The 56100-nt window shown below is 70.7% G+C and carries 54 protein-coding genes and 1 riboswitch (1 of these 55 only partly in view); of the genes, 31 read left to right on the top strand and 23 right to left on the bottom strand.

Annotated elements, in window-relative coordinates:
- Nucleotides 1–108: 108 nt before the first annotated feature.
- A complete protein-coding gene (locus tag ACFWPA_RS10625; RefSeq protein WP_378570110.1) occupies nucleotides 109–1227 on the bottom strand; it encodes an alpha/beta hydrolase family protein in 1119 nt (372 codons plus the stop codon).
- Between the two features lie 353 nt (nucleotides 1228–1580).
- On the opposite strand from ACFWPA_RS10625, the gene ACFWPA_RS10630 reads away from it, so the two are divergent.
- The 4 genes from ACFWPA_RS10630 to purB all read left to right on the top strand — a co-directional run bounded on the left by ACFWPA_RS10630 (nucleotide 1581) and on the right by purB (nucleotide 6624).
- Nucleotides 1581–3146, top strand: a complete 1566-nt coding sequence (locus ACFWPA_RS10630) for a GMC oxidoreductase (protein WP_378570111.1) — start codon at nucleotides 1581–1583, stop codon at nucleotides 3144–3146.
- 144 nt (nucleotides 3147–3290) lie between these two features.
- Nucleotides 3291–4433, top strand: coding sequence for a pyridoxal phosphate-dependent aminotransferase (locus ACFWPA_RS10635; protein ID WP_378570195.1), 1143 nt, complete (start codon nucleotides 3291–3293; stop codon nucleotides 4431–4433).
- Nucleotides 4434–4535: 102 nt separating this feature from the next.
- Nucleotides 4536–5144 (top strand): TetR/AcrR family transcriptional regulator, encoded by a 609-nt coding sequence (locus ACFWPA_RS10640; protein WP_378507316.1) that lies wholly within the window; start codon nucleotides 4536–4538, stop codon nucleotides 5142–5144.
- 58 nt (nucleotides 5145–5202) lie between these two features.
- Nucleotides 5203–6624, top strand: a complete 1422-nt coding sequence (gene purB, locus ACFWPA_RS10645; RefSeq protein ID WP_378507315.1) for an adenylosuccinate lyase — start codon at nucleotides 5203–5205, stop codon at nucleotides 6622–6624.
- A gap of 51 nt (nucleotides 6625–6675) precedes the next feature.
- Here purB and ACFWPA_RS10650 read toward each other — a convergent pair whose 3' ends face one another.
- Nucleotides 6676–7092 carry a MarR family winged helix-turn-helix transcriptional regulator gene (locus ACFWPA_RS10650; protein ID WP_378507314.1) on the bottom strand — a complete coding sequence of 139 codons (417 nt, stop codon included), beginning with the start codon at nucleotides 7090–7092 and terminating at the stop codon, nucleotides 6676–6678.
- Between the two features lie 90 nt (nucleotides 7093–7182).
- Here ACFWPA_RS10650 and ACFWPA_RS10655 point away from each other — a divergent pair, with 90 nt between their 5' ends.
- The 3 genes from ACFWPA_RS10655 to ACFWPA_RS10665 are packed head-to-tail and all read left to right on the top strand — an operon-like array spanning nucleotide 7183 to nucleotide 10256.
- Complete coding sequence (locus ACFWPA_RS10655) at nucleotides 7183–9027, top strand: ABC transporter ATP-binding protein (RefSeq protein ID WP_378570112.1); 1845 nt, start codon at nucleotides 7183–7185, stop codon at nucleotides 9025–9027.
- A 55-nt stretch (nucleotides 9028–9082) separates the two neighbouring features.
- Nucleotides 9083–9532, top strand: a complete 450-nt coding sequence (locus ACFWPA_RS10660; RefSeq protein ID WP_378570113.1) for an HIT family protein — start codon at nucleotides 9083–9085, stop codon at nucleotides 9530–9532.
- Between the two features lie 49 nt (nucleotides 9533–9581).
- Nucleotides 9582–10256, top strand: coding sequence for a PaaI family thioesterase (locus tag ACFWPA_RS10665; RefSeq protein ID WP_378507311.1), 675 nt, complete (start codon nucleotides 9582–9584; stop codon nucleotides 10254–10256).
- Here ACFWPA_RS10665 and ACFWPA_RS10670 read toward each other — a convergent pair.
- From ACFWPA_RS10670 to ACFWPA_RS10690, 5 genes are read right to left on the bottom strand one after another with little or no spacing between them, the layout of a single operon-like run.
- Complete coding sequence (locus tag ACFWPA_RS10670; RefSeq protein WP_378507310.1) at nucleotides 10253–10570, bottom strand: SelT/SelW/SelH family protein; 318 nt, start codon at nucleotides 10568–10570, stop codon at nucleotides 10253–10255. The genes ACFWPA_RS10665 and ACFWPA_RS10670 overlap by 4 nt on opposite strands.
- Nucleotides 10571–10574: 4 nt before the next feature.
- Nucleotides 10575–11339, bottom strand: coding sequence for a ferredoxin (locus ACFWPA_RS10675; RefSeq protein ID WP_378570114.1), 765 nt, complete (start codon nucleotides 11337–11339; stop codon nucleotides 10575–10577).
- On the bottom strand, nucleotides 11336–12148 hold the full coding sequence (locus ACFWPA_RS10680) for an ABC transporter ATP-binding protein (protein WP_378570115.1): 813 nt from the start codon (nucleotides 12146–12148) through the stop codon (nucleotides 11336–11338). The genes ACFWPA_RS10675 and ACFWPA_RS10680 overlap by 4 nt, the downstream gene beginning before the upstream one ends.
- Entirely contained in the window at nucleotides 12145–13203 is a 1059-nt protein-coding gene (locus ACFWPA_RS10685; RefSeq protein WP_378570116.1) for a FecCD family ABC transporter permease, read from the bottom strand. Before ACFWPA_RS10685 ends, ACFWPA_RS10680 begins: the two co-directional genes overlap by 4 nt.
- Nucleotides 13200–14183, bottom strand: coding sequence for an ABC transporter substrate-binding protein (locus tag ACFWPA_RS10690; protein WP_378570117.1), 984 nt, complete (start codon nucleotides 14181–14183; stop codon nucleotides 13200–13202). Before ACFWPA_RS10690 ends, ACFWPA_RS10685 begins: the two co-directional genes overlap by 4 nt.
- A gap of 30 nt (nucleotides 14184–14213) precedes the next feature.
- Nucleotides 14214–14404: riboswitch (cobalamin riboswitch) on the bottom strand.
- 126 nt (nucleotides 14405–14530) lie between these two features.
- Here ACFWPA_RS10690 and ACFWPA_RS10695 point away from each other — a divergent pair.
- The 3 genes from ACFWPA_RS10695 to ACFWPA_RS10705 all read left to right on the top strand — a co-directional run bounded on the left by ACFWPA_RS10695 (nucleotide 14531) and on the right by ACFWPA_RS10705 (nucleotide 18332).
- Complete coding sequence (locus ACFWPA_RS10695; protein WP_378570118.1) at nucleotides 14531–15415, top strand: phosphoribosylaminoimidazolesuccinocarboxamide synthase; 885 nt, start codon at nucleotides 14531–14533, stop codon at nucleotides 15413–15415.
- 18 nt (nucleotides 15416–15433) lie between these two features.
- On the top strand, nucleotides 15434–17557 hold the full coding sequence (locus ACFWPA_RS10700; protein WP_378570119.1) for a S9 family peptidase: 2124 nt from the start codon (nucleotides 15434–15436) through the stop codon (nucleotides 17555–17557).
- A 70-nt stretch (nucleotides 17558–17627) separates the two neighbouring features.
- Nucleotides 17628–18332: a DUF2334 domain-containing protein gene (locus tag ACFWPA_RS10705; protein WP_378570120.1), complete on the top strand. Its 705-nt coding sequence runs from the start codon at nucleotides 17628–17630 to the stop codon at nucleotides 18330–18332.
- 16 nt (nucleotides 18333–18348) lie between these two features.
- Here the strand turns inward: ACFWPA_RS10705 and ACFWPA_RS10710 are convergent, their stop codons facing one another.
- Nucleotides 18349–19071, bottom strand: a complete 723-nt coding sequence (locus tag ACFWPA_RS10710; RefSeq protein WP_378570121.1) for a TetR/AcrR family transcriptional regulator — start codon at nucleotides 19069–19071, stop codon at nucleotides 18349–18351.
- A gap of 83 nt (nucleotides 19072–19154) precedes the next feature.
- Here ACFWPA_RS10710 and ACFWPA_RS10715 point away from each other — a divergent pair, with 83 nt between their 5' ends.
- Nucleotides 19155–19532: a VOC family protein gene (locus tag ACFWPA_RS10715; RefSeq protein WP_378570122.1), complete on the top strand. Its 378-nt coding sequence runs from the start codon at nucleotides 19155–19157 to the stop codon at nucleotides 19530–19532.
- 7 nt (nucleotides 19533–19539) lie between these two features.
- Here ACFWPA_RS10715 and ACFWPA_RS10720 read toward each other — a convergent pair whose 3' ends face one another.
- On the bottom strand, nucleotides 19540–20187 hold the full coding sequence (locus tag ACFWPA_RS10720; RefSeq protein ID WP_378507300.1) for an MBL fold metallo-hydrolase: 648 nt from the start codon (nucleotides 20185–20187) through the stop codon (nucleotides 19540–19542).
- A 140-nt stretch (nucleotides 20188–20327) separates the two neighbouring features.
- Between ACFWPA_RS10720 and purS the strand changes: the two genes are divergently transcribed.
- From purS to ACFWPA_RS10745, 5 genes are all read left to right on the top strand, one after another.
- On the top strand, nucleotides 20328–20573 hold the full coding sequence (gene purS / locus ACFWPA_RS10725) for a phosphoribosylformylglycinamidine synthase subunit PurS (protein WP_378507299.1): 246 nt from the start codon (nucleotides 20328–20330) through the stop codon (nucleotides 20571–20573).
- Nucleotides 20570–21247: a phosphoribosylformylglycinamidine synthase subunit PurQ gene (gene purQ, locus ACFWPA_RS10730; protein ID WP_378570123.1), complete on the top strand. Its 678-nt coding sequence runs from the start codon at nucleotides 20570–20572 to the stop codon at nucleotides 21245–21247. The genes purS and purQ overlap by 4 nt, the downstream gene beginning before the upstream one ends.
- Nucleotides 21248–21338: 91 nt before the next feature.
- Nucleotides 21339–22538: a macrolide family glycosyltransferase gene (locus ACFWPA_RS10735; protein WP_378570124.1), complete on the top strand. Its 1200-nt coding sequence runs from the start codon at nucleotides 21339–21341 to the stop codon at nucleotides 22536–22538.
- A gap of 117 nt (nucleotides 22539–22655) precedes the next feature.
- Complete coding sequence (locus ACFWPA_RS10740) at nucleotides 22656–23795, top strand: dihydrodipicolinate reductase (protein ID WP_378570125.1); 1140 nt, start codon at nucleotides 22656–22658, stop codon at nucleotides 23793–23795.
- The gene (locus tag ACFWPA_RS10745) at nucleotides 23792–24271 is read left to right on the top strand and encodes a carboxymuconolactone decarboxylase family protein (protein WP_378570126.1); all 480 of its coding nucleotides are present in this window, start codon (nucleotides 23792–23794) and stop codon (nucleotides 24269–24271) included. Before ACFWPA_RS10740 ends, ACFWPA_RS10745 begins: the two co-directional genes overlap by 4 nt.
- Here ACFWPA_RS10745 and ACFWPA_RS10750 read toward each other — a convergent pair.
- From ACFWPA_RS10750 to ACFWPA_RS10760, 3 genes are all read right to left on the bottom strand, one after another.
- Complete coding sequence (locus ACFWPA_RS10750) at nucleotides 24268–24990, bottom strand: DUF1361 domain-containing protein (RefSeq protein ID WP_378570127.1); 723 nt, start codon at nucleotides 24988–24990, stop codon at nucleotides 24268–24270. The two genes, ACFWPA_RS10745 and ACFWPA_RS10750, sit on opposite strands and share 4 nt — an antisense overlap.
- A 96-nt stretch (nucleotides 24991–25086) precedes the next feature.
- Complete coding sequence (gene surE / locus ACFWPA_RS10755; protein WP_378570128.1) at nucleotides 25087–25989, bottom strand: 5'/3'-nucleotidase SurE; 903 nt, start codon at nucleotides 25987–25989, stop codon at nucleotides 25087–25089.
- Nucleotides 25990–26103: 114 nt separating this feature from the next.
- On the bottom strand, nucleotides 26104–27060 hold the full coding sequence (locus ACFWPA_RS10760; protein ID WP_378570129.1) for a Dyp-type peroxidase: 957 nt from the start codon (nucleotides 27058–27060) through the stop codon (nucleotides 26104–26106).
- A gap of 132 nt (nucleotides 27061–27192) precedes the next feature.
- Between ACFWPA_RS10760 and ACFWPA_RS10765 the strand changes: the two genes are divergently transcribed.
- From ACFWPA_RS10765 to purM, 8 genes are all read left to right on the top strand, one after another.
- Nucleotides 27193–28479 carry a M18 family aminopeptidase gene (locus ACFWPA_RS10765; RefSeq protein ID WP_378570130.1) on the top strand — a complete coding sequence of 429 codons (1287 nt, stop codon included), beginning with the start codon at nucleotides 27193–27195 and terminating at the stop codon, nucleotides 28477–28479.
- Between the two features lie 204 nt (nucleotides 28480–28683).
- A complete protein-coding gene (locus ACFWPA_RS10770) occupies nucleotides 28684–30054 on the top strand; it encodes a DUF4185 domain-containing protein (protein WP_378570131.1) in 1371 nt (456 codons plus the stop codon).
- A gap of 201 nt (nucleotides 30055–30255) precedes the next feature.
- Complete coding sequence (purL, locus tag ACFWPA_RS10775) at nucleotides 30256–32535, top strand: phosphoribosylformylglycinamidine synthase subunit PurL (RefSeq protein ID WP_378570132.1); 2280 nt, start codon at nucleotides 30256–30258, stop codon at nucleotides 32533–32535.
- A gap of 73 nt (nucleotides 32536–32608) precedes the next feature.
- Nucleotides 32609–34390 carry an alpha/beta hydrolase gene (locus ACFWPA_RS10780; protein WP_378570196.1) on the top strand — a complete coding sequence of 594 codons (1782 nt, stop codon included), beginning with the start codon at nucleotides 32609–32611 and terminating at the stop codon, nucleotides 34388–34390.
- Nucleotides 34391–34425: 35 nt separating this feature from the next.
- Complete coding sequence (locus tag ACFWPA_RS10785; RefSeq protein ID WP_378570197.1) at nucleotides 34426–35130, top strand: CPBP family intramembrane glutamic endopeptidase; 705 nt, start codon at nucleotides 34426–34428, stop codon at nucleotides 35128–35130.
- Nucleotides 35127–35513 carry a sterol carrier family protein gene (locus tag ACFWPA_RS10790; RefSeq protein ID WP_378509091.1) on the top strand — a complete coding sequence of 129 codons (387 nt, stop codon included), beginning with the start codon at nucleotides 35127–35129 and terminating at the stop codon, nucleotides 35511–35513. Before ACFWPA_RS10785 ends, ACFWPA_RS10790 begins: the two co-directional genes overlap by 4 nt.
- 119 nt (nucleotides 35514–35632) lie before the next feature.
- The gene (gene purF / locus ACFWPA_RS10795; protein ID WP_378509090.1) at nucleotides 35633–37222 is read left to right on the top strand and encodes an amidophosphoribosyltransferase; all 1590 of its coding nucleotides are present in this window, start codon (nucleotides 35633–35635) and stop codon (nucleotides 37220–37222) included.
- A gap of 103 nt (nucleotides 37223–37325) precedes the next feature.
- Nucleotides 37326–38411, top strand: a complete 1086-nt coding sequence (purM, locus tag ACFWPA_RS10800; protein ID WP_378570133.1) for a phosphoribosylformylglycinamidine cyclo-ligase — start codon at nucleotides 37326–37328, stop codon at nucleotides 38409–38411.
- Between the two features lie 159 nt (nucleotides 38412–38570).
- Here purM and ACFWPA_RS10805 read toward each other — a convergent pair whose 3' ends face one another.
- From ACFWPA_RS10805 to ACFWPA_RS10820, 4 genes are all read right to left on the bottom strand, one after another.
- Complete coding sequence (locus ACFWPA_RS10805) at nucleotides 38571–38777, bottom strand: DUF3073 domain-containing protein (protein WP_378509088.1); 207 nt, start codon at nucleotides 38775–38777, stop codon at nucleotides 38571–38573.
- 139 nt (nucleotides 38778–38916) lie between these two features.
- Nucleotides 38917–39876, bottom strand: a complete 960-nt coding sequence (locus ACFWPA_RS10810; RefSeq protein ID WP_378570134.1) for an asparaginase — start codon at nucleotides 39874–39876, stop codon at nucleotides 38917–38919.
- Complete coding sequence (locus tag ACFWPA_RS10815; RefSeq protein WP_378570135.1) at nucleotides 39873–40532, bottom strand: MOSC domain-containing protein; 660 nt, start codon at nucleotides 40530–40532, stop codon at nucleotides 39873–39875. Before ACFWPA_RS10815 ends, ACFWPA_RS10810 begins: the two co-directional genes overlap by 4 nt.
- Nucleotides 40529–41656 (bottom strand): YgfZ/GcvT domain-containing protein, encoded by a 1128-nt coding sequence (locus ACFWPA_RS10820; RefSeq protein ID WP_378570136.1) that lies wholly within the window; start codon nucleotides 41654–41656, stop codon nucleotides 40529–40531. Before ACFWPA_RS10820 ends, ACFWPA_RS10815 begins: the two co-directional genes overlap by 4 nt.
- Before the next feature lie 52 nt (nucleotides 41657–41708).
- Here ACFWPA_RS10820 and ACFWPA_RS10825 point away from each other — a divergent pair, with 52 nt between their 5' ends.
- From ACFWPA_RS10825 to ACFWPA_RS10850, 6 genes are all read left to right on the top strand, one after another.
- Nucleotides 41709–42581 (top strand): aminodeoxychorismate lyase, encoded by an 873-nt coding sequence (locus ACFWPA_RS10825; protein WP_378570137.1) that lies wholly within the window; start codon nucleotides 41709–41711, stop codon nucleotides 42579–42581.
- 191 nt (nucleotides 42582–42772) lie between these two features.
- Nucleotides 42773–44269, top strand: coding sequence for a cytochrome ubiquinol oxidase subunit I (locus ACFWPA_RS10830; RefSeq protein WP_378570138.1), 1497 nt, complete (start codon nucleotides 42773–42775; stop codon nucleotides 44267–44269).
- A 9-nt stretch (nucleotides 44270–44278) separates the two neighbouring features.
- Nucleotides 44279–45322 (top strand): cytochrome d ubiquinol oxidase subunit II, encoded by a 1044-nt coding sequence (cydB, locus tag ACFWPA_RS10835; RefSeq protein ID WP_378570139.1) that lies wholly within the window; start codon nucleotides 44279–44281, stop codon nucleotides 45320–45322.
- Nucleotides 45319–47037, top strand: a complete 1719-nt coding sequence (cydD, locus tag ACFWPA_RS10840) for a thiol reductant ABC exporter subunit CydD (protein ID WP_378570140.1) — start codon at nucleotides 45319–45321, stop codon at nucleotides 47035–47037. Before cydB ends, cydD begins: the two co-directional genes overlap by 4 nt.
- Nucleotides 47034–48746: a thiol reductant ABC exporter subunit CydC gene (cydC, locus tag ACFWPA_RS10845; RefSeq protein ID WP_378570141.1), complete on the top strand. Its 1713-nt coding sequence runs from the start codon at nucleotides 47034–47036 to the stop codon at nucleotides 48744–48746. The genes cydD and cydC overlap by 4 nt, the downstream gene beginning before the upstream one ends.
- A 90-nt stretch (nucleotides 48747–48836) precedes the next feature.
- On the top strand, nucleotides 48837–50054 hold the full coding sequence (locus ACFWPA_RS10850) for a lipase family protein (RefSeq protein ID WP_378570142.1): 1218 nt from the start codon (nucleotides 48837–48839) through the stop codon (nucleotides 50052–50054).
- A 325-nt stretch (nucleotides 50055–50379) separates the two neighbouring features.
- Here ACFWPA_RS10850 and ACFWPA_RS10855 read toward each other — a convergent pair whose 3' ends face one another.
- The 7 genes from ACFWPA_RS10855 to ACFWPA_RS10885 all read right to left on the bottom strand — a co-directional run bounded on the left by ACFWPA_RS10855 (nucleotide 50380) and on the right by ACFWPA_RS10885 (nucleotide 55694).
- Nucleotides 50380–51420 (bottom strand): hypothetical protein, encoded by a 1041-nt coding sequence (locus ACFWPA_RS10855; RefSeq protein WP_378570143.1) that lies wholly within the window; start codon nucleotides 51418–51420, stop codon nucleotides 50380–50382.
- 188 nt (nucleotides 51421–51608) lie between these two features.
- Nucleotides 51609–52319, bottom strand: coding sequence for an FABP family protein (locus ACFWPA_RS10860; protein ID WP_378509077.1), 711 nt, complete (start codon nucleotides 52317–52319; stop codon nucleotides 51609–51611).
- 203 nt (nucleotides 52320–52522) lie between these two features.
- Entirely contained in the window at nucleotides 52523–52828 is a 306-nt protein-coding gene (locus tag ACFWPA_RS10865; protein WP_378509076.1) for a DUF1416 domain-containing protein, read from the bottom strand.
- 5 nt (nucleotides 52829–52833) lie between these two features.
- Entirely contained in the window at nucleotides 52834–53667 is an 834-nt protein-coding gene (locus ACFWPA_RS10870; protein ID WP_378509075.1) for a sulfurtransferase, read from the bottom strand.
- A 70-nt stretch (nucleotides 53668–53737) separates the two neighbouring features.
- The gene (locus ACFWPA_RS10875) at nucleotides 53738–54229 is read right to left on the bottom strand and encodes a DUF4395 domain-containing protein (protein ID WP_378570144.1); all 492 of its coding nucleotides are present in this window, start codon (nucleotides 54227–54229) and stop codon (nucleotides 53738–53740) included.
- Nucleotides 54230–54438: 209 nt separating this feature from the next.
- The gene (locus ACFWPA_RS10880) at nucleotides 54439–54918 is read right to left on the bottom strand and encodes a thioredoxin family protein (protein WP_378570145.1); all 480 of its coding nucleotides are present in this window, start codon (nucleotides 54916–54918) and stop codon (nucleotides 54439–54441) included.
- Nucleotides 54915–55694 carry an LmeA family phospholipid-binding protein gene (locus tag ACFWPA_RS10885; RefSeq protein ID WP_378509072.1) on the bottom strand — a complete coding sequence of 260 codons (780 nt, stop codon included), beginning with the start codon at nucleotides 55692–55694 and terminating at the stop codon, nucleotides 54915–54917. The genes ACFWPA_RS10880 and ACFWPA_RS10885 overlap by 4 nt, the downstream gene beginning before the upstream one ends.
- Before the next feature lie 184 nt (nucleotides 55695–55878).
- Here ACFWPA_RS10885 and ACFWPA_RS10890 point away from each other — a divergent pair, with 184 nt between their 5' ends.
- A protein-coding gene (locus tag ACFWPA_RS10890; protein WP_378570146.1) for a winged-helix domain-containing protein crosses the window boundary here: on the top strand, nucleotides 55879–56100 show its 5' end (the start). The gene runs 546 nt beyond the window's last position; only the first 222 of its 768 coding nucleotides appear in the window; its start codon is at nucleotides 55879–55881; the stop codon falls past the right edge of the window.

Raw genomic sequence — 56100 nt, forward strand, 5'->3', positions numbered from 1 at the left:
ATCCCAGCGCAGAGGGCACCTGCCCTTCTATGACACGTTGTACCGCCGATCTCCATCGGTGGATTCAGGTCTGATCGACTGAACGCTTCCGTTCACTCGGTGGGTCGGTCAGCTGAGGATCCGTTCAAGGAAGGCGCCCGCCGCCGGAATCGATTGGGCCAGACCGCCGACGTGCCCGCCGCTCGGCAGTGCCAGCTCGAGTCGTTCGCCGGTGAGCGCGAGCTCGGCGGCGAACCACAGGGTCAGCGGCGGCGGCACCACCTGGTCGTCGAGTCCCTGCACCAGCATCACCGGCCGGTCGACGCCCGCCGCCGACACCCCGAGGTAGTCGGTCAGGGCCTGCGGGACGGGGGTGCCCGCGAGCGGGAGCGCGAACATGTCGCCGACCGGCAGCGCGTTCGCGCGGGGCTTGAAGTCGGCGAGCGGGGTGCTGTCGGCGGCGTCGACCAGCGTGCGCCCCGCGGGGGTGAGGTACCGGTCCAGGTCGAGATCGGGCCGGGACTCCCGCAGGCCCGCGGCGGTGTACGCCAGGTACAGGGTGAGCCCGTCGAGGCGCACATCCGGGAAGTCGGGGCCCGCGAGCCCCGCCAGCCGGTCCAGGTTGGTCGGTGCACCGCTGGCGAAGGTGCCACGGAAGTCCAGGTCCGGCGCGAGGGCATCGGCGCGGGTCGCGGTCGCGAGCGCGGCATGCCCACCCTGGGATTGGCCGGCCACCGCCCAGCGGGACGACGCCGCGGGATACAGCTGCCGCGCCGCCCGCACCGAGTCGACGACGTTGCTGGCGGCGACGTCGGCATTCAGGTACGGGTGGACGCCGGGGGTGCCGAGGCCCGCGTAGTCGGTTGCGACGACGAGGAACCCGCGGCGGAGCCAGTCGCCGAACAGGTCGCGGTAGAGCTGATGGTTCACGCCGGTGCGGGAGGGGGCGTCACCATCGGCCATGCCGACGGTGCCGTGCGCCCACGCGACGATCGGCCAACCGCCCCGCGGCGGGACGCCGTCCGGTTCGAATATCAGGCCGCCGGACAGTCCGTCCGCCCCGGAGGTCCGATAGGTGAACCTGCGGACCTCCGCCGCGCCGGGGACCGCCGCCGCCGGGCCTGCCGGGGCGCTCGCGACGACCGGACCGGGGGTGGGGTCGGCTCCGGCGGATCCGGCACCGGAGCCCGCGGTGATCACGAGGGCGGCGGCGAGCGCGGTTGCGGCGCGTCGGGCGGCGGTGGGCATGGCGGCCTTCCGGTCGGGTGCGACGAATCGTTGCCGACCCTAGTGAGGGATCGGCCCGCCGTGGGGTGCGTCGTCGCCTGCCCGCTGCCTGCCGGGGCGGCGGGGCAAGCACCCTACCGTGGAAGGGGCTGCCGTGGGGCGGCTTTCAGCTCATGCGCATCATTCGCACGAAGCACAAGAACTACTCGCCGGTAACTGTCGTTCCGGAGGGGTCACGGCTGTATAACGAATCCGACCAGATCTGCTTGTGACCGAAAGAGGTTTCGTTGAGCGAGTTTCGGACCACCCGTGGCAATGCCATCACGTCTTCCCGGTTGAACCGCCGAAGGTTCCTGGCGGCATCGGGTGTCGCGGTGGGAGCCGCTGCCCTGTCCTCCTCCTGGGTCTCCGCGGCCGCCGCGCCGCGGAGGGCACTCAACAGCGGTGACCGGGTGCCCGCCCTGATCATCGGCAGTGGCTACGGCGGTGCGGTCACCGCGCTGCGCCTGGCCAAGGCGGGCATCCACGCACACGTCGTCGAGATGGGCCGCGCCTGGGACACCCCCGGCTCCGACGGCAAGATCTTCAGCGGAATGCTGAACCCCGACAAGCGGTCCACCTGGCTGGCCACCTCGACCGACCAGCCGGTCAGCAACTTCATGGGCTTCGGCATCAACAAGAACGTCGAGAAGTACGTCGGCATCCTCGATTCGGAGAAGTTCTCCGGCATCAAGGTCTACCAGGGCCGCGGCGTCGGCGGCGGATCGCTCGCCAACGGCGGCATGGCCGTCACCCCGAAGCGCGCCTGGTTCGAGGAGATCCTGCCCTCGGTCGACTCGACCGAGATGTACAACACCTACTTCCCGCGCGCGAACGCGGGCCTGGGGGTCAACAACATCGACGAGGCGTGGTTCGAGACCACGCCGTGGTACCAGTTCGCCCGCGTCGGCAGGAAGACCGCCAAGCGGTCCGGATTCTCGACCACCTTCGTCCCGAACGTGTACGACATGGAGTACATGAAGAAGGAGGCCGCCGGTCAGGTCACGACGTCGGCGCTGAACGGTGAGGTCATCTACGGCAACAACGCGGGCAAGAAGTCCCTCGACAAGACCTACCTCGCCGAAGCGGCGGCCACCGGCAAGCTGACCATCACCACCCTGCACCGGGTCACCAAGGTCGCGCCCGCCGGAGGCGGCGGCTACGACGTCACGATGGAGCAGATCGACGAGCAGGGCAACGTCGTCGCCACCAAGACGGTGACCGCGGACAAGGTGTTCTTCGCCGCGGGCAGCGTCGGCACCAGCAAGCTGCTCGTCGCGATGAAGGCGCAGGGGCACCTGCCGAACCTCTCCTCGGAGGTCGGCGAGGGCTGGGGCAACAACGGCAACATCATGGTCGGCCGCGCCAACCACGCGTGGGACGCCACCGGCAGCAAGCAGGCCACGATCCCGACGATGGGCATCGACAACTGGAACGACTCCGCGGCACCGATCTTCGCCGAGATCGCCCCGCTCCCGGCCGGTCTGGAGACGTTCGTCAGCCTCTACCTGGCGATCACGAAGAACCCGGAGCGGGCCCGGTTCGTGTACAACTCGGGCACCGGCAAGGTCGACCTCACCTGGCAGCAGTCGCAGAACCAGAAGGGGATCGACATGACCAAGGCGGTCTTCGACAAGATCAACAAGAAGGAGGGCACGATCTACCGGACCGACCTGTTCGGTGTGGTCAAGACCTGGGGCGACCACTTCACGTACCACCCGCTCGGCGGCTGCGTGCTGAACAAGGCCACCGACAACCACGGCCGCCTGCACGGCTACCAGGGCCTGTACGTGATGGACGGCGCGCTGGTTCCGGGCAACACCGGTGTCAACCCGTTCGTGACGATCACCGCGCTCGCCGAGCGCAACATCGAGAACATCATCGCCACCGACATGCGCTGATCCGCCGTCGACGGGGTGTTCGGGCACGCGGCAATGGGCCGTGAACGGTGTCCGGACACCCCGTCGGGGCATTGCGGGGCGGGCAGGTAGCGTCGGGACGTGTACGCAGAATCCCAGCGGTCCCGGGTCCCCACCTTCCACGTGATGGACGTGTGGAAGGCGGCCACCGAGCGGGCCCGCACCCACGGCGACGTGCTGACCCTCGCGGCGGGTCAACCGTCAACGCCCGCACCGGCGCCCGTCCTGCGGGCCGCGCGGGAGGCCATCGACACCCACGTGCTCGGATACACCGAGACCCTCGGCATCGCCGCGCTGCGGGAGGCCATCGCCGGGTACCACTCCGCACGGTCGGGGATCGCGGTCGACCCCGACAACGTCGTCGTCACCACCGGCTCCTCCGGGGCGTTCACGCTGCTGTTCCTCGCCGCGTTCGACGCGGGCGACACCGTCGTCGTCGCGCGCCCCGGCTATCCCGCCTACCGCAACACCCTCACCGCGCTCGGCTGCCGGGTCGTTGAACTCGACTGCGGACCGGAGACCCGCTACCAGCCGACCGTCGCGATGCTCGACGCGCTGGACACCGCACCCGCCGGACTGATCGTCGCCAGCCCGGCCAACCCGACCGGCACCGTCATCGACCCGGCCGAGCTGGCCGCGCTGGCCCGCTGGTGCGAGGACCACGGGACGCTGCTGATCTCCGACGAGATCTACCACGGCATCGAATTCGGCACCTCGACCGAGCCGGGTGGGGTGCCGGTGGCCGTGACCAGCGCGTGGGAAACCTCGCGGGAGTCCGTCGTCATCGGGTCGGTGTCGAAGTACTTCTCGATGACGGGGTGGCGGCTCGGCTGGGCGCTGGTGCCCGACGCGATGCTGCGCCCCCTGCAGCGGCTCGCGTCCAACATGACCGTGTGCCCCCCGGCGATCTCGCAGTACGCGGCGGTGGCGGCATTCACCGACGAGGCGCTGGCCGAACTGGACGGGCACGTGCGTCGGTACGCGGTCAACCGCGACCTGCTGCTCGCCGAACTTCCGCGCCTCGGCATCACCGATCTCGCCCCGGCGGACGGCGCGTTCTACGTGTATGCGGGGATCGGGCACCTGACCGACGACTCGACGGCCTGGTGTGCGGACCTGTTGCGGGAGACCGGGGTTGCGGTCGCGCCTGGCGTCGACTTCGACACCGTCCACGGCGACCGGACGCTGCGGATGTCGTTCGCAGGCGCGACCGACGACATGACGGAGGCGCTCGCCCGGCTCGAACGCAGTGCGGCACTGCGGCGCTGACGCTCACCGGGCACTGCGGCGCTGACGCTCACCCGGCGGGCGGGGTGAATGCGAATTCATCATTTCCGCACCGCCGTTCGTGACCGCTGCGAAGATGATCCGATGACCGCAGCGGCGACCCCCAAGGGCGAGAAGCGACGACTGGCCCTCGTCGACGCGGCGGCCGACCTTCTCGTCGAGGGCGGTTTCGACGCCGTCCGGCACCGGGCGGTCGCGGCGCGGGCGGGGGTGCCGTTGGCGTCCACCACGTACTACTTCGCCTCGCTCAGTGACCTCACCGCCGCCGCCGTCGAGCGGTGCGGCACCCGCGAGCTGGCGGTGATGCGCGCGCGGATCGACGACGTGTCGCAGTGCAGCCGCGGCGATGCGGCGACGGTCGAGTTGATCGTCGACATGCTCGTCGGCGTCTTCGAGGGGCCGACCAGCCACGACCAGCTCGTCAACCGGTACGAGCGGTTCGTCGCCTTCGCCAGGCACCCGGAGCTGCGGGAGGTGCAGCGGCGCCTGCGGTCCGAACTCGACGCGCTGATCATCCTGGTGCTGCACCGGTCCGGGAGGGATGTGCAGGCGGACGGTCTGCGTCGGCTGGTGTATGTCGTCGACGGTGCGGTCGTCGGTGCGCTGAGCGAAGGTGACCCGGACCCGAAGGCGGTCGCCCGCGAGATGTTGACGCAGGTGATCGACATCGTCGCCCCGCCCGTGCCCGCCTAGCCGGGCCGGGTGTGGCCGTGGACCCGGCCACGGGGGTGTGGCCGTAAACTGGGTGTCCGTGAGCCGCATCCCGAACGTCCTTGCCACCCGCTACGCCAGCCCCGACCTGAAGGCGCTGTGGTCGCCCGAACACAAGATCGTCCTCGAGCGTCAGCTGTGGCTCGCGGTCCTGCGGGCGCAGGCCGAGCTCGGGATCGAGGTGCCCGCGGCGGCGGTCGCCGACTACGAGCGGGTCATCGACACCGTCGACCTGGACTCGATCGCCGCGCGGGAGCGCGTCACCCGGCACGACGTGAAGGCCCGGATCGAGGAGTTCAACGCCCTCGCCGGCCACGAGCACGTGCACAAGGGCATGACCAGCCGTGACCTCACCGAAAACGTCGAGCAGCTGCAGGTGCTGCGCTCACTCGAGCACGTCCACGCGCACGGCGTCGCGGTCGCGGCGCGGCTGGGGGAGAAGGCCGCCGAGTACGCGTCCCTGGTGATGGCCGGGCGCAGCCACAATGTCGCCGCGCAGGCCACCACCCTCGGCAAGCGGTTCGCCTCGGCCGCCGACGAACTGCTCGTCGCCCTGACCCGGCTGCGGGACCTGATCGACCGCTACCCGCTGCGCGGCATCAAGGGTCCGATGGGCACCGCCCAGGACATGCTCGACCTGCTCGGCGGGGACGCGGAGAAGCTCGATGCACTGGAGGCGAAGGTCGCCGAGCATCTCGGCTTCGCGCACGTGCTGACCAGCGTCGGGCAGGTGTACCCGCGGTCGCTCGACCACGACGTGCTGTCCGCGCTCGTCCAGGTCGGCGCCGGGCCGTCGTCGTTCGCGCACACCATCCGGCTGATGGCCGGGCACGAGCTGGTCACCGAGGGCTTCCAGCCCGGTCAGGTCGGTTCGTCGGCGATGCCGCACAAGATGAACACTCGCTCCTGCGAGCGGGTCAACGGTCTGCAGGTGGTGCTGCGCGGCTACGCGTCGATGGCCGCGGAGCTGGCAGGCGCGCAGTGGAACGAGGGCGACGTGTTTTGTTCGGTGGTCCGCCGTGTCGCGCTGCCGGACGCGTTCTTCGCGATCGACGGCCAGATCGAGACGTTCCTGACCGTGCTCGACGAGTTCGGCGCCTACCCGGCGGTGATCGAGAAGGAGCTCACCCGCTACCTGCCGTTCCTGGCGACCACCAAGGTGCTGATGGCCGCGGTCCGCGCCGGCGTCGGGCGGGAGACGGCGCACGAGGCGATCAAGGAGCACGCGGTCGCGGTCGCGTTGGCGATGCGGGAGCAGGGCAAGGAGCCGGACCTGCTGGATCGGCTCGCGGCGGACGATCGGCTGCCGCTCGACCGGGCGGCTCTCGACGCGGCCCTCGCCGACAAGTCGGCGTTCATCGGTGCCGCCGAGGCGCAGGTCGCGGCCGTGGTGCGGCGGGTCGAGCTGCTCGTCGAGCAGTACCCCGACGCGGCGGGCTATGCGCCGGCCCCGATCCTCTAGGCGGCTCCGCCGCCCGTGAGTCCTTTTGGCCCCTAGGTGGGCCAAAAGGACTCACGGGCGCCGCAGGCGCTCCAGGATCCGGCGCAGCTCGGCGCGGTCGTGGTCGTCGAGGGCGGCGAAGTAGTCGTCGGCGTCGGCGTCGCGGGTCCGCCGCAGGTCGGCGACGGTGCGCAGGCCGGACGGGGTGAGTCGGACGCAGATCGCTCGACGGTCCGCCGCGTCCGGGACCCGCTCGACCAGCCCGCGGTCCTGGAGCCGGTCGACCACCTCGGTCGCCGAGCGGGGTGCGATGCGCAGCGACTTCGCGACGTCGCCGAGCCGTGGTTCGCCGCGCCCGATGACGTGCAGCGCCCGGTATTCGTGCGGCGTCAGCTGCCACGGTTCGAGCGAGTCCAGCCAGCGCCCGCGCAGCCCCCGTGCGGTCGACATCACGAGATCCCGGAGCGTGTCGGGACGGTCGGTGGTCATGGTGATTCACCCTACAGCTGCTTGACGGTTACCTCATGGTGAGGCAACCTCAGTATGTCTTACCCCGACACTTTCGAGAGGGGTGGTCACATGACAGGCCCCCACTTCGGCGGACCCGGACCGGGACGCCCGACGAAAATCGATCCCGCCGATCGCGCCCAACTGGCCGAGCAGCCGGTGAGTCTGCGCCGGATCGGCGCACTGTTCGCCCCCTACCGCACCCAGATCGCCGTCGTCGTCGCGTTGATCGTGGCGTCCTCGGTGATCACGCTCGCCAACCCGTTCCTCGTCCGCGCCGTCATCGACCGCGCCATCCCGCAGCAGGACGTGCCGCTGCTGGTGTGGGCGGTGATCGCGATGCTCGCCGTGACCGTCGCCGGCTCCGTCCTCGGCGTCGTCCAGACCTGGATTTCCACCACCGTCGGCCAGCGCATCATGCACGGCCTGCGCACCAGCGTGTTCACCCACCTGCAGCGGCAGTCGCTCGGCTTCTTCACCCGCACCCGCGGCGGCGAGATCCAGTCCCGCCTCACCAACGACATCGGCGGCATGCAGACGGTCGTCACCTCCACCGCCACGTCCATCGCGTCGAACGTCACCACCGTCGTCGGCACCGCGGTCGCGATGGCCGTGCTCAGCTGGCGGCTGTCCCTGCTGTCGCTGATCGTGCTGCCGCCCGCGATCTGGCTCACCCGCCGGGTCGCGCGGATGCGACGGGAGATCACCGCGCAGCGCCAACGCACCCTCGCCGACCTGCAGACCCAGATCGAGGAGTCGCTGTCGATCAGCGGCATCCAGCTCGGCAAGACCCTCGGCAACGGGCCCGCGATGTCGCAGCGGTTCGCGGACACCTCCGCACACCTGTCCGACCTCGAGGTCCGGGCGCAGCTGTCCGGCCGCTGGCGGATGGCCACGATGAACATCGTCTTCGCGGCGATCCCGGCGCTGCTCTACCTGGTCGCGGGCCTGCCCGCGACGTCCGGTGGCATGTCGATCGGCACCCTGGTCGCGTTCACCGGCCTGCAGGGTGCCCTGTTCCGGCCGCTGATGAGCCTGCTCGACGTCGGGGTCTCGGTGACCAGCTCGCTGGCCCTGTTCAGCCGCATCTTCGAATACCTGGACCTGCCCGTCGAGATCGACGACCCGGAGCGTCCCGTCCCGATGCCCCGCGGCGCGGTCGCGGGCACCGTCCGCTTCGAGGACGTCACCTTCCGTTACCCGGGCGCCGACCGCGACGCCGTCGGCCGCGTCACCCTCACCACACCGGCGGGCAGCTCGCTCGCCCTGGTCGGCGAGACCGGGTCCGGCAAGACCACGCTCGCGTCGATGATCGCCCGGCTGCACGACCCGACCTCGGGCCGGGTCAGCATCGACGGCGTCGACCTGCGCGACATCACCCTCGCCGAGCTGTCCGACCTGGTCGGTGTCGTCTCCCAGGAGACCTACCTCCTGCACGCCAGCATCCGCGACAACCTGCGGCACGCCAGCCCCGCCGCCACCGACGCGCAGATCGAGGACGCCGCCCGCGCCGCCCAGGTGCACGAGCTGATCGTCTCGTTGCCCGACGGCTACGACACCCTGGTCGGGGCCCGCGGCCACCGGTTCTCCGGCGGCGAGCAGCAGCGCCTCGCGATCGCCCGCACGCTGCTGCGGGACCCGCGGATCCTGGTCCTCGACGAGGCGACCAGCGCCCTCGACAACGAGACCGAGGCCGCCGTGCAGCGCGCCATCGACGCCGTCAGCCGGGGGCGCACCACGATCACCATCGCGCACCGGCTGTCCACGATCGAGGGCGCCGACCAGATCGTGGTCCTCGACCACGGCCGTGTCGCCGAACGCGGCGACCACGACGAGCTGGTCGCCCGCGGCGGCCGGTATGCGGCGCTGCTCGAGCGCGGCGGCAGGCCAGCGGCCGAGCTCGTCCCCGCCGGGTAGCGGACGCCGGGACCCGCACGCCACGCCCGGGCGCGGCGTGCCTACGGTGGCGGGCATGCCCTGCGTCTTCTGCGCCATCGTCGCCCGCACCGCCGAGGCGAGCATCGTCCACGAGGACGAGCACACGCTCGCGTTCATGGACATCCGCCCGTTCACGCCGGGACATCTGCTCGTGGTCCCGAGGGTGCACGCGTCGGGGCTTGCCGAGCTCGACCCGGAGGACGGGCGGCGGGTGTTCGCGGTCGGGCAGCGGATCGCGACGGCGCTGCGGGCGGGCGGTCGCGGGGTCCCCGGCGAACCCGAGGACGGCCCCCGCGCGGACGGGGTCAACCTGTTCCTCGCCGACGGGGTCGCGGCGGGCCAGGAGGTGTTCCACGTCCACCTGCACGTCATCCCGCGGGGCGCTGGCGACGGGTTCGGGCTGCGGGGCAGGCCGACGACCCCGCGCCGCGACGACCTGGATTACCTGGCAGGCACGATCCGGCGACGGCTCGGCACCGGCTGATATGTAGCATGCACATCGCGTGTTTCGTGAAGATCCGGAGTGAGGCGACGTGACCGAGCAGATTCCCGACCAGCAGCTTCTCTACGTCAACGACGGGCTGTCCGACGAGGAGATCCAGCAGCAGGCCGACCGCTACGGTCCGTTGACCGACAGCGTCCGGGCGCTGATCGCGGCCACCCTGCAGACCGAGGTCGACGACCCGGAGATCCGGCGCGCCAGGGAACTCGTCGAGGAGGCCACCGCGCTGCTGCGGGCCAAGGCGATCCCCGGGCCATATGGGGTCCGCTGGGGCGCCTCCGGGCGGAAGCGGGCCTGGGGCAACGCCGCCGACGGGCTGCGCAACGCGGTCGCGCCGCCCCTCGACATCCAGCACGACGCGGACGGGCTCGGCTGGGCCGAATTCCACCTCGGACCGCAGTACGAGGGCCCGGCCGGACTCACCCACGGCGGGGTGTCGGCGCTGATCCTCGACCAGCTCCTCGGGGACACCGCGGTCGCTGCGGGCAGCCCCGGCATGACCGGGACGCTCACCCTGCGCTACCGGCGTCCCACCCCGCTCGGCAGGCTCCGCGCCGAGGCACGGTTCGACCGGATCGAGGGGGTCAAGGCGTTCGTGAAGGGGCACATCGCCGACGCGGACGGGGTGACCGTCGAGGCCGAGGGCATCTTCATCCTGCCGCGCTGGGCGCGGGAGGCCACCGACGCCGCGGCCACCGCCGGTTAGGACAGGCCGGTTGCTGGCCTGCCGCTGCGCGGGTCCACCGGCCGGTCCGCGTGGCCCAGGTCCCGGCCGGGGGCGACGACGTCACGGACCCGCTGCTTGAGCACCTTCGCCTCCGGGAACCCGCCGTCGCGGGACCGATCCCACACGGGGGTGCCGTCGACGTCGACGACGAACACCCCGCCGGTGCCGGGGACGAGGGCGACCTCGCCGAGGTCGGCGCCGAACGTGGTCAGCAGTTCCTGCGCCAGCCACGCCGCCCGCAGCAGCCACTGACACTGCGTGCAGTACGTGATGCGCACCCGCGGGGATCCCATCCGGTCAGCCTGCCAGCTCGGGGTCGGCCGGGTCCCTGCGCGCCCGGCGCTGCCCCGCCCACGCGGTGACCGGTCGGCCCGCGATCAGGTGTTCGTCGACGAACCGGTCGACGCGGTCCGCCGTCAGCGCGGAATACCAGACGTCGTCCGGGTACACCGCGACCACCGGCGCCTGCGAGCACGGAAACATGCAGCCGGTCAACGTGATCAGGACGTCGTCGTCGCCGAGGCCCCGAGCGGTGACGGCGTCGTCGACGGCCCGTCCGGTCTCGGCGCCGCCGCGCGCCGAACACCGCGGTCCCCGGCACACCAGCACGTGCCTGGTGAAGCCGGGCACCTCGTCCCACGCGGGGGAGGTGAGCGGTGCGGTGGTGGTGCGGGCCGGGGCGGTCGGTCCGGTGATCGCCGCCTCCAGCAGATCCGGGTAGGTGGCGGTGTCGGTGAGCGGTGCCGCGATCCGCACATCCGGGGTGCTGGCGTCCCCGCGCCCGCGCAGCCAGTGCCCGATCACCCGGCGGAACCACGCGTCCATCTTCCGGTCGAGCACGGTCTGCGCGCTCACCACGACCACCTCGGACGCGCCCGCGCCCGCGGCCTCGTCCAGCGCGGCCGTCACGGTCGTCCCAGTGCCGCCGAGGACCGCGGTCCGGAACTCGGTGCCGGGGTGCCTGCCGCGCAGCACGCCGAGCGCGCCGAGCACCTGGTCGCGGGGGTCGTCGCCGCGGTCCGTCGGGGCGGTGACAATCACCCAGCGTCGAAAATCGTTCATGGTGTTGCCCTTTCGATGTCCGCGCCGCGCGTGCCGCACAGCACCACCATCGGGCGCCCGGTGCGGGGATGCGGCTGCACGAGCGCGTCGAGGCCGTACACGTCGGCCAGCAGGTCCGCGGTGAGGACGGTTTCGGTGGGCCCCTCGGTGATCACCCGGCCGTCGTGCAGCACCACCAGGTGATCGCAGTACATCGCCGCCAGGTTCAGGTCGTGCATCGCCGCGACCGTCGTCAGCCCCCGCGCCCGGATCAGGTCCAGCAACTCCAGTGATGCGGACACGTCGAGGTGGTTCGTCGGCTCGTCCAGCAGCAGCACGCACGGCCGCTGCGCGAACGCCCGCGCCAGCTGCGTCTTCTGCCGCTCGCCGCCGGACAGGTTCCGCCACACCCGGTGTCGCAGGTGGCCGATCCCGGCCGCCGCGAGGCCGTCGGCGACGAGGTCGCCGTTGCCGAGGCCTGCGGGGCGGGCCCAGCCGCCGCGGTGCGGAATGGTGCCGAGCTCGACGATCTGCTCCACGGTCAGGTCCAGGTCGGTCGCCGAATGCTGCTCCACCAGCGCGACGGTGCGCGCGAACTCCCGACGGGCGATCGCGGTTGCGGGGTCGTCGCCGAGCAGCACTCGTCCGCGGTCGGGGCGCACGAGCCGCGCCATCGCCGACAGCAGCGACGTCTTGCCGGAGCCGTTGGGGCCGATCAGCCCGGTCACCCGCCGGGACGGCGCCCGGCAGCTGACCCGGTCGAGGATCGTTGCGCCGTCCACCGACCAGGTGAGGTCCTCGACGCGGACCTCGGGGGAGTGGTGGCTCATCCGCGGGCCCCCCGCCTGCGCAGCAGCAGGACGAAGACCGGGACGCCGACCACCGCGGTGACGATGCTGATCGGCAGTTCCCGCCCCGGCAGGATCGTGCGGGCCGCGACATCCGCCCACACCAGCAGCACCGCGCCGACGAGTGCGACGACGGGCAGCAGTCGGGCGTGCAGCGGTCCGGCGAGCATCCGGGCGGCGTGCGGGACGACGAGCCCGACGAAGCCGATCACCCCGGCCTGCGCGACGAGGGCGGCGGTGCACAGCGACGCCACCCCGTACAGCACCCAGCGGGAGCGGTCGACGTCGGTGCCCAGGCTCGCGGCGGCGCGCTCGCCGAATGCGAACGAGTCCAGCACCCGGGCGTGCCCGAGCATCACGACGGCGGTGACCGTCACGACCGCGGCGATCGCCACCAGCCCCGACCACCGCACCCCCGCGACCGACCCGAGCGTCCACTGCAACACCCGATGGGCGGCGTCCCGGTCCCCGAGCAGCACCAGCGCCGACGTCACCGCCGCCGCGAACTGCCCGACCGCGATGCCCGCCAGCACCAGCCGTCCCGGCAGCAGGGCACCCGACCGGGACGTCGAGATGAGGAACACCAGCAGCAGGCACCCGAGCGACGCGACGAACGCCGCCGCCGCCACCGACCCGACGCCGAGGACGCCGGCCGTCCCGACCCCGGCGGTCAGGGCGAGCACCGCGCCGAGCGAGGCGCCGCCGGACATGCCGAGCAGGTAGGGGTCGGCGAGCGGGTTGCCGGTCAGCGACTGCAGCACCGCCCCGCACAGCGCAAGCCCGGCCCCGACCAGCGCCGCCGCGAGCACCCGGGGCAGCCGCAGGTCGACGACGATGTGCGTGGTCAGCAGGTCGGTGCCGGGACCGAGCCCGAGCCGCCCCGCGACGGCCTCGACGACGGTGCCGATCGACAGGTCAGCAGCCCCAATCGTCACCCCCGCCGCGCAGCTCACCGCGAGCAGCGCGGCCAACGCCAGCGCCCAGCCCGCTGCGGTCGTCGACCGGACCCGGGTGGGCACCCGGGTTGCCGCGCTCATGCCGGGCCGCCGCCCAGTTGCTCGGCGACCAGCGTCGCGCCCTCGATCAGTCGCGGTCCGGGGGTGCTCGCCGAGAACGGGACGACGACGAACGCATCGCCGCGCACCGCGGTCAGGTCCCGCAGCGCCGGATCGGCGCGCAGGTACGCCTTTTTCTCCTCGGCGGTGTCCCACGACGCGTCGGCCAGGACGATGACGTCGGGGTCCGCGGCCAGCACCGTCTCCCAGCTGCCGTCGGCCCAGGCCCCGTCGACCCCGGCGAAGATGTTGGTGCCGCCGACCGCATCGATGATCAGCTGCGGGCCGCCCGCATTGCCGCCGACGTACGGGATGTCGGTGTTGCTGTCGTACCAGAAGATGCTCTTGCCCTCCGCCGGTGCGGCTGCCTCGATGCCCGCGACCGTCTCGCGCATCTGCGCGACCACCGCCGCCGCCTCGGATTCGTGGCCGAACAGGGTGCCGTAGTCGCTGATCTCGGTGCCGATGGAATCCCACGCGACCGGCGGGCGCGCCCCGCGGTCCGGGCAGCCGAACGGCGAGACGTAGGTGCCGATGCCGAGGTCGTCGAACGAGTCCTGCGAGCCGACGGCCTTGTCGTCGAACGCGGTCGCATACGACGCCAGCACCAGATCCGGTTTCGTCTCGAGCAGCGCCTCGCGGCTCGGGTAGTCCTTCTCGTTCAGCGGCGGCACCTGCGCGTATGCGGCCTGCCACCGCGGGGCGATGGTGTCGTCGAGGTATGCGGTGCCGACCAGGGCGTCCTGCGCGCCGATCGACAGCGCCGTCTCGGTGGCCCCCTGGTTGAGGGTGACGCCGCGTTCGGCCGGGCCGTCGAGGGTGACGGTGCGTCCGCAGTTCTGCAGGGCGATCGCGGCGGTGTCCGGGGCCGGGTCCGACCCGGCGCACGCGGAGAGGAGGAGCGTGGCCGCTGCGGTGGCGGCGACGGCGGCGATGGCGCGGGGTGAAACGGGGGTACGCAAGGTGACCCGCCTTCCATGACTCGTGGAAAACGTGCAGGCAGGTGTCGCGGCCGGTCTCCTGGCTCGGCAGGGTGACCGCCGACCACGCCTTCCCGGATGTGCGCATCCAGTGGCTGGGGCGAGCCCCGGGTGGTCGACCAACCTGCCCACAGTGGCGAGTACCGCGCCGGATTCGTACCGGACTTCCCGTTCACCGTGACACCGGGAGGAAGGATAGACGACCGGATGTCTGCCTTGTCCGGGTCGGTGCTGTACACCCGCGCCGAGCGAACGGCGCATTCGTTCGATGTGATCGACTGAACGCTTCCGTTCAGTCGGTCGGCGGGGCGGGCAGATAGGGTTGGTTCGTGCGCCCCACACTTTCCGACTACGCCCACCTGGCCGGCGGCAAGGTCCGCGACCTCTACACCATCGACGACGAGCACCTGCTGCTCGTCGCGAGCGACCGGATCTCGGCCTACGACCACATCCTCAGCACCCCGATCCCGGACAAGGGGCGGGTGCTGACCGCGATGAGCGTGTTCTTCTTCACCCGGCTGACCGCCCAGAACCACCTGGCGGGCCCGCCGGACGACGAGCGGATCCCCGCCGAGGTGCTCGGCCGAGCCCTGGTGGTGAAGAAGCTGAACATGGTGCCCGTCGAGTGTGTTGCGCGCGGCTACCTCACCGGGTCGGGGCTGGCCGACTATCAGAGCACCGGCGCGGTGTGCGGTGTGCAGCTGCCGGAGGGCCTGGTCGAGGCGTCGCAGCTGCCGGAACCGATCTTCACCCCGGCGACCAAGGCCGCGCTCGGCGACCACGACGAGAACGTCGACTTCGCGACCGTCGTCGACCAGCTCGGCCAGAACCTCGCCTTCAAACTGCGCGAGGACACCCTCGACATCTATACGCGCGCCGCGATTTTCGCGTCTGAGCGCGGAATCATCCTCGCGGACACCAAGTTCGAGTTCGGGATCGACGCCGACGGCAACCTGGTGCTCGCCGACGAGGTGCTCACCCCCGACTCGTCGCGGTACTGGCCCGCCGACGGCTACGAGGCGGGACGGGTGCAGCCCAGCTTCGACAAGCAGTTCGTCCGCAACTGGCTGACCGGTCCCGAGTCCGGCTGGGACCGGGCCTCGGACACTCCGCCGCCGCCGCTGCCGCAGGAGATCGTCGACGCCACCCGCGCCCGCTACATCGAGGCCTACGAGCGGATCTCCGGGCTGTCCTTCGCCGACTGGATCGGGTGACGACATAGGCTGACGGGCATGAGCTCGCCTGATGCCGGACCCCCGGTCGCGAAGAAGGTCCCCCAGCCGCGCACCCATCACGGCGACACGTTCGTCGACGACTACGAGTGGCTGCGGGACAAGAGCGACCCGGAGGTCGTCGCGTATCTCGAGGCGGAGAACGCCCACACGGACGCGCGGACCGAGCACCTGGGGCCGCTGCGGGAGGCGATCTTCGGCGAGATCAAGTCCCGCACCCAGGAGACCGACCTCTCGGTGCCGTCCCGGATGGGGCAGTGGTGGTACTACTCGCGCTCGTTCGAGGGCAAGCAGTACGGGGTGCACTGCCGCTGCCCGATCGCGTCCGCCGACGACTGGACCCCGCCGGTGCTGACCACCGACGCCGAGATCCCCGGCGAGCAGGTGTTGCTCGACGGCAACGAGCTCGCAGAGGGGCACGACTTCTTCGCGCTCGGCGCGCTGTCGGTGACCCTCGACGGCAGCCTGCTCGCGTACTCCGTTGACACCGCGGGCGACGAGCGCTACCTGCTGCGGTTCAAGAACCTCGACAGCGGCGACCTGCTCGCCGACGAGATCGCAGGCACGGCGCCGGGCGCCACCTGGTCGCTGGACAACCGGCACGTTTTCTACCTGACCGTCGACGAGGCGTGGCGCCCGGACACCGTCTGGCGGCACGAATTGGGCACCCCGCGGTCCGCGGACGTGCGGGTCTTCCACGAGCCCGACGAACGCTACTGGGTCGGCTTCGGATCCACCCGCAGCGAGAAGTACCTGACGATCTGGATCGGGTCGAAGATCACCTCCGAGATCTGGTACCTCGACTCGGCGGACCCGGAGGGCGAGTTCACCGTCGTCCTGCCCCGGGAGGAGGGCGTCGAGTACGCCGTCGACCACGCCGTCGTCGGCGGCGAGGACCGCTTCCTGATCCTGCACAACGGTGCCGTGGACGGGGTGAAGGCGGAGAACTTCACCCTCGTCGACGCCCCGGTCGCCGACCCGAGTGAGCAGCGGACGCTGATCGAGCACCGCGCCGACGTTCGGCTCGAGGACGTCGACGCGTTCGCGGGTCATCTGGTGGTCACCTACCGGCGGGAGGCGTTGACCCGGCTCGCGGTGTGGCCGCTGACCGGGGCGGGCTACGGCGAGCTGCGCGAACTGGAGTTCGGCGAGGAGCTGTACTCGGTCGGTGCGGGCTCCACCCCGGAGTGGGAGAGCCCGCTGCTGCGGCTTGGGTACACCTCGTTCATCACGCCGAGCCGCGTGTACGACCTCGAGATCGCGTCCGGGGCCCTGTTGCTGCGCAAGGAACAGCCGGTCCTCGGCGGCTACGATCCCACCGACTACGAGCAGCACCGGGACTGGGCGACCGCCGCGGATGGGACCCGGATCCCGATCTCGATCGTGCGTCGTCGCGGCGCCAGCGCCGACCCGGCGCCGCTGCTGCTGTACGGATACGGCTCGTACGAGTCCAGCATCGACCCCGGGTTTTCGGTGGCGCGGCTGTCCCTGCTCGACCGCGGGATGGTGTTCGCGGTCGCGCACGTACGCGGCGGCGGCGAGATGGGCAGGCACTGGTACGAGGACGGCAAGATGCTGTCGAAGAAGAACACCTTCACCGACTTCGTGTCCTGCGCACGGCATCTCGTCGATACCGGGCGCACCGCGACGGATCGGATGATCGCCGACGGGGGCAGCGCGGGCGGCCTGCTCGTCGGTGCGGTCGCGAACCTGGCGCCGGAGCTGTTCGCCGGGATCCTGGCGAACGTGCCGTTCGTCGACCCGCTCACCTCGATCCTCGACCCGTCGCTGCCGCTGACCGTCATCGAATGGGACGAGTGGGGAAATCCCCTCGCGGACAAGGACGTCTACGACTACATGCGCTCGTACAGTCCGTACGAGAATGTCGGTGCCCACGACTACCCGGCGATCCTGGCGATCACCAGCATCAACGACACCCGGGTGCTGTACGTGGAGCCGGCCAAGTGGGTCGCGAAGCTGCGTGCGACCAAGACCGGCGCCGCCCCGCTGCTGCTGAAGACCGAGATGAGTGCCGGGCACGGCGGCGTCAGCGGCCGGTACGAGAAGTGGCGCGAGGTGGCGTTCGAGTACGCGTGGGTGCTGGACACGGTCGGCCTCGGCTGACGCCGGGCGGGTCCCGGATGCACCACTGCGCGTCAGGGCCCGTTCACCTTCGGCTGCCACGCTGGGGGTTATGACCGCAACGCTGATCGTGTCGGTGTCGGGAATCCGGGACGAGACCCGGGAGCTGGTTGCCGGGTTCGCGGGTGCGATGGACGCCCGCGGTGTCCGTCTGTCGCTGTTGGTGGCGCCGCGGCTGAAGGACAAGTATCGGCTGGTGCGCGACGAGCCGACCCAGGACTGGTTGCGCGCCCGCAGGGACCGGGGCGACGCCATCGTCCTGCACGGCTACGACCAGGCCGCGACCAAGAAGCGGCGCGCCGAGTTCGCCGCCCTCCCGCAGCACGAGGCGATGCTGCGTCTGGTCGCGGCGGATCGGGTACTGGAGGAGACGGGGCTGCGGACCCGGGCGTTCGCTGCGCCGCGGTGGCAGGCGTCGCCGGGGGCGGTCGCCGCGCTGCCCGGCGCAGGCTTTCGACTGCTCGCGGGACTGTCGAGCATCGACGACCTCGACCGCGGCACCGCGGTGCGGGCCAGGGTGCTCGGCGTCGGGGGCGGGTTCGGCAGTGAGCCGTGGCGGTGCCGGGCGCTGGTCCTGCGGGCCGGTCGGATCGCCCGCCGCGGCGGCACCGTCCGGCTCGCGGTCACCGCAAAGCAGTTGGCGCACCCCGGTCCGCGGCAGGCGATCCTCGACGCCGTCGACCTCGCGCTGCACCATCGGGCGGGCCCGGACGCCTACCGTTGGCGTCCGCGTCGCGGGGGCATCGAGGTGGCGTGAGGGCCGGCCCTGCGCGTCACTCGCGGGTCGGTCCGGTCAGCGCGTCGAGGACCCGCTCAAGCCCGAACTTCCAGGCGGACTCGGCGCTGTAGGAGCTGTTCATGGCCTCGCCCGCTGCGGCGCCGACCCGCCGGGCGAGCGGATGCGCGTCGCCGAGGTAGGTGCCCAGCGTCGTGTGCCACCGCACCCACACCTCTCTCATGTCCGCGGCGTGCGGGTCGGGCCGCCGGGATCGGGCGGCGGACCGGACGAAGTCGGTGACGAAGGTGAGGGCGGCGTCGCGGGCGACGTCGCCGAGGCCCATGCCGTCGAAGGCGTGCAGGTCGTGGTCGTACTTCGCGATCGTGCCCGGGCCGAAGGAGGCGCGTTCGTCGGTGACGTCGAGCAGCCACGGGTGCCGGGTGTGGAGCGCGAGTTCCTGGTCGGCGAGCTGGCGGATCCGGTCGCGGCCGGTGCCCGCCGGGTACGGCGCGGGCGTCCAGCCTGCCCGGACGGTGTCGACCATGAGCACGAGCAGGTCGTCGCGGGACCCGACGTGGGTATAGAGGGCCATCGACGAGATGCCCAGGTCGGCGGCGAGGCGGCGCACCGTCACGGCGTCGATTCCCTCGGCGTCGGCGAGGGTGATCGCGGCGTCGACGGCCTGCGAGGTCGTGACCTTCGAGCGTGGGCCGCGGCTGCCGCCGGTCGGGGCGGCGGGGTGCTCGCGCCACAGCAGGTCGATCAGATCGCGCGCCATCGGACACCTCCACGGGTGGGAATACTTCGCCGCGACACGTACTTTATACATTGCATAAGGTTTCCCGTCTCGATGGAGGTCGAATGAAGATCACCGGTACCGCCCTGTCCCTGAACGTCGCGGACCCCGCCGCGTCCGCGGAGTTCGCCGCCACCCATTTCGGTTTCACCGAGGCCATGGCCGACGACGGCTTCATCTCCCTCGCCCACCCGGACGCGGGCGTCAATGTGATCTTCCTGCGCACCGGACTCGGCACCTTCACGCCGGCGTCTATCGCCGGACCGGCGGGGCAGGGCCTGCTGATCGTGTTCGTCGTCGACGACATCGACGCCGAGTTCGCCCGCATCGCCGCCGCGGGCGCCGTCGTCGTCACCGAACCCGAGACCGAGCCGTGGGGTGAGCGCTACTGCCAGTTCGCGGACCCCAACGGCCTGATCTGGCAACTCGTGCAGTGGGTGTGAATCCCGCTCAGGACAGCTCGGTCCCCGATTCCCCGGGCAGCACCCGGAACTCGGTGCCGTCCGGGGCCATGTCGGTGTAGCGGCCGTAGAAGATCCCGGTCGCCTCGTTCGCGAGGATCGCCTGGTGGATCGGCACCGCGACCCGCGGCGCGACGGCGCGCAGGTAGTCGATCGCCTCGGCGATCTTCAGCCACGGCGCGGCGGCGGGGAGCGCGAGCACGTCGACCCGCTCGTGCGGGATGTACAGCGAGTCGCCGGGGTGTAGCAGCCGGGCCGGGTTGTCGTCGTCGCCGAGCAGGAACGCGGTGTTATCGATCACCGCCAGGTCCGGGTGGATCACCGCGTGCCTGCCGCCGGTTCCCCGCAGGTGCACCCGGCCGACGTCGAACGCGTCACCCGGGCGCACCGGGGTCCACCGGTCGCCGAACTGCGCGGCGGTCTGCGGGTCCGCGAACAGGGCGGCGCCCGGATTGGCCTCGACCAGCGCGGGCAGCCGGGCCGTGTCGGCGTGATCGGGATGCTGGTGGGTGATCGCGATCGCGTCCAGGCCGGTGATCCCCTCGAAGCCGTGCGAGAAGGTGCCGGGATCGAACAGGATCGTCGCGCCGAGGTGCTCGACGAGCAGGCAGGAGTGGCCGAAGTGGGTGAGCCGCATGCCCCCGAGTATGCGCTGGTTCACACCGCGGCGGGGCACCCGCGACCGTGTGCGCGAGCCAGCGGGGCGGACCGGTAAACTGCCAGTTGCCCGGCGTGATTCTCCCGGGCACAACCGCAGCACCAAGCGAGGAGCAGCACGTGGCCCGTGTCGTTGTCGAAGTCATGCCCAAGGCCGAGATCCTCGACCCGCAGGGGCAGGCCATCGTCGGGGCGCTGTCCCGGCTCGGCTTCGCCGGCGTGTCCGATGTCCGCCAGGGGAAGCGGTTCGAGTTGGAGATCGACGGCAGCGTCGAGGACGCCGAGCTGGAGAAGATCGCCGAAGGTCTGCTGGCCAACACCGTGATCGAGGACTGGGTCGTGCGGCGAATCGACGTCGAGGCATGAGCGCCCGCGTCGGAGTCATCACCTTCCCCGGCACCCTCGACGACGTCGACGCCGCCCGCGCCGTGACCCTCGCCGGCGGCGAGGCCGTCAGCCTGTGGCACGGCGACGCCGACCTCAAGGGCGTCGACGCGGTCATCGTCCCCGGCGGCTTCTCGTACGGCGACTACCTGCGCTGCGGCGCGATCGCGCGTTTCGCCCCGGTGATGGGCAAGGTCGTCGATGCCGCGAAGGGCGGGATGCCGGTCCTCGGTATCTGCAACGGCTTCCAGGTGCTCTGCGAGGCGGGCCTGCTGCCCGGCGCGCTGACCCGCAACCAGGGTCTGCACTTCATCTGCCGCGACCAGTGGCTCAAGGTGGAGGCCACCTCCACCGCGTGGACCAGCCGCTACGAGTCCGGCGCCGAGATCCTGATCCCGCTCAAGTCGGGTGAGGGCCGCTACCAGGCGTCTGAGCGGGTGCTCGACGAGCTCGAGGGGGAGGGTCGCGTGGTGTTCCGCTACTCGGGCGACAACCCGAACGGTTCGCAGCGGGGCATCGCGGGCGTCGCGTCCGCGAACGGTCGGGTCGTCGGTCTGATGCCGCACCCCGAGCACGCGACGGAGCCGCTCACCGGCCCGAGCGACGACGGGCTCGGCATGTTCTACTCGGCGCTGGAGAGCGTCGTCTCCGCCTGATCGGACGCTGACGGGAGGCCCCGGAAACTCACTGGAGTTTCCGGGGCCTCCCGTGTTCCTATGGCCGGGTCACCCGCACCGGAAGGAACCGATGTCTACCGCGCATATCGCCGTGATCAGCATTCCCGCACCCGGCCACGTCAACCCGAGCCTCGAGATCGTCCGGGTGCTCGTCGCGCGTGGACACCGGGTCAGCTATGCGAACGACCCGTCGATGGCGGCGGTGATCGAAGCCACCGGCGCCGAGTTGCGCCCCTACACCTCGACGCTGCCCGGCGTGAACACCGGCGGCTCGGGGACCGCGTCGGAGAAGTCCTGGGACGGCGACATGATCGACCAGTTGACGTTGTTTCAGGAGGACTATGAGTCGATGCTCCCGCAGCTGCGGGCGCTGTACGACTCCGACCGGCCGGACCTGTTCCTGTACGACATCGCGGGCGGTCCGGCGCGGATCCTGGCCGAGGAGTGGGGGATTCCGATCGTGCAGCTGTCCCCGACCTACGTCGCGTGGGAGGGCTACGAGGAGGACATGGCCCCGGTTCTCGCCCCGATCCGTGAGGAACCGAAGGGAATCGCGTACCGGGAACGGCAACGAAAGTTCCTGCAGGACAACGGTGTCACGGCCGACCCCGACGCCTTCTTCGGGCGGCCGCCGCGCGCGGTGGTGCTGATCGCGAAGTCGATGCAGCCCAACGCGGACCGAGTGGACGAGGACGTGTACACCTTCACCGGGCCTGCCCTTCCGCTGGATCGTGCGTCCGAGGGCACCTGGACGCGTCCGGCGGGCGGGTCGAAGCTGCTGCTGATCTCGCTGGGTACCGCGTTCACCGATCAGGCCGACTTCTACCGCCGCTGCGTCGCGGCGTTCGGCGATCTCGTCGGATGGCACGTCGTCCTGCAGATCGGCACCCAGGTCGACGTCGCCGATCTGGGTGTGGTTCCCGCCAACGTGGAGGTGCACCGCTGGGTGCCGCAATTCGACATCCTCCGTGAGGCGGATGCGTTTCTCACCCACGCGGGGATGGGCGGGTCGAGCGAGGGAATGGTCACCGGGACACCGATGATCGCGGCGCCGCAGGCCGTCGACCAGTTCGAGAACGCGGACGCGCTCGCCACGGCCGGGGTGGCGGTGCGCGTCGACAGCGCGACGGCGACCGTGGCGGAGTTGCGGGACGCGCTCCGGACCGTGGACGGCCCCGCGATCCGCAACCGCAGTGACGCGCTCGCCGACGAGCTCCGGGCCGCGGGAGGGGTGCGGGCCGCGGTCGAGGTGATCGAGGGTTACCTCTGACCCTCGGCCGCGGCGATCACCGCGCGCAGCGCCGCGAGTTCGGCGGCGAGCGCGTCACGGCCGGTGATCTGGTTGAACCTCTGCGGGAACCTGTTTCAGGTGGGTACCGTTCCCGGCATGATCACCACCGTCGTGTGGGGCACCGGTAACGTCGGCAGGGCGGCGATCCGTGCCGTGGACGCGCACCCCGCGCTCGATCTCACCGCCGTCCTCGTCCACAACCCCGACAAGGTGGGTCGCGATGCGGGCGACCTCGGCGATGCCGGGCGCGACCTCGGGGTCGCGGCGACCGACGACATCGACGCGGTCCTCGCCGCCGGGCCAGCCGCCGTCGTGTACGCCGCCTCCGGGGACGTTCGTCCGGCCGAGGCGCTCGCCGACATCTGCCGGGCGATCCGGGCGGGCGCGGTGGTCGTCAGCCCCGCCCTGTATCCGCTCTACGACCACCGCAGCGCCCCGCCGGAGCTGCGGGACCCGATCCGCGCCGCCATCGACGAGGGGGGCGGCTCGTTCTTCGCCTCCGGCATCGACCCCGGATGGGGCAACGACGTGCTGCCGATCCTGCTCAGCGGCCTCGCGACCCGGATCGACGCGATCCGCTGCCAGGAGATCTTCGACTACACCACCTACGACCAGCCCGATTCGGTGCGCTACCTGGTCGGGATGGGGCAGCCGATGGACTACCTGCCGCCGATGGTCGCGCCGTCCGTTCCCACCATGGTGTGGGGCGGCCAGGTTCGGATGATCGCGCGGGCGCTGGGCGTCGAGCTCGACGAGATCCGCGAAACCCTGGACCGGCGGGCCCTCGACGCCACCGTCACCACCCCGGCCATGGGCGACTTCGAGGCGGGCACCCAGGGCGCCCTGCGGTTCGAGGTGCAGGGCATCGTCGACGGCGACCCCGTCATCGTCATCGAACACGTCACCCGCATCCATCCCTCCTGCGCCCCCGACTGGCCGACGCCGCCGGATGGGGACGGCGCGCACCGGGTGATCATCGAGGGCAGGCCCCGGATCGAGGTCGCCGTCGAGGCCACCGACGAGGGCGGCAACCGGTCGGCGGGCGGCAACGCGACCGCGGTCGGGCGGCTGGTCGGGGCCATCGACTGGCTCGTCGACCACGAGCCGGGACTCTACGACGCACTCGACGTGCCGCTGCGCCCCGCGGTCGGCAGGCTGGCAGCGCACGGCACATCGGCAACTCGCGGGACCCGGGCAACGCACGGGACCCCGGCACCGGAAAGGACCCCGGCATGATCATTGACCTCCCCGAGGACAAGGACCCGATCGGCTACGTGTGGGGCGAGATGGTGCCCGGCATCGGGATCCCCGCCTCCCAGTTCTCGCTGTCCGTGTACGAGCATTCGACGATCGACCTGCGAGCCTTCGAGGCGGCCCGGCTGCGGATCGCGCAGATCAACGGGTGCATCTTCTGCCAGGACTGGCGCACCGAACGCGACGGCGTCAAGGTCGAGGACGGGTTCGACGAGGCCGTCGAGAGCTGGCGCACCACCGAGACTTTCGACGATCGCACCCGGCTCGCCGCCGAGTACGCCGAACGCTACGCCCTCGACCATCACGGCCTCGACGAGGAGTTCTGGGCGCGGATGAAGGCGCGGTACACCGACGCCGAGATCGTCGAACTGTCGATGAGCATCGGCGCGTGGCTGGCGTTTGGCAGGCTCAACCACGTGCTCGGCCTGGACACCGCCTGCGTGCTGCCGGGGCACTAGTCCTCGACGACGAGGTCCGGCGAGTTCGCGACCGCGTCCAGCAGCGGTCCGGCGATCAGCCCGTAGATCAGCAGCAGGAACACCGTGTGGGTGAGGCAGAACAGCAGGAAATTGGCCCACGCGCTTCGGGAGTCGAAATGGTCCCGCACCTTGCCGTACATGCGGCGCGGTGACCGGACGTCCCAGCTGTTCAGGCGCAGGTAACGGCCCAGATAGATGCCCACCGACACCAGCGCGACGAGAACCACCGGCACCGACTGCACCGGCGCCGACCGCAGTGCTGTGTTGGAGTCGCCGTATATCGCGAGGGTGAAGACGAGTTGCGCAGCGAGCACACCGAGCACGGTGTTCACCACCCCGGACATCGCGAAAGTCAGGACCGCGATGATGTCGTACCAGAGCGGAACCGATTCGTGGTCGCGGCGGTGGTTGAGGTTGAGTTCGGTGATCAAGTATCCCGAATTGGGCAGCATCAGCAGCCATGTCACGAATCCGACCACGGCCACCACGATCGCCACCGGACGCGCACCCAGTCCGCTGGCGGCAACGAAGACCGTGAGCACCACGACGAGGATCAGCAGTGGTAGCGCCGACAGGACGAAATTCTTCACCATCGGTCGGTACACCGGAGCCCGGTAGATCCACGACCGCAGGTAGATCAGCAGCAGGGCATACAGATTGAGCCCGATGGCGTACAACAGCAGCGTGCCGGCCGACATGATCGCAACCTACCCGCCGCCGCGATCTCATCGGGTCGGCGACACTCGGGCGGTGGGCCGGCATCCGGGATGGGACGCGGACCCACCGCAGGCGCGTCAGCTCAGGGACCTGACCAGGCGGGTGATCGTTGCCGCATCGGCGCGGTCCGCGGTGCGGTCGGCGTCGAGGAGGGTGAAGGTGACGAACCCGGCGTCCAGTTCGGCGAAGTCCGTTCCCGCCGCGGGCGGGGTCGCGGCCCGGCCGGGCTTGATCTCGTAGGTGGTGTCGTCGATCCGGGAGTACCGGATGTCCGCCGCGGACGCGGACGACATCGGCGTGTACTTCATGCCCTTGGGCGTGGTGGCGCCGTCCTTGAGCAGCGGGTAGTTGATGTTGAGGACGGTGCCGGGGGAGGTGCGCGGGATCCCGCCGTCGAGGATCCGCACCAGCAGCGCCGCGGTCTGGTCGTATGCGGGGACGAGCTCCGGGTCGCGGCTGGTATCGGTGCTGATCGCGATCGCGGGGATGCCGAAGCCGCCGCTCGCGACGACGGCGGCGCCGACGGTCCCCGAATAGTTGGTGTCGAAGCCGACGTTGGACCCGACGTTTGTCCCCGACACGACGAGATCGGGCTTGGCGTCCTTGAACACCTCGTTGATCCCGAACATCGCGGACCCGGCCGGTGTCGAGGTGACCGAGTACACCTTCGGATCGCCACTCGGGTGGGCGACCGTCAGCTTGCCCTGGAAGTCGATCGCCGCCGACTTTCCGCTCTGGTTCTGCGCGGGCGCGACCATCGTCACGTCGTGACCGGCCGCGGTCAGGGCCCGATAGGTCGCGGTGATCCCCGGCGCATCCCAGCCGTCGTCGTTGGTCAGCAGGATTCGAAGCGGGGCGGGGGTGGTGTCGCCGGACGGCGGTGCCGCACTGGATCCCTCGAAGGCCGAGGCGCCGGACGCGGCGGTGAGTAGCACCGCGGCGGCGGCAACGGTGACGATCAGCGGGCGGGTGAATCGCACGGGAGTGTGTCCCTTCTCAATGACAACGGGGATGCGAAGGTACGGGTCTTCGCCTCCGGATTCGTGATCCGTGTCACTGAGTGGGACTGGGGCAGGCTCGCCGCGGTACGGCGGCTACGCCGGGGCGGCGGGCAGCGCCTCGAAGAAGTCGGCGCTCGGAGTGAAGAACGCCGAGCCCGTCACCGCGACCGAAAAGTCCAGCAGCCGATCGTAATTGCCGCGCGGATCGCCGAGGAACATGTTCTCCAGCATGCGCTCGGTGACCGCCGGATCCTTGCAGTAGCCGATGAAGTAGGTGCCCATCTCGCCGCCGACCCGGCCGTACGGCATGTTCGCGCGCAGGATCTCCAGCGCGCTGCCCTGCCCGTCCTTGATCGCGGTCAACGCCACGTGCGAGTTCGCAGGCTTGACATCGTCACCCATCTCGATGTCCTCGAGTTTCGTTCGGCCGATCACGTTTTCCTGCTCGGGCACCGGCAACGCCTCCCAGGAGACCAGGTCGTGCACGTACCGCTGCACGTGCACGTAGGAACCGCCGGCGAAGAGCGGGTCCTCGTCGCCGACCGTCACCGCCGCGACCGCCTTCGTCCCGCTCGGGTTCTCGGTTCCGTCCACGAACCCGATCAGGTCCCGGTTCTCGAAGTACTGGAAGCCGTGCACCTCGTCGACGACGGTGACGGCGTCGCCGAGTCGCTTGGTGATCTGGTGCGCCAGTTCGAAGCACGCGTCGATCGTCATCGCCCGAATGTGGAACAGCAGGTCGCCCGGTGTCGCCGGTGCCTGGTGCTTGCCGCCGCGCAGCGCCGGGAACGGATGCAGGTCGGCCGGACGCGGGCCGGTGAACAGCCGGTCCCACGCGGCCGAGCCGATGCTGGCGATCAGTTCCAGGCCAGCGCCGGGCACCCGCAGTCCCACCGACCGGCGCAGCCCGGCGGCCTCGGCGAGCACCCGACGGGCGACATCCTCGCCGTCGTCGTTGATCGTGACGACCAGAAAGACCGCCGCAGGTGTCAGCGGGTAGGACACCGTCTGAGGTTCGGGAGTGGCTGCGGCGGAAGATGTTTCAGGCATTCGGTACTCCCGTGATTGGGGCGGGCGGGGTAGCTGATCCGGTCCGTCAACCCTAGTCGAGCCCGGACCGGCCGGACGGGATCGGTTTCCGCGTATCGGGGCAGGCGCCCGGACGGTTCTAGGATCACGGTCATGTCCACGATGACCGATGCCACCGCTTCCGGGCTCTGTTCCTTCGTCGATGCCTCGCCGTCCCCGTTTCACGTGTGCGCGACCGTGGCGGCCGAGCTGGCCGCGGCCGGCTTCGTCGAACTGCGCGAAACCGATGGCTGGCCCGCAGCGCCGGGCCGGTACTTCCTGGTGCGCGGCGGGTCGCTGGTCGCGTGGAGCACCGAGGAGGCCGGGTCCGGGGCGGCGCCGTTCCGGATCGTCGGGGGGCACACCGACAGCCCGAATCTGCGGGTCAAGCAGCACCCCGACCTCGACTCAGCTGGCTGGCAGATGGTCGGTCTCGAACCGTATGGCGGTGCGTGGCTGAACTCGTGGCTGGACCGCGACCTCGGCATTTCCGGTCGACTCAGCGTTCGGGAGGGAAACGGACTGCGGGAACACCTGATTCGGGTGGATCGACCGATCCTGAGGGTGCCGCAGCTGGCGATTCACCTGTCCGAGGAGCGCAAGGGCGTCAGCCTCGATCCGCAGCGGCACCTGAACGCGATCTGGGGGGTCGGGTCGTCGCCGCGCAGCTTCCTCGCCTTCCTCGCCGGGGAGGCCGGGGTCGACGCGGACGCGGTGCTCGGCTGGGAACTGATGACCCACGACCTGGCGCCGAGCGTGGTCGTCGGACTGCACGACGAGCTGGTGTCCGCGCCGCGGCTGGACAACCAGGGCACCTGCTACGCGGGCAGCCGGGCGCTGCTCGCCGCGGCCGAGGCCCCTGGCGAGGCGATCCCCGTCCTCGCGCTGTTCGACCACGAGGAGGTCGGGTCGATGTCCGACCGGGGCGCCTTCTCGGACCTGCTGAACTCGGTGCTCGAGCGAATCGTGCTCGGTCGCGGCGGCGGCCGCGAGGACTTCCTGCGTGCGATGGCGGGGTCGGTGTGCGCGTCGGGGGACATGGCGCACGCCACCCACCCCAACTACCCGGACCGGCACGAGCCCGCCCATCGGATCCTGGTGAACGGGGGACCGGTGCTCAAGGTGAATCAGAATCTCCGCTACGCCACCGACGCCGCGGGCGCTGGCGCGTTCGCGTTGGCGTGCGATCGTGCCGCGGTTCCGCTGCAGCGGTACGTGCATCGCGCGGACCTGCCGTGCGGATCGACGATCGGGCCGATCACCGCATCCCGGACCGGGCTGTCCACCGTCGACGTCGGGGCGCCGCAACTCGCGATGCATTCGGCGCGGGAGCTGATGGGCGCTGCGGACGTCGCGTCGTACGCGGACGCGCTCGCCGCGTTCCTCACGCCGCAGGAGTGACCACCGGCGCCCGCACCGTGACTGTCGATCGAACATCGGATGGCGTCCGCCCGCCGACCCGGTGACGAGGTGCGTACCGGGACCCACTCCAGATAACAATTGCCCCATCAGTCCCAGCAGCCACTCCGATGTCGTGGTTGGGTGGGTGCGGCGGGGCCGGGTGGGTCCGCGGGTCACGTCCGTCGATCGGGAGGACACACGCTCGTGCACAGTCCCAGTCAGTCGAAGTCGTCCGTCCTCGGCCGCGGCCGGGCCGCGGCGGTCGCCACCGGGGTCGCGGTGCTGATCGCCGCCACCGCAGCGGCGCCGTCGTCGGCACAGTCCCTCGGATCCTCGGGGTCCTCGGGGTCGTCGATCACCCCGCCCGGTGGGCCGTGCGGCCAGAATTCCGGCGGCTCCGCCGGTTCGATCGGCAGGGCGCTCCCGTGGATCACCGGGTCGCCCGACGGCGCGGTGCCCCGGCTGACCGGCGCAACGAAGGCGATCGAGATGGTCACCGGGCCCGGCAGCCCGAACGACACCATCAACCGGTTCAGCGTCTCCGGAACCGATCTCGGGATCATGTGGGACAACGGGGGCGCCGGCGCCGATCACCGCGTGCTCATGGCGTTCGGCGACACCGTCGGCGAGTGCGGTGTCGACGACGACGACTGGCGCAGCAACGTGCTGTTCCGCAGCTCGGACACCACGCTCGCCGACGGGATGCGAATCGACAGTTCGCCGCTGGACCGGCCCAACCACTCGAAGGAGATCATCCCCGGCTTCGGCATCCCCGGCGAGTACACCACCATCCCGACCGCGGGCATCGCGATCGGCGGCAAGCAGTACGTGCGGTACATGTCGGTCCGCAGCTGGGACACCCCCGGTGAGTGGACGGTCAACTATTCCGCGATCGCCGTCTCCGGCAACGACGGGGAGACCTGGACATCGGACGTCGCGTCGGTGCGGGCCAATGTCGACGGTCTCGGCATCCCCGGCATCCCCGCGGTGGACCCCGGCAATGCGAACTTCCAGCAGAGCGCGTTCGTGGACGGCAAGGACGGCTTCGTCTACGAGTACGGCACCCAGTCCGGCCGCAGCGGCGGTGCCCGACTGGCGCGGGTGCCGAGCAACCAGATTCTGGACCTGACCGCGTACCGGTACTGGGATGGCAGCGCGTGGGTCGCCGAGATGACGCGGGCGGTGCCGGTCATCCCGGCGCCGGTCAGCGAGCTGTCCGTGCAGTGGAACGACTACCTGAACAAGTACGTCGCGATGTCCACGGACGTCACCGGGCTGGTCATCCGGCAGGCGGACCGGCTCGAGGGTCCGTGGTCCGGCAAGCAGACCATCGTCAGCTCGGTCCTGCTGCCCGGCCTGTACGGCGGGTTCATGCACCCGTGGACGCGGGGGCAGCATCTCGAGTACGTCATCACCACCTGGGATCGCTACAACGTCATCTACATGCGCACCGATCTGAGCGGGCTGCGGATGGCGTCGACGGACCAGGTCGACCGGCCGGACCCGGCGACGACCGGCGACGCGGAGCTCCTCGGTGTCGACGTCCCCGCCGAGGGGCAGACGATCGACGGCTAAGCGACCGGCGCCGGCCCGGCAGCGACCCGAAGGTCCTGCCGGGCCGGTCCGTTCGGCTCGACGGTGACCCCGCGCTGACGTGACCGTGCCCACGTGCGGTGACCAGTGCGGAAGGTGTCGGGGCAGCGGGCTAGACTTTGCGCTGGCAGCGCCTCGCCGGACTGCCCATTCGATTCCTCCAGGGAAGGGACCCGACTCCCCGTGTCACCGCAGGTCGATACCGTCACCCACGCCGCAGCGACCCCCGACGTCGCCCAGCCCTACCGGGAACTGGGACTCAAGGACGACGAATACGCCCGGATCCGGGAGATCCTCGGCCGCCGTCCCACCGACGCCGAACTGGCGATGTACTCGGTGATGTGGTCCGAGCACTGCTCCTACAAGTCCTCCAAGGTGCACCTGAAGTACTTTGGGGAGACCACCACCGACGAGATGCGGGCGTCGATGCTCGCGGGCATCGGGGAGAACGCGGGCGTCGTCGACATCGGCGACGGCTGGGCGGTCACCTTCAAGGTGGAGTCGCACAACCATCCTTCGTACATCGAGCCGTACCAGGGCGCCGCGACCGGCGTCGGCGGCATCGTCCGGGACATCATGGCGATGGGTGCCCGCCCGATCGCGGTCATGGATCAGCTGCGCTTCGGTGCGGTCGACCACCCCGACACCCGCCGCGTCGTCGACGGTGTCGTCCGCGGCGTCGGCGGCTACGGCAACTCCCTCGGCCTCCCGAACGTCGGCGGCGAGACCGTGTTCGATGCGTCCTACCAGGGCAACCCGCTCGTCAACGCGCTGTGCGCCGGCGCGATGCGGGTCGAGGACCTGCACCTGGCGTTCGCGTCCGGCGTCGGCAACAAGATCATCCTGTTCGGTGCCCGCACCGGCCTCGACGGCATCGGCGGCGTGTCCGTCCTCGCGTCGGAGACCTTCGACGAGAGCGCGGGCGGGCGCCCGAAGAAGCTGCCCGCCGTCCAGGTCGGCGACCCGTTCACCGAGAAGGTCCTCATCGAGTGCTGTCTCGACCTGTACCGGGAGAAGCTGGTCGTCGGCATCCAGGACCTCGGCGGCGCCGGGCTGTCCTGCGCCACGTCCGAGCTCGCCGCGGCAGGCGACGGCGGCATGCACATCAGCCTCGAGCGGGTGCCCACCCGCGCCACCGGGATGACCGCAGCCGAGGTGCTCTCCAGCGAGTCCCAGGAGCGCATGTGCGCCGTGGTGACCCCGGAGAACGTCGACGCCTTCATGGCCGTCTGCAAGAAGTGGGACGTGCTAGCCACCGTCATCGGCGAGGTCACCGACGGCGAGCACCTCGTCATCGACTGGCACGGCGAGACCGTCGTCGACGCCCCCGCCCGCACCATCGCCCACGAGGGCCCCGTCTACGAGCGTCCGGTGCAGCGCCCGGACAGCCAGGACGCGCTGGTCGCGAACACCACCGCCGGGCTCAAGCGTCCGGAGACGGACGCCGAGCTCGAGGCGACACTGCTGAAGATGGTCGGTTCCCCGCAGCTGGCCAGCCGCAAGTGGATCACCGAGCAGTACGACCGCTACGTCCGCGGCAACACGGTCCTCGCCGAGAACGCCGACGGCGGCGTGATCCGGGTCGACGAGAAGACCGGCCGCGGCATCGCCCTCGCGACGGACGCGTCCGGCCGCTACACCGCCCTCGACCCGTACACGGGTGCGCAGCTCGCGCTGGCCGAGGCGTACCGCAACGTCGCCGTCACCGGAGCCACCCCGAAGGCCGTCTCCAACTGCCTCAACTTCGGGTCCCCCGAGGATCCGGGCGTCATGTGGCAGTTCCAGCAGGCGGTGCGCGGGCTCGCGGACGGCTGCGCGCAGCTCGGCATCCCGGTCACCGGCGGCAACGTCAGCTTCTACAACCAGACCGGCGCCACCGCGATCCTGCCGACCCCTGTCGTCGCCGTGCTCGGCGTCATCGACGACGTGCACCGCCGCGTCCCCACCGGTCTCGGCCTGGAGCCGGGGGAGACGCTGATCCTGCTCGGCGACACCAACGACGAGTTCGACGGCTCCATCTGGGCGCAGGTCGAGCACGACCACCTCGGCGGTGTCCCGCCGAAGGTCGACCTCGAACGCGAACGCCTGCTCGCCGACATCCTGCTCGCCGGGTCCCGCGACGGGCTGATCTCCGCCGCCCACGACCTGTCCGAGGGCGGTCTCGCGCAGGCCGTCGTCGAGGCCGCGCTGGCGGGGGAGACGGGCTGCCGGATCCTGCTGCCCGAGGACGCCGACCCGTTCGTCACGCTGTTCTCCGAGTCCGCAGGCCGGGTGCTGGTCGCGGTGCCGCGCACCGAGGAGACCCGCTTCACCGGCATGTGCTCGGCCCGTGACCTGCCGTGGGTGCGGATCGGCGTCGTCGACGAGGGCTCCGACTCCGTCGAGGTCCAGGGGCACTTCTCCGTCACCCTCGACACGCTGCGCGCGACCTCCGAAGGAACGCTGCCTGCGCTGTTTGGATAGCCATGTGACCGACACGGAAGCGACCCGGGAACCCGGGACGGACCAGGCAGCCGCCGAACCGTCCCGGGTTCCGGTGCGTTCGGGCGAGGTCCGCGCCCTCGATCGGTGGGTCAACCGGGTCCGGGAGTGGACGGCGCCGTGGGCGCCGGAGCGGCTCGCCGACAAGCATCCGTTCGTCGCGTGGGCGTGGGGCCTGCTCAGCCTCGACTTCACCGGCATCGCGTTCGGTGCCCTGTTCTTCTGCTGGTCGCTGACCCCGTCGCTGCTGCCGCGGGACTGGCTGTACCAGGGCCTGATCGGCGGCATCACCGCGGCGATCGGCTACGCCGTCGGGTGCGTCCTCGGCTGGGGTGCGCACCGGTACTGGCTGTCGAAACTGTCGTGGTGGCCGCCCCCGACGCGGGCGACCACGCCGATCAAGGTGGCCGTGCCGGTGCTGTCGGTGATCGCCGCGCTGGTGATGCTGGTGTACTCGGCGAGCTGGCAGCGGGAGCTGGCCGCGCTGATGGGCGCCGAGGGCACCACGACCACCGGCTATCTGCGGACCCTCGGCCTGAGCGTGCTCGTCGCCGCGCTGCTGATCTCGCTGTGGCGGGTGCTGCGGGACCTGGTGCGGCTGATCGCCCGCTACCTGAACACCTGGCTGCGGGTGCCCCGGTCCGCCGCCGCGCCGATCGGGTTCGCCCTCGTCGCGTTCCTCGGCTACACCCTCGTCACCGATGTGCTCGTCAACGCTGCGTATTCGTTCGTGAACTCGGCGTTCAGCCTGCAGAACGACGAGACCAGGGAGGGCGTGGTGCGGCCGATCCGGCCGGAACGGTCCGGGAGCGTCGAGTCGTACGCGCCGTGGGACACCCTGGGATACGAGGGACGCGAGTTCGTCTACCGCGGGCTGCACGCGGACCAGCTCGCCGCGTACAACGGCGCCCCAGCGCAGGAGCCGATCCGGGTGTACGCCGGTCTCGGCACCGCCGACGACACCAATGCCCGACTCGACGTCGTGATCCGGGAACTCGAACGCACCGGCGCGTTCCAGCGGGAGGCGCTGGTCGTCATCCCGACCACCGGCACCGGTTGGGTCAACCCGACCGCCGCCGACGCCGTCGAGCTGATGTACAACGGGGACACCGCACTGGTCGCGAGCCAGTACTCGTACCTGCCGAGCTGGATCTCGTTCCTCGCCGACCGGGAGAAGGCCGCCGAGGCGGGCCGGGCGCTGGTCCACCGGGTGCACGACCGCTGGCTGCAGGAGCCCGCCGCGACCCGGCCGAAGCTGTTCGTGTACGGCGAATCGCTGGGAACCCAGGCGGGCGAGGCGGCGTTCGACGGGCTCGCCGACATCCGGGAGATGGTCGACGGGGTGCTGTGGGTGGGGCCGCCGAACACGAACCCGCTGTGGCGCACCCTCGTCGCGCGCCGCGACCCGGGCAGCCCCGAGGTTCAGCCGGTGTACTCGGACGGGCTGGTGGTCCGGTTCGCCGAGGACGCCGCCGCGATCGGCGCGGAGCCGGGGCCCTGGCTGTACCCGCGGGTGCTCTACCTCCAGCACCCGTCCGATCCGGTGGTGTGGTGGAGCCCGGAGCTGATCTTCAACCGCCCGGACTGGCTGTCCGAGCCGCCCGGCTACGACCGGCTGCCGAGCATGCGCTGGTTCCCGTTTGTCACGTTCTGGCAGGTCGCCGCGGACCTGGCGAATGCGGCCGGGGTCCCGGACGGGCACGGCCACAATTACGGAACCACGGTGCTCGACGGATGGGTCGCGGTCGCCGCCCCGGACGGCTGGACGCAGGCGGACACCGAACGCGTCCGCGCGGTGCTGGACGCGAACGCGGGTCGTCAGGGCCCCGAGAAGTGACCCTCCACGACCGAGTGAACGGAACCGTTCAGTCGATTAGATCGAGTGAACGGTTCCGTTCACTCGGCGGGCGGCGGGCGCGGGACGGGGCGGTCGCGGTGGGGTGTGCGGCGCTGCTCGTCGGCTGGAACACCGCGGTCCTGCCGAGGCTCGGGCTGGGGGCCCGTGGTCGTGCGGCGGTAAACGGGCTGGCCGCCGTCGGGCTGTCCGCGGCGGCCAGGGCCTGCGGCGTCGATGATCGTGAATTGGGTTGGCGCGCGCCGGGGGCCGGTCTGCGGTGGGGGGCGGCGGCCTCGATCGTCCCCGCGGTGGCCTACCCGGCGATGCTCGCCACGCCGCCGGTGCGGACCCGGATGGCGTCCGGTGCGCGCCGCGCCGACCACACCGAATGGGTGTTCGTGCACATCCCGGTCGGCACCGTGCTCGCGGAGGAGTTGGCGTTCCGGTCCGTGCTGTACGCGCTGGCCCGCCGCGCCTCGCCCCGGTGGGCGCCCGCGTTCGGGGCCGCGGCGTTCGGGCTGTGGCACGTGACCCCCGCCAGGCACGCGGGCGACTCGGTGCCGGGGACCGTCGCGCTGACGGCCGCGGCCTCAGTGCTGTTCGACCTGCTGCGGGGGCGCAGCGGCAGCGTGCTCGCGCCTGCCCTGCTGCATCTCGCGGTGAACGCGGGCGGGGCCGTCGCCGCGGAGGCGGCGGCGGGCCGGGCGGTGCGCGGGCGTGCCGGTAGCGTGGTGCGGTGACCGCCCGCCGCAGGATCGACCCCGCCGAAATGCGGACCGCGGTGCTCGCGGTCCGGGACTGGCTGACCGACGCGGACGCCGCGCCGCCGCCTCGTCCGGAACTCGCGGCCGCGGTCCGGCTCAGCGCGCGCACCCTGGAGAACGTCGCACCCGGGTCCTCCGTCGAGGTCCGGGTTCCACCGTTCGTTGCCGTGCAGTGCCTTGAGGGTCCGCGCCACACGCGCGGCACGCCGCCGAACGTCGTCGAGACCGACCCGCGGACCTGGCTGCGCCTCGTCACCGGCGCGCTCGCGTTCGAGGACGCGGTTGCGGCGGGAACGGTGACGGCGTCGGGCAGCCGGGCCGGTGACCTCGGCCACTGGCTGCCGCTGCTGCCGATGTGACGATGCCCGCGGTGAACGCTGTGACCGGCACGACAGCGCGGCACCCGTGGTAGGTGCACCCTCTCGTTGGCCGTAGACTGGGCCTGCCCCCCGCACCCACCCCCAAAGGGAGCACCCCGGTGACTTCAGCCGACCTGTCGGTCAACAGCCCGAATCTTCTCGCACCCGCAGACCTGTCCGACCAGGATGAGCAGCCGCCCCGCGAGGAGTGTGGCGTCTTCGGCGTCTGGGCTCCCGGCGAGGATGTGGCCAAGCTCACCTACTACGGCCTGTACGCGCTACAGCACCGCGGCCAGGAGGCCGCGGGCATCGCCGTCGCCGACGGCGCGCAGGTGCTGGTGTTCAAGGACCTCGGCCTGGTCAGTCAGGTGTTCGACGAGCAGACCCTCGGCGCGATGCCCGGGCATGTCGCCGTCGGGCACTGTCGCTACTCGACCACCGGCTCCACCACCTGGGAGAACGCGCAGCCGATCTTCCGGACCACCACCGCGGGCACCGGCATCGCGCTCGGGCACAACGGCAACCTGGTCAACACCGCCGAGCTCGCCGACCGGGCGCGGGCGGCCGGGCTGATGAACAGCAAGCGGCCCGGCGGTGCGACCTCGGACTCCGACATCGTCGGCGCGCTCCTCGCGCACGCGGCGGGGGACCGGACGATCGAGCAGGCCGCGATGGAGCTGCTGCCGACCCTGCGCGGCGCGTTCTGCCTGACCTTCATGGACGAGCACACCCTCTACGCGGCGCGCGACCCGCACGGTGTCCGGCCGCTGGTGCTTGGCCGTCTCGACCGCGGCTGGGTCGTCGCCTCCGAGACCGCCGCGCTCGACATCGTCGGCGCCTCGTTCGTCCGGGAGATCGAGCCGGGTGAGCTCCTCGCGATCGACGCGGACGGTGTGCGGTCGTCCCGGTTCGCCGCCCCGACGCCGAAGGGCTGCGTCTTCGAGTACGTCTACCTGGCCCGCCCCGACACGACGATCTCGGGACGGTCGGTGCATGCGACCCGCGTCGACATCGGCCGCCGCCTGGCGAAGGAACACCCGATCGACGGCGACCTGGTGATCCCGGTCCCGGAGTCGGGGACCCCCGCCGCGGTCGGCTACGCGCAGGGTTCCGGCATCCCCTACGGGCAGGGCCTGATGAAGAACGCCTACGTGGGCCGCACCTTCATCCAGCCGTCGCAGACCATCCGCCAGCTCGGCATCCGCCTGAAGCTGAACCCGCTGCGCGACGTGATCCGCGGCAAGCGCCTGATCGTCGTCGACGACTCGATCGTCCGCGGCAACACTCAGCGCGCACTGATCCGGATGCTGCGGGAGGCGGGCGCACTGGAGATCCACGTGCGGATCGCGTCCCCGCCGGTGAAGTGGCCCTGCTTCTACGGCATCGACTTCGCGTCACCGGCGGAGCTGATCGCGAACGGGGCGGGCGGCACCAGCCACGAGCCCGGCGACGTGGAGGAGATGGTCGAGGGCGTGCGCCGCTCGATCGGCGCCGACTCGCTCGGCTACATCTCGATCGACGGCATGGTGGCGGCGACGGAGCAGCCCGCGTCCCGGCTGTGCATGGCCTGCTTCGACGGCGAGTACCCGATCGCGCTGCCGACGGAGACGTCGATCGGCAAGAACGTGCTCGAGGGCATGCTCGACAGCACCGCGGGAGCGGCGCCGAGGTCCGACAACGACAACGCGAGTGCGCTGAGTCGCCCCTGATCGGCCGCCGAGGCCGCATAATTGCGCCGGTGCATCCGGCGCCCCGTACACCCAGACAGTGCCAGGCGCACTGGCGAGATCACAGCTGGAGCTGAGAAACCCGATGACCGACGACCAGAACGCCCGCCCCGCCGGTGCCTCCTACGCCGCCGCCGGTGTGGACATCGAGGCAGGTGACCGGGCGGTGGAGCTGTTCGCCCCGCTCGCGAAGAAGGCCAGCCGTCCCGAGGTGCTCGGCGGGCTCGGCGGATTCGCCGGCCTGTTCGCGCTCAAGGGCGGCTACCGGGAGCCGCTGCTCGCGGCGTCCACCGACGGCGTCGGCACCAAGCTCGCGATCGCGCAGGCCCTCGACAAGCACGACACCGTCGGCCTCGACCTGGTCGCGATGGTCGTCGACGACCTCGTCGTGTGCGGCGCCGAGCCGCTGTTCCTGCAGGACTACATCGCGGTCGGCAAGGTCGTCCCCGAGCGGGTCGCGGAGATCGTCGGCGGCATCGCGCAGGGCTGCATCCAGGCGGGCTGTGCACTCCTCGGCGGCGAGACCGCGGAGCATCCCGGGGTGATGGCGGACGGCGACTACGACCTGTCGGCCACCGGTGTCGGCGTCGTCGAGGCGGACGCGGTGCTCGGCCCGGACCGGGTGCGTCCCGGTGACGTGGTGATCGGCATGGGGTCGTCGGGTCTGCACTCGAACGGCTACTCGCTGGCCAGGAAGGTGCTCCTCGAGATCGACCGGATGTCGCTGACCGGGCACGTCGAGGAGTTCGGCCGCACGCTCGGCGAGGAACTGCTCGAGCCGACGAAGATCTACGCCAAGGACTGCCTCGCGCTGATCGCCGAGACGGACGTGCGCACCTTCTGCCATGTCACCGGCGGGGGCCTCGCGAACAATCTGGCCCGGGTGATGCCGAAGGGTCTCGTTGCCGAACTGGATCGCGGAACGTGGAGTCCCGCACCGGTGTTCACGATGATCGGTCAGCGTGGCCGGGTCGAGCGTGCCGAGATGGAGGCGACCTTCAACATGGGCGTCGGCATGGTCGCGATTGTCGCTCCGGAGGACGTGGACCGCGCCCTTGCGGTGCTCACGGCGCGCCACATCGACTGCTGGACGCTCGGCACCGTCGCGAAGGCATCGGACAAGCAGGACGGTGAGCTGGTGCGGCTGGTCGGCGACCACCCGCGCTTCTGACGCCGAGTCACGACAGACGACGAACCGCCCGGATCCGATCGGATCCGGGCGGTTCGCGTTGTTCCGAACCTCGTCGACACCGCGCGGCACCCGGTGGGGTGCACATGCGGAAAATGAGGGAGAGCCGTGGGGCTCCCCCTCATTCGATGCTCAGCTGAGTCAGCGGCGCCAGTCGTCGGAGTCGTCGTCGTCCCAGCGCGATGCGCCGTCCTCGGAACCTTGATCGCTGTAGGACCCGTTCCGGTGGGAGCTCGACGAGCCACCCGACAGCTCGCGTTGGAGGCTGTCGAAGTTCGTCGTGGGCGAGCTGTATTTGAGCTCGCGTGCAACCTTGGTCTGCTTTGCCTTAGCCCGGCCGCGGCCCATGGCCAACCCCCTCGCGCTTTAAGCGGGGCGGCCTGGGAATTTTTGGCGGCCCCGTTTGAGTGTTTATGTCTTCCTGACAGACACTCTAGCGTGCGAATGGATCTGGCGCTCCTTCCCCTGCACAGGTGGGGTGTCTTGTTCATCTCATCGCGTCGGGAACGGCCCGGATCGTGCCGACGCGGACGCCGCCGCCGAGCACCGGCCGGGACGCGAGATCGGCGAGCTCCTCGGTCCGCTCGACGCCGATCCGGTGCAGCAGCGCGGCGGTCAGGGGCAGCCGGGCCCGCTCGTGGCCGTCATCGATCTTGAAGGCGAACGCGGTGCCGTCCGGCAGCGCGCCCGCATGCACCCCGTCCGCGCCCGCCTTGCACAGCAGACCGGGGACGGTGGACATCAACACCGCGTCGTCCCTGCCGGTGCCGGACAGCAGCCACGGTTGGTCCCGGGCCGCATCGGCGACCGCCCGCTCCGGGCTGCCCGGCGCCGCGGTGATCAGCGTGGTGAACGCCCGAGCCAGCGCGGTCAGCGACAGCGGGACGATCGGCAGGCCGCAGCCGTCGATGCCGACCTCGCTCTCGTCGTCCTCCCCGGAGAGTTCCGCGATCGTCGCGAGGATCTCGTGCTGCAGCGGATGCGACGGGTCGGTGTAGGTGTCGAGCGGCCAGCCCCGTTCCGCGCACACCGCGAGCATCGCGGCGTGCTTGCCGGAGCAGTTCATGAAGACCCGGCGGGCGTGCCCGCCGGAGGTGAGGACCCGCGCGCGGGCCGCCTCGTTCGCGGGCAGGTCCGGTGGGCACAGCAGGTCGTGCTCGGACAGGTTCCGGCGCCGGAGCAGGTTGAGCACCACCGCGACGTGCTCGGGTTCGCCCTCGTGGGAGGCGGTGGCGATCGCGAGCTCCCTGGGGTCCGCTGGGGCGAATCCGTTGCGGAGCAGCGCGACCGCCTGCAGTGGCTTGTTCGATGAGCGGGGATAGATCGGGGTGTTCACCTCGCCGAGCGCGAGGCGGGTCGCGCCTGCCGGGTCGAGCACGACCAGGGATCCGCGGTGCACGCACTCGCGGAAGCCCGACCGGACCACCTCGACCAGTTCGACGCTCAATACTCCACCCGCACCTTCAGCCCGGCGATGCGTCTGCGTGCCTTGTCCTCGACACTAGGCGACAGTCCCGGTTGGCGCGCGAGCAACTCGGCGAGGCCATCGGGGTCGCGCCCGGTGAACAGGTCGCGCACGGTCACTCCGTGCTCCGGCACGTGCGTGACCGTGATCGGGTCGCCCGCCGCGACCGGTCCGGGGGTGAGCACCTTCAGGTAGGCGCCGGTGTCGCCGCGTTCGGCGAAGCGCTTGACCCAGCCCGGTTCGGCCGCCCACACGCCGAACGTGCCGCACGGTGTCCTCGGCCCGGTGATCTCCAGTTCGAGGGTGGCACCGACCCGCCACCGGGCGCCGATCACGGCGTCGCTCGTCGCGACCCCACGCACCCGCAGATTCTCCCCGAACCAGCCGGCGGGCAGATCCCGTCCGAGGTCGGCCTCCCAGCGCACGGCCTCCGCGTCCAGGTAGGCGTAGACCGCCTTGAACACGCCCCCGTGGTGCTCGGTGTCGCACACGTGATCGCCGGCCAGGCCCTGCGCGCCGACCTCGACCGGGCCGGTGACCGGCCGCTTGTCGATCGCGGTCCGCGGCACCCGGCGGGTGCCGCTGTCCCGTTCGGAGTGGACGACGCAGACGGCGGCGACCGTGCCCGGCCCCCTCACCGGCCGCGCAACCGGTCGACGGCGGCCCGGCCCGCCTGGTACTCGTCGTGCCGGGGCACCGAGTCCGGGTCGATCGCGGCGGCCGCACCGCCAGCGGCGAGCGGCGTGTCGACGGGGACGGACCGCTTGACCAGCGCCAGCGCGATCGGCCCGAGTTCGTGGTGGTCGACCACCGTGCCGAGGCGGCCGACGGTGCGGCCGCCCGCGGTGACGTCCTCGCCCGGTGTCGGGCGAGTGTCGGCCGACCCGTCGAGGTGCAGCAGCACCAGGTGGCGTGGCGGCTTCCCCAGGTTGTGCACCCGCGCGACCGTCTCCTGGCCGCGATAACAGCCCTTGTCGAGGTGCACGGCGCCGTGCTCGGTGATCCCGCCGATCCAGCCGACCTCGTGCGGGATGGTGCGTTCGTCGGTGTCGATTCCGAGACGCGGGCGCTGCGCCGCGACCCGCAGCGCCTCGAACGCCCAGGTGCCCGCCGGTGCCGCACCCGCCTCGGTGAGGGTTGCCCACCAGTGCGCCAGCCGCTCGCGGGGGACAACCAGGTCCCACGCGTGCTCGCCGGGCCAGGGCATCGTGCGCAGGAACCCGCCGCCGGGCAGCGCGACCGCGTGGTACATGCCGGGCAGTTCCGGAATGCCCAACGCGGACAGCAGTGCGGGCCGTCGGACGTCGGGGCCGAGCAGGCCGAGCACGGCCATGTCGGGGGCGGGCGTCGGTTCGGCCTTCGCCCAGAACACCATCTTCTGCAGGAAGTCGAGCAGGTCGGCGCCGCGTCCGGGTTCGGTGTCCACCCAGGTGACGTCGGCGAGGTCGGTGAGGACGAAGTGGTGTTCGACGCGCCCGTTGATGTCGAGGCTGAGGTTCTCGGCACCCGCGCCGTCGGCCAGGTTCGCAATGTGCTGGCTGGAGATGGTGTGCAGCCAGCTCAGCCGTTCGGCTCCGGTGATGGAGAGGGCGACGCGGTTCGAGCGGTCCACGATGGCGGCGGCGCGTTCGGCGCTGCGTTGCTCGCGGAGCGGGTCGCCGTAGTGCCAGGCGACGCCCGCGTCGGGGGCATCGGCGGGGCAGGGAACGGCCCCGGGCGTGGTGAGCAGCGGACTGGGGGTTGCGCGCACGGACTCGGACACGGTTCCAGTGTAGGAGCCGGTTCGGTGCGGTCCGCCGCCGTAGGGTGGGGGCATGGCTGATCAGGTGCTGGTGACCTTGGACGGCGCGGTGCATGACGCGGACGTCCCGTTCCTGCACGCCGACGACCTCGCCGCGGTGCGGGGTGACGGCGTCTTCGAGACCCTGCTGGTCCGCGACGGCGCGGCCCGCACGGTCGAGCTGCACCTGGCGCGGTTGACGACCTCGGCGTCGGCGCTGGACCTGCCGCGGCCCGACCTGGATGCGTGGCGGTCGGCGATCGCGGTCGCGGTCGGCGAATGGGACTCCGGCCGCGAGGGCGTGCTGCGGCTGGTGCTCAGCAGGGGCCGTGAGGGCGCGGGCGAGCCGACGGCGTTCCTCACCGTCGGCCCGGTCGCCGGCCGGGTTGCTGCCGCCCGGCGCGACGGGATCTCGGTGTGCACGCTGGAGCGGGGATTCTCGGTGGACGTCACCGAGACGGCGCCGTGGCTGCTGCACGGGGCGAAGACGCTGTCCTACGCGATGAACATGGCCGCACTGCGACACGCGCACGGACTCGGTGTCGACGATGTGATCTTCACCAGCAGTGAGGGTTTGGTGCTCGAGGGTCCGCGGTCGACCGTGCTGATCTCGCGGGGACGGACCCTGGTGACGCCGCCGGTCGAACACGGGATTCTGCCGGGCACGACGCAGCAGGCGCTGTTCGAGGTGGCAGGCGCGCACCGGTTCCGGTGCGAGACGGCGCCGCTGCGACCCGCCGACCTCATTGCCGCGGACGGGATCTGGCTGCTGTCCAGCGTCACCCTGGCAGCACGGGTGCACACCCTCGACGGGTTGGCGTTGCCCGTCCCGGAGATCGCCGACGAACTGTCCGGCCTGGTCGATCTCGCGGTCGACACCGTCGGTGTTGAGGAAGACGCCGCCTGATCGCGGTGTGACTCCCGGCACGGTTGGGTGCGGCGGGTGGGCGAACCGGCCTTCATCTACTACTGTCCGTCGTAGATGAAGGCCTGCGGCGTGACGCTGTGGGGGTTACCTTTTGAACCGGGACTTCAGGCGTTAGCCCACGTCGGACGTCCCGGCACGCCTGTCCCACGGGCCCTGCACAGGGAGTAGCCATGGATGCACTGGACGTCTCGCGCTGGCAATTCGGCATCACGACGGTCTATCACTTCATCCTCGTCCCGCTCACCATCGGTCTCGCCCCCCTGATCGCGATCATGCAGACGATGTGGGTGGTCACCAAGAAGGACCACTGGTACCGGCTGACGAAGTTCTTCGGCAAGCTCTTCCTGATCAACTTCGCGCTGGGCGTCGCCACCGGCATCGTGCAAGAGTTCCAGTTCGGCATGAACTGGAGCGAATACTCCCGCTTCGTCGGTGACGTGTTCGGTGCCCCGCTCGCCCTGGAGGGCCTGGTGGCCTTCTTCCTTGAGTCGACCTTCCTCGGTCTGTGGATCTTCGGCTGGGGTCGATTGCCGAAACTCATTCACCTGGGCTGTATTTGGCTCGTCGCGATCGGCGTCAACGCATCCGCCTACTTCATCATCTCGGCGAACTCGTTCATGCAGCATCCGGTCGGCGCGATCTACAACGAGGACACCGGCCGCGCGGAACTGACCAGCATCTGGACACTCCTGACGAACAACACCGCGCTGGCCGCGTTCCCACACGTGATCGCGGGGGCCCTGCTCACCGCCGCAACCTTCGTCGCGGGCATCGCCGGCTGGTGGATGGTCCGAAACATGCGGCGAGCCAAGGCAGCCGCACCCGCCGAGGCCGAGCGCATGGAGTCCGAGGCGCGGACCATGTTCCGCCCAGCCGCCCGGCTCGGGCTGTGGGTGATGATCATCGCTGGCGTCGGCCTGATCGTCACCGGAGACATCCAGGCCAAGCTGATGTTCGAGCAGCAACCGATGAAGATGGCGTCCGCGGAGTCGCTGTGCCACACCGAGACCGACCCCAGCTTCTCGATCCTCACCATCGGCACCCAGAACAACTGTGACAGTGTCACCAGGGTCATCGAGGTGCCGTACGTGCTCGGCTATCTCGCCGAGGGAAGCTTCTCCGGCGTCACCCTGCAGGGCGTCGAGGACCTGCAGGTGCAGTACGAGGAGCAGTTCGGCCCGGGCAACTACCGTCCCAACCTGTTCGTCACCTACTGGTCGTTCCGCGCGATGATCGGCCTCGCCGCCGGATCCGCCGCGCTGGCACTGGCCGGGCTGTGGGTCACCCGGGGCGGCCGCGTGCCGGACCAGCGGTGGTACTCGTTGCTCAGCCTGATCGCGATCCCGACCCCGTTCCTCGCGAACAGCGCGGGCTGGATCTTCACCGAGATGGGTCGTCAGCCGTGGGTCGTGCACCCGAATCCCACCGGGGTGGACATGATTCGGCTGACCGTCGATCAGGGCGTCTCCAATCACTCGGTGGCCACGGTGTGGACGTCGCTGATCGTTTTCACCCTGCTCTACGCGGCACTGGGCGTCGTGTGGTTCTGGCTGATCCGCCGCTACACCATCGAGGGGCCGCTGCCGCACGACGCGCACCCGCCGGGCGAGGGCCCCGACGAGCCGGACGACTCCGGTGAGCCCAAGCAGCTGTCGTTCGCGTACTAGGAGGACGAGATGGGACTTCAGGAACTCTGGTTCATCCTGATCGCGGTGCTGTTCGTGGGGTACTTCGTGTTGGAGGGCTTCGACTTCGGCGTCGGGATGCTGATGCCGGTGCTCGGGCGCAGCAAGAACGGGTCCGCCGACAACGACACCCGTCGACGGGCCGTTCTCAACACGATCGGGCCCGTCTGGGACGGCAACGAGGTGTGGCTACTCACCGCAGGCGGCGCCATGTTCGCGGCCTTCCCCGAGTGGTACGCGACCCTGTTCTCCGGCTTCTACCTGCCACTGCTGCTCATCCTGGTCGCGCTGATTGTGCGGGTCTGCGCGATCGAGTACCGCGGGAAGATCGACGACGCAACGTGGCGGTCACGCTGGGACTGGGGCATCATCCTCGGCTCCTGGGTGCCTGCCGTGCTGTGGGGCGTCGCCTTCGCGAACATCGTCCGGGGGGTGGCGATCGATGAGAATCGACAGGTGGTGTCGGGCTTCTTCGACCTGCTCAACCCGTACGCGCTGCTCGGCGGGGCAACAACGGCGCTGGTGTTCGCGCTGCACGGTGCCGTGTTCATCGCACTGAAGACCGCCGACGAGGTACACGAGGACGCCGTCAAACTTGCGTCCCGACTGTCGATTCCGGCGGTCGTTGTCGCTGGCGCGTTCGTGCTGTGGACCCAACTCGCCTACGGGAAGGGCTGGACCTGGATCCTGGTCGGGATCGCGGCCGCGGCACTGCTCGGGGTGGTCGCGCTGACCGCGGCGGCGCGGGAGGGGTGGGCCTTCGTGCTTACCACCATCGCCGTGATCGCAACGGTGGTCCTGCTATTCGCGTCGCTGTACCCGAACGTGATGCCGTCGACGATCTCCGATGCGTACAGCCTGACGATCCACAATGCCTCGTCGAGTCCGTACACGCTGAAGGTGATGACGTGGGCGGCGGCGATCATGACCCCCGTGGTCCTGATCTACCAGGGCTGGACGTACTGGGTGTTCCGGCAGCGGATCTCCACCAAGCACATTCCGCCCTCGATCGGTCTGCCGATCAGGACCCGATGATCGGCGACGCACCGGCCGCGCCTGCAGCGGACACCGGCAGGCGCGGTCCCGTCGACCCCCGACTCTGGCGCTATTCGCGTTCGGCGCGTGGATATCTCGTCCTCTCCGTTGCGTTCTCGGTGGTGATTGCGGCCACCGTCATCGTGTCGGCGATCATGATCGGCACCGTGCTCGCCGGCGTGATCACCGACCCCGATGCCCGCACCGTCGGGCACTGGGCCGGGGAACTGGCGGTCCTCGCCGTCGCGGTCGCGGTGCGGGCGGTGGCGACCTGGCTGCAGGCCCGATACGCGCACCGGTCCGCGTCACGGGTGATCGGGGAACTGCGCGGCGAGGTCCTCGCCGCCGCGACCACCCTGCCCCCGCGTGACCTCGACCCGCGACGGGATGCCACCGCAACGGTCCTCACCCGCGGAATCGAGGGCCTGCGAGCGTATCTGACGGGCTACCTGCCCGCGTTGCTGCTCGCCGTCACGGTCACCCCGCTGACCCTGCTGGTCATCCTGTTCACCGACCTGACGTCCGCGGTGGTCGTGGTGATCACCCTGCCACTGATCCCGATCTTCATGATCCTGATCGGCCTGCTCACCAAGGGGAAGGCGGCGGCGGCGCTGCGGACGATGACCACCCTGTCCGCGCAACTGCTCGACCTGATCGCTGGACTACCGACGCTGCGCGCGCTGGGCAGGGAGGTCGGCACCGCGGACGAGGCGGGTGAACGCGGTCCGGCGGCGCGGGTGCGCGAACTCGGTGACGAGCACCGGCGCACCGCGATGGCATCGCTGCGGATCGCGTTCCTGTCGTCGATGGTGCTCGAACTGCTGGCGACCCTCAGCGTTGCCCTGATCGCCGTCAGCATCGGCCTGCGCCTGGTGTACGGCGACATGGCCCTGCGGGCCGGGGTGATCGCCCTCGTCCTCGCGCCGGAGGTCTACCTGCCGTTGCGCACGGTCGGTGCGCAGTTCCATGCGGCCGAGGACGGGATGGCCGCCGCGGACAAGGCATTCGGGGTGCTCGACGATCGGACTGAGGGCGTTGGCGGAACGTCGGCGGTACCGTCCGGCCCGGTCACGCTGCACGGCGTCGGGATGCGCAGTCGGTCCGGCTGGGCGCCACGAGCGGTCGACCTGGTGATCGCCCCCGGCCGGGTCACCGGCGTGACCGGACCGAACGGTGCAGGCAAGTCGACTGTGCTGCACGCGATCCTCGGGCTGTCCCGACCCGACGAGGGGCGGGTGCTGGTCGGCGGTACCGATGTGCGCGACCTGAACCCGGACGCGTGGTGGCGTTCGGTGGCGTGGCTTCCCCAGCATCCGGTGTTGATCCCGGGCACCCTCCGCGAGAACCTTGAGCTCACCGGACCCGTGACCGTCGACCCCGCACGGCTCGAAAGAGCCTGCGCCGAGACAGGATTCGACGCGGTTCTGCGCACACTGCCCGACGGCTGGAACACCATGGTCGGCGTCGGAGGTCTGGGCCTGTCCCTCGGGCAGCGACAGCGGCTGGCCCTGACCCGGGTGCTGGTGACCGACAGTCCGGTGATTCTGCTGGACGAGCCGACCGCACATCTCGACCCGGAGTCGGAACGCCGGGTGCTCGCCGCCGTCCGGAACCTCGCCGCGGCGGGCCGCGCCGTCCTGCTCGTCGGGCACCGACAGTCCGTGCTGGCCGCCGCGGACAGCGTCGTGCATGTCGAATCCGGGGTGCCCGCATGAGCCGGAACCCCCTGCGTCGAGCGCTGCCGCTGCTCGAACTCAGCCCGCGGCGGGTGCTGTACGCCGTCGCGGCCGGGGTCGCGACCCTGGGCAGCGCGTTGGCGCTCGCCGCACTGTCGGCGTGGCTCATCACCCGGGCCTGGCAGATGCCGCCGGTGCTCGATCTGACCGTCGCCGTCGTCGCGGTGCGGGCGTTGGGCATCTCGCGCGGGCTGTTCCGCTACCTGGAGCGGCTCGCCACCCACGACGCCGCCCTGCGCGGCACCGTCTCGGCGCGGGCGAACCTGTACCGCAGGCTCGCAACCGGTGACCCCGCAGCCCCCGCAGGTCTGCGAAGGGGAGATCTGCTGGCGCGCACCGGATCCGACATCGACGCACTGGGTGATGTGGTGATCCGCGCGTTGGTTCCGATCGCCGTGGCGCTGGTGCTGTCCGGTGCTGCGGTGGTCGGTCTGGCGCTGATCTCGCCGGCCGCGGCCGGGGTGCTGGCCGTCGCGCTCCTGGTGTCCGGCGTGCTCGCCCCGATGCTGGCGGCCCGGGCCTCCCGGATGGCCGAGACCGCTGGGGCGGAGGCCACCGCCCGGTACGCGGCGACCTCGGTGCTTGCCCTCGACCATGCGGCGGAACTGCGGGTCGCTGGGCGTCTGGACGGCGTCGTGACGCGCGCTGGCGGATACGATGCCGAGGCCGTCCGGGCCACGGACCGGGCGGCGGCACCGTCGGCATTCGCCGCGGCCGCGACCCCGCTCGCGATCGGTGCAACGGTCCTCGGCGCGCTGCTGATCGGCATCGTCGCCTACGGTCCCGACGGCGGCAGCCCGGGTGGGATGACACCAATGGCCCTCGGCATCCTGGTGCTGTTGCCGCTGTCCGCCTTCGAGGCGACCTCGACGCTGCCCGCCGCCGCGATCGCCCTGACCCGCGGCCGGGTTGCGGCCGCTCGGGTCATGGACCTCCTGGACCGCTCCGGCGACCACGTCCCGTCCGGCACCGTCGACCTGCGCGCACCCGTGCATCTGACGGCATCCGAACTGTGGTGCGGCTGGGATGGTTCCGCGGTGTCGGGGCCATTCGACCTGGACCTGGTTCCGGGGTCGCGCACCGCCGTCGTCGGGCCGTCCGGCGCGGGAAAGTCCACCCTGCTGATGACCCTCGCCGGACTGCTGCCGCCCGCGGCGGGCACCGTGCAGGCGAACGGCACCGACCTCCCGGGGGTCGACCAGCATGCGCTGCGTCGCGAGGTCGGCTACTTCGCCGAGGACGCCCACCTGTTCGACACCTCGCTGCTCGAGAACCTCCGGGTGGCGCGCGGTGATCTCGACGAGGGGGATGCGGCGGCGGTGCTCGACACGGTGGGATTGGGGGAGTGGGTGGCGTCGCTGCCGAGGGGCCTGCACACGACCCTGGAGGCGGGCGGCCGGTCGGTCTCGGGTGGGCAGCGGCGCCGAATCCTGCTTGCCAGGGCGCTGGTGTCGCCCGCCCGGGTCCTGCTCCTCGACGAACCGACCGAGCATCTCGACGCCAGGTCCGGTGAGCGCGTCCTGCGGGCCCTGCTCGACCGGGCCGGCGGGCTCGTCGACCCGGATCGCACCATTGTGGTGGTCACGCACCACCTGCCGCCGGGGACCTCTGCCGACCGTGTCGTCGAGGTCAACGGAGGCCGTTACCAAGTCGATACCGAATCCGACGAGGTCGAAACCAAGCGGTGACATGTTGGTCCGCTGAGGTGGTCCGGCCTGCTGGCATAGTGATCCGTCGGTATGCGCGGTCAACCGTCCATTCGACTCCGGGAGTTGTTGATGGGAACGTGGATTCGTAGGTCTATCGCCGGTATCGCGGTCGGTGTGCTCGCGGTGGCCACCGCAGTCACGGGCGCGGTGACCGCGTCCGCCCTTCCGGTGTACCCGGCGTCGGATCCGGACCCGTTCTTCACCGCGCCACCGGACGTCGCGAATCACCAGCCGGGTGATGTGCTCAAAATCCGCAAGATGCCGCCCAATCTGTATTTCCCCGGCAGCGAGGTGTGGGAATTACTGTTCCGCACAACGGATTCGCAGGGCAAACCGATCGCGGCCAACACGACGTTCCTGAAACCGCCGAACCACCAGCCGAACAGTCCACTGGTGTCGTATCAGCACATCATCAACGCGCTCGGGCACAAGTGCAAGATCGCCACCGAGCTGTACACCACCGACCCGCTGACCCAGATTCGCGAGGCCCCCGGGCTGAACATTGCCCTCGCCAGGGGGTGGGCGGTGGCACTGCCGGACCACCTCGGTCCCAGGATGGCGTACGGGGCGGCGAAGCTCGGCGGCCAGATCACGCTCGACGGGATCCGGGCGATCCAGCGAACGCCGGAACTTCAGGTGACCGACAGCCCCGTCGGACTCGGTGGCTACTCCGGTGGCGGCATGGCGACCAGCTGGGCGGCCGCGCTCGCCCCGACCTATGCACCCGAGCTGAACATCGTCGGCGCCGCCGAGGGCGGCGCGCCGATGAACCTCGGGAAGATGGCGACCGCGTTGGGGACCAATCCGCATCCGGCGTTCGGTCTCGCGATGGCGGCGGCGCTCGGGCTGGAGCGGGAATACCCGGAGCGGATGAACGTCACCGACCAGCTCAACGACACCGGGCGGTGGCTGCTGTCGATGATCGGGAACGGCTGCACCAACGAGATCATGTTCTGGGGGTTGGGACGGTCCGCGAACGAGATGACCGATAACCGGAACTTCCTCGACGACCCGGTGGCATGGCAGGTGATGGACGAGAACAGCCTCGAGCTGTACCCCGGGATCCCGAAGACCCCGATCTTCGAGTGGCACAGCCCCACCGACACCCTCGTCCCGGTGGACGCGATCGAGAACACGATGCGCCGCTACTGCGACGCCGGGGTGCCGGTGCAGACATTGCTGACGCCGAGCCCCGACCACCTGTCGGCCGCTGTCCTCGGCCTCCCGCAGGCCCTGGACTGGCTCGACGCCCGCTTCCGCGGAGTCCCGGCGCCATCCACCTGCTGACGCTCGTCCAACGAACAATTCCGTTGCCCCCGGTCGGGGGAGCGGCGTACGTTCGGCGGTACACGAGGAAGGAGGTGGTCTGAAGTTGAAGAACTACAGGACGCGTGAGGTGGCTGTCCGCTAGCCAACGACGCCGAGGGGGTTCCCAACCGCGCCCGCGGCGGGCGAATCCCAGCAGCCACCCGGCCCCCGAGCCCCCGGTCCGTCCGATCGGGAGTCCACGACGACAAGCGTCCATCGTGGAACACGGCTCGGGGGCGGTTCTGTGCGCTTCGCGCCTGTGCCGAGGGGCGGCTCCGCTGCGCTTCGCGCCTGTGCGCGAATTTCACCCCACCTGGGGTACGGATCGCGCACAGTTCGGGCACGGATGTGCGCCCCGCCATCCGTGCTCCTCAAGCATGACCCGGACCTCGGCGGCCGCCGTACAGGATTCGTCGTGAACCTCGTCCCACCCGTACACCAGCTGATCGGTACCAGCGAGCGTCGCGGCGTTGATGCGTCTCCGGTCCCGACGCCGGATCGTTCGGGTCCGGTGCCAGCGGTGACCGTCGAGCCGGACGATGAGGTCGCCACGGCCGAACCGGTACACGACGTCCTCGTACAGCGTCACTCCGTCCACCACGACCGGGCCCTGCCTGGTTCCGCGCGGCAGGCCGTGCGCGTCCTCGACATCGAGGGCGTAGTGGAACTCGAGGACGGACTGGATTCCATCCGCGATCATCACGCAGGCCGCCGCGATGGCCCGGTTGTAGCGTCGCGGCTTTCGCTCGATGATCCGTGTCTGCAGTCGGGCCAGGTTGATGCCCGCATTGGTGACGCTGGCGATCACCGACCCGTACGCCAGCTGCGCGGTCGGCATCGCGACCGCGAGGTCGAGTGCGGTGTCGGCGAGCGACGTCCGTGGCGGACACGTTGCCACCGCGATGTGGTTGAACGCCCGCGACCGGTGCACCGCGACCCCTGGATGCAGCTGGTCGCCGATCCGGGGCACCGGTTCGTGTTGGCGCGTCGGGCACGACACCTGCCTGGGGAGCTGGCCGACGGCCGAACGCCCGTACGGCACCGTGATGTGGACCTGTTCATCCGGTGTGACCGGCTGAAAGCCCCACTCCTCGGCGGCGGTGTCGTGGCTGAGGACAGCGGCGTCGCCACCGAACAGCAGCGCGGCCTGCAGCGTCATCGTCCGGGTCAGTGGTCCGGTGGTTGCCGCGTAGACGCCGAACAGCGGATTGGACCACTGGCCGGATTCGACGAGGTACTGCACGTGTTTGCGGGTATAGCCGTGGCGGCGGGCCTGCCGGGCCGACAGGAGGCCGTGCTGGGTGTCGAGGAGTCGTTGGAGCGAGGCGTCCGTTGGTGTGATCATGCGGCCAAGGGCACCGCGACGGCCCGACAGGTTCGACGACGAGACCCGGTTATCCACAGAAGGCTGTGGATAAGAATGCTCGCGGAACTGTGCGTGATGTGTACCCCGACAAGGGTGAAATTCGCGCACGGGCGCGGAGCGCGGCGGGGTGATCAGGCGCCAGCTCGACGGTGGCGGGGGAGCCGCCGTCAGCCGATGTAACGGGACAGCCGCGCCGACAGGTGCGGCTTGAGTTCACCGTCGGCGAGGATGCGTTCCTCGACGTAGGCGAGGTCCCCGCCCTCGACGATGCCGTACAGGCGCTTTGCGCCGCCGACCAGGGCGCCGTGCTTGCTGCGGATCACGACGTCGGTCGCCAGTTCCCAGCTGGACTGGGTCAGCGCGGTGCCGTAGTACAGCTCGACGACACCGGACGCGTGGGTCAGGAGCAGCTCGACGACCTCCTCGTCGACGCTGCCGGGGATCCCGTCGCCTGCGACCCGCCAGTATCCGCTTTCGCGAAGGCCGGGGCGGACGTAGTTCCCGTCGGAGTCCAGCACCCACGACCGGGATTCCCAGTGCAGGTAGTTGCCGCCGTCGTGCGAGACGACGATCTGCTGGCCGAACGGATAGTCGTCGCCGGTCTCGGGGTCGTGCCCCTCACCCTCGCCGCGCCACACCCCGACCAGCGGCAGGACCGCGAGCAGTTCCTCGTTCAGGTCCGGACCGAGCCGCAGGTTCGCGGTGTCCTCGGGCAGGGGGAGGCCGGGCAGGGTGGGTACGTTCAGTGCCGCGGTGTCCTTGGCGCGTTCGATCGCGTCGGCCACGGCCTGATCGCCGCTGCCGCGGCGTACCGTCGGAGCGGGCGACTCGTCCTGGGGATCGACGGCGCCGTCGGCGTCGTCGCCGGTCCGGCTCACGGCTTGTCGGTGACCAGTCGGTACACGACGTACAGCGAGAACCAGGTAATCAGAATGGCTGCGAGAACCAGCAGCACCTCGAAGAAGATGACCACGAGAACAGTTTAGACCGCCATCATTCGGGTGGTGACGGCGGGATGCCCCGCGGAACGAGGTCGGCCCCGCAGCCCGGGGACGGGGTGCGGGGCCGACACGATTCGTCCCTACTTGCTGACGGTGATGTCCACGTTGTGGATGCCGTTGGCCTCGGGGCTGATGGTGCTGTCGCCGTTGCCGGTGCTCGACAGGGCGCGGACGGTCCAGGTGCCGGGGGCGGCGAAGAACCGGAAGTCGCCGGTGCCCGACGCGACGACCTCGGCGGTGAATTCACCGGTGCCGTCGAGCAGCCGGACGAACGCGCCGCCGACGGGCTGCCCGTCCGAGGCGAGCACGCGGCCGGTGATCACGGTTTCCTTCGACGCGTCGACGCCGGCGGGCAGGGTCTGACCCTGAACAGGTGCTCCACACATATTGACTACGCTCCCAGTTCGATCGGTGCGCCGACGAGTGAGCCGTACTCGACCCAGCTGCCGTCGTAGTTCTTGACGTTCTGCTTGCCGAGGATCTCCTGCAGCACGAACCAGGTGTGGCTCGAGCGCTCGCCGATGCGGCAGTACGCGATGGTCTCGCGGCTGTCGTCGAAGCCCTTGTCGGCGTACAGCTTGGTGAGGTCCGCGTCGGACTTGAAGGTGCCGTCCTCGTTGGCGGTGGTGCTCCACGGGATGTTGATGGCGCCCGGGACGTGGCCACGCTGCTGCGCCTGCTCCTGCGGCAGGTGCGCAGGCGCGAGGATCTTGCCCGCGAACTCATCGGGGGAGCGGACGTCGACCAGGTTCTTCGCGCCGATCGCGTTGATCACCTCGTCGCGGAACGCGCGGATCGAGGTGTCGGCCTCCTCGGCCTTGTAGTCGGTTGCCGGGCGGACGACCTCGGCGCTGGACAGCGGACGGCCGTCGAGCTCCCACTTCTTGCGGCCGCCGTCAATCAGCTTGACGTCCTTGTGGCCGTAGATCTTGAAGTACCAGTACGCGTAGGCCGCGAACCAGTTGTTGTTGCCGCCGTAGAGGATGACGGTGTCGTCGTTGGCGACGCCCTTGGCGGACAGCAGTGCAGAGAACTTCTCCCGGTCGAGGAAGTCGCGACGGACCCCGTCCTGGAGGTCCTTGCGCCAGTCGAGGCGGATGGCGCCCTCGATGTGGCCGATGTCGTAGGCCGAGGTGTCTTCGTCGACCTCGATGAACACCGTCTTCGGCGCATCGAGGTTCTGCTCGGCCCAGTCGACAGAGACCAGAACGTCGGAGCGTGCCATGGGTTTCCTTTCGTACGTGACTTGCGTGGAACGGATGGGGTGACCGTGTCGCGGTCCGGGACCGGTGCGGCTACGAGACGATCGGGGCCTGCCTGCGGAACCGGGCGACCAGGGGGTAGATCTGGCAGCCGAGGCAGAAGCCGATGGCGGCATTGAGGAGCGCGGCGAACAGGGCGAACCCGGTGGCGACGGTGCCGAGCAGCGTCAGTCCGGTGAGGAACCCGACGACCCCGACCGTTGCGAAGACGCCGCCGACGAGCTGCGCGAACTTCAGCGGCGCGACCGGTTCGCGTTCGGTGACCGGGCCGAGGCGGGGGGCGACGGCCAGCGCGAACAGTCGGCCGTAGGGGCTGCGGCGCGGCCCGACGGCGGCGCCGACCGCGAAGACGGCCGCCTGAGCGGCGAGGAGCAGGCCCGCGGCGACGGGGGAGACGGCGGATACCACGAGCACGGCGACCAGCACCGCGGTGGTGACCCAGGCCGCGAATCGGGGGCCGCGGACGTCGACCTGTGCGTCGACGGCGGACCCGGTCGGGGTGGGGGTGGTGACGGGGGTTGGCATCGTGTTGCTCCTGCATTCATGCGACGTGGACGTGTGGTCCAGGGCAGGGAGTGTCGATCCGATCGGGGGGCTCGCGGCGCTCAGGCGGGGGCGGGCCGGGGGAACGTGCGGATCAACAGCAGGGACAGCAACAACCGCCGATGCGGCACAGATCGACTGCGCGGCGTCGGGTGAGCAGCAGCTCCTTGGCGGTGTGCACGTCGGCGAGCTTACCGGTTTTCGCTGGAATCTGAACCCTTCGGTTCGCACAGTGGGACCAGCGCGGCCTCCAGATCCGCCGCGGTCGGCACCCCTGACACCCGGAACCGCTGTTCGCCGGACCCGTCGAGGATGAACGTCGTCGGAAGGGACAGCACGCCGAGTTCACGTGCCAGGGCCGGGTGCTCGTCGATGTCGAGTTCGAGGTCGACGGGGCGGGGCGCATCGGGGGCGAGGCGCCCGTCGAGCGCGCCGAGGGTCTGGGCGACGACGCGGCGCACCGCCGCGCAGGGGCCGCACCAGTCGGCCGAGAAGTGCAGGACGGTCGGGCCTGCGGCGGGGACGCCGACCGCGGCGAGCAGGGCGGCGCGGGTGTCGGTTGGGTCGACGGCGGGGGTGGTCGCCCGGACCGTGCCCGACCGCGACCGCAGGATCAACGCGACCACCAACGCCGCGACCAGCACGACCGCCAGCACCACGATCCCGGTCACTGGGTCACCATCTCGTCCAGGTTGATCACCACGTTGTCGCCGGAACCCTCGATCGCGACCTGGGATCCCTCCGCGTAGACCTTGGTCGGGCGCACCCCGAACGGCAGCTTCTCGACGTCGATCTGCCGGGTGAACAGCCCGAGTACGGCGGGCTTGAGCGGTGCGGGAACGGTGAAGTCGGCCTGCCCCTCCGGGCCGAAGTACAGGTCGGTGGCGACGATCGTGACGTTCTCGCCGTCGAGGACGAGGTCGGCGGTCACGCTGACGGTCGCACGCACCGGGCCCACCGGCACGGTTCCGGTGAGCACGATGCCCCCGCCGGTGCTCATGCCGGACCCGCCCGACCCGCCGGTGCCGTCGGATCGATCGGCGGGCGGAGCGGACACCTCGAGGTCCGGGATGCCCAGGTAGGCGCCGAGGCTGGTTGCCTCAATCTTGACCCGTCCGTCGAGGCGCTCGACCGGGACGGTACCCACCGAACCGCCGAGCAGGTCCGACGCCGGGATCTGCACCCCGTGCAGGTCCGCCTCGATCGAGACGTCCCCGAGTTCGGCGCTCGGCACCCCCCGCGCCCGGACCTCGACATGCCGGTAGCGGCCGTCCGCGACCTGCGCCAGGAACGGGAATCCGGTGATCGTCACGTCGGGGTCCGAGTTCAGGCCCGCCCCGGCCCGCAGGCTCCGGGACACCCGGTACTCCGAGTACGCGGCCGCGCCGAAGTCCACGACAACGACCAGCGCCAGCAGGCACGCGACGGTGAGTATCAGTTTCCGCACCCTGACATTGTGACCGACCGGGGTGACCCGGCCGCAGGCCGCGGGCAGGTAGCGGTGGGTGTGTTCTGGGACGCGCTAGTCTGTACCGCGTACTTGACGTCACGTCCGGTGTCAGCGTCGCCCCCGGCTCGGAACGTTACTGTCGGCCGTGCTCCGGCACGCAAAGCGGCAAGAAGGGGAGGCTGTGGAGCTGCTCCTGCTGACCTCCGACCCCAATCCCGAGTCGGTGCTGCCCTCCCTCGCGTTGCTGGCGCACACCGTCCGCCCCGCACCGACCGAGGTCTCGTCCCTGCTCGACGCCGGATCCGCGGACGTCGCGCTGGTCGACGCCAGGACGGATCTCGCCTCGGCGCGCGGACTGTGCCGGTTGCTCGGCAGCACCGGGTCGGCGATTCCCGTCGTTGCG

The organism is Rhodococcus sp. NPDC058505, from assembly GCF_042720095.1.
Taxonomy (GTDB): domain Bacteria; phylum Actinomycetota; class Actinomycetes; order Mycobacteriales; family Mycobacteriaceae; genus Rhodococcus_G.

Excerpts from the sequence above, each read along its gene's own strand:
- ACFWPA_RS10705 (WP_378570120.1), top strand. The coding sequence starts at position 17,628 with ATGACCGCAACGCTGATCGTGTCGGTGTCGGGAATCCGGGACGAGACC.
- ACFWPA_RS10825 (WP_378570137.1), top strand. The coding sequence starts at position 41,709 with ATGGCTGATCAGGTGCTGGTGACCTTGGACGGCGCGGTGCATGACGCG.
- purM (WP_378570133.1), top strand. The coding sequence starts at position 37,326 with ATGACCGACGACCAGAACGCCCGCCCCGCCGGTGCCTCCTACGCCGCC.
- purQ (WP_378570123.1), top strand. The coding sequence starts at position 20,570 with ATGAGCGCCCGCGTCGGAGTCATCACCTTCCCCGGCACCCTCGACGAC.
- ACFWPA_RS10680 (WP_378570115.1), bottom strand. The coding sequence starts at position 12,148 with ATGAGCCACCACTCCCCCGAGGTCCGCGTCGAGGACCTCACCTGGTCG.
- ACFWPA_RS10715 (WP_378570122.1), top strand. The coding sequence starts at position 19,155 with ATGAAGATCACCGGTACCGCCCTGTCCCTGAACGTCGCGGACCCCGCC.
- ACFWPA_RS10685 (WP_378570116.1), bottom strand. The coding sequence starts at position 13,203 with ATGAGCGCGGCAACCCGGGTGCCCACCCGGGTCCGGTCGACGACCGCA.
- ACFWPA_RS10805 (WP_378509088.1), bottom strand. The coding sequence starts at position 38,777 with ATGGGCCGCGGCCGGGCTAAGGCAAAGCAGACCAAGGTTGCACGCGAG.
- ACFWPA_RS10760 (WP_378570129.1), bottom strand. The coding sequence starts at position 27,060 with ATGCCTGAAACATCTTCCGCCGCAGCCACTCCCGAACCTCAGACGGTG.
- cydB (WP_378570139.1), top strand. The coding sequence starts at position 44,279 with ATGGGACTTCAGGAACTCTGGTTCATCCTGATCGCGGTGCTGTTCGTG.
- ACFWPA_RS10750 (WP_378570127.1), bottom strand. The coding sequence starts at position 24,990 with ATGTCGGCCGGCACGCTGCTGTTGTACGCCATCGGGCTCAATCTGTAT.
- ACFWPA_RS10830 (WP_378570138.1), top strand. The coding sequence starts at position 42,773 with ATGGATGCACTGGACGTCTCGCGCTGGCAATTCGGCATCACGACGGTC.
- ACFWPA_RS10675 (WP_378570114.1), bottom strand. The coding sequence starts at position 11,339 with ATGAACGATTTTCGACGCTGGGTGATTGTCACCGCCCCGACGGACCGC.
- ACFWPA_RS10735 (WP_378570124.1), top strand. The coding sequence starts at position 21,339 with ATGTCTACCGCGCATATCGCCGTGATCAGCATTCCCGCACCCGGCCAC.
- ACFWPA_RS10875 (WP_378570144.1), bottom strand. The coding sequence starts at position 54,229 with ATGCCAACCCCCGTCACCACCCCCACCCCGACCGGGTCCGCCGTCGAC.
- ACFWPA_RS10660 (WP_378570113.1), top strand. The coding sequence starts at position 9,083 with ATGCCCTGCGTCTTCTGCGCCATCGTCGCCCGCACCGCCGAGGCGAGC.
- cydC (WP_378570141.1), top strand. The coding sequence starts at position 47,034 with ATGAGCCGGAACCCCCTGCGTCGAGCGCTGCCGCTGCTCGAACTCAGC.
- ACFWPA_RS10650 (WP_378507314.1), bottom strand. The coding sequence starts at position 7,092 with ATGACCACCGACCGTCCCGACACGCTCCGGGATCTCGTGATGTCGACC.
- ACFWPA_RS10700 (WP_378570119.1), top strand. The coding sequence starts at position 15,434 with ATGAGCTCGCCTGATGCCGGACCCCCGGTCGCGAAGAAGGTCCCCCAG.
- ACFWPA_RS10865 (WP_378509076.1), bottom strand. The coding sequence starts at position 52,828 with ATGTGTGGAGCACCTGTTCAGGGTCAGACCCTGCCCGCCGGCGTCGAC.
- ACFWPA_RS10635 (WP_378570195.1), top strand. The coding sequence starts at position 3,291 with ATGGACGTGTGGAAGGCGGCCACCGAGCGGGCCCGCACCCACGGCGAC.
- ACFWPA_RS10670 (WP_378507310.1), bottom strand. The coding sequence starts at position 10,570 with ATGGGATCCCCGCGGGTGCGCATCACGTACTGCACGCAGTGTCAGTGG.
- ACFWPA_RS10655 (WP_378570112.1), top strand. The coding sequence starts at position 7,183 with ATGACAGGCCCCCACTTCGGCGGACCCGGACCGGGACGCCCGACGAAA.
- ACFWPA_RS10640 (WP_378507316.1), top strand. The coding sequence starts at position 4,536 with ATGACCGCAGCGGCGACCCCCAAGGGCGAGAAGCGACGACTGGCCCTC.
- ACFWPA_RS10740 (WP_378570125.1), top strand. The coding sequence starts at position 22,656 with ATGATCACCACCGTCGTGTGGGGCACCGGTAACGTCGGCAGGGCGGCG.
- ACFWPA_RS10850 (WP_378570142.1), top strand. The coding sequence starts at position 48,837 with ATGGGAACGTGGATTCGTAGGTCTATCGCCGGTATCGCGGTCGGTGTG.
- ACFWPA_RS10720 (WP_378507300.1), bottom strand. The coding sequence starts at position 20,187 with ATGCGGCTCACCCACTTCGGCCACTCCTGCCTGCTCGTCGAGCACCTC.
- cydD (WP_378570140.1), top strand. The coding sequence starts at position 45,319 with ATGATCGGCGACGCACCGGCCGCGCCTGCAGCGGACACCGGCAGGCGC.
- ACFWPA_RS10625 (WP_378570110.1), bottom strand. The coding sequence starts at position 1,227 with ATGCCCACCGCCGCCCGACGCGCCGCAACCGCGCTCGCCGCCGCCCTC.
- ACFWPA_RS10765 (WP_378570130.1), top strand. The coding sequence starts at position 27,193 with ATGTCCACGATGACCGATGCCACCGCTTCCGGGCTCTGTTCCTTCGTC.
- ACFWPA_RS10855 (WP_378570143.1), bottom strand. The coding sequence starts at position 51,420 with ATGATCACACCAACGGACGCCTCGCTCCAACGACTCCTCGACACCCAG.
- ACFWPA_RS10745 (WP_378570126.1), top strand. The coding sequence starts at position 23,792 with ATGATCATTGACCTCCCCGAGGACAAGGACCCGATCGGCTACGTGTGG.
- ACFWPA_RS10870 (WP_378509075.1), bottom strand. The coding sequence starts at position 53,667 with ATGGCACGCTCCGACGTTCTGGTCTCTGTCGACTGGGCCGAGCAGAAC.
- ACFWPA_RS10710 (WP_378570121.1), bottom strand. The coding sequence starts at position 19,071 with ATGGCGCGCGATCTGATCGACCTGCTGTGGCGCGAGCACCCCGCCGCC.